The organism is Pseudomonas sp. GW821-FHT01A09, from assembly GCF_058986725.1.
In genome coordinates this window covers 113176-168903 of sequence record NZ_JBYSWB010000012.1, presented here as the reverse complement: position 1 = coordinate 168903, position 55728 = coordinate 113176, and the positions used below count along the sequence as shown (strand labels likewise).

The window sequence follows — 55728 nt, the reverse complement described above, 5'->3', positions numbered from 1 at the left end:
TTGGTAGAAGACTTAGCAAATACTGGCAATGACTTTCATACCAAAGTGCGTACTTCCGTGCGCACCGCATTGTAGCAGGCGTGTATGAAAGATATCTTTGATATCACAATTGCCCCTATGCCGAATTGCTGCTACTAGATGATCGATTGAAGAGTGGCAGAACGGCAGCCCCTACCGCCGCTGCGACCCACTATTATGCGCCCACAATGCCAACGGTGCGAAGAAGACGGTTACGCTCAGTCATCACGCCTTCTTCAAGGATGTTCCGTAGACTTGGATCAGCGTGTGACGTTCACGATTGAAAGAATCGAAGAGCACAAAATTGGCTTCGGGTCGATCCGGTCCCGGAGGGCCGAAGAAAAAGTGGTCGAGCGCTACCATCTTGGAACATCCCTGTAGGAAAATCCACTTACAGCAATCAGATTGCCACTACTGTTAAAGGGGTGGGGCCCTTGGTCCAAGCTCCCCAATAAGGAACCTATGGCCCGAAAGCCTTTGGATCCAAGCTTGCGAGGCACGTATGCAATTTCAGAAATGTCCTACACGGTTCCCCATTGCCCCGGCTATCGATGCCCTCTACCCTGCTTACGCGCCTAAGAAACGCAATCACACAGCGGACCATCCGCACCCGACAGATGCGGCTTCTGGAGCCTACGGTTAGAATTCGCCTCCAGAAAACTCTGTTATGTCGGGAGTGGGCTAATACAAGACCCGAAAGGGAAATATGTCCGGCCTTCTGTGTGAGGTTTCTTAGCTCCCGACACCCAGCCGTAAGAAGCTGCATCACACAGAGGTAATGGAACATGCCTAACCCCCACACCCCCACCCTTTTCACCCGCCACAACCGCCCACTCCACACCCTCTGGCTCGAATCCCAAGCCTGGTTCCACGCCCGCGATCTCGGTCGCCTGATGGGCCGTTTCCTCGACGAACACGCCGTCCGCAAACTCGACCCGGACCAAACCCGCACGCTCTCACTCCTGCAATACGGCAAGTGCCACGACACGCTGATGATCAGCGAATCCGGCGCCTACACCCTGCTGGTCCACCACAACGTGCCGGAGAATCGCAGCCTGCGGCATTGGCTGACCCATGAGGTGATTGCGGTGATCCGCGATGCGGAGCTGCCGGCCAGTGAGTCGGCGCCGAGTTTGAGCGTGATGCAGTGGCCGGGGTTGCGGCTGAGTCTGTTGCATTGGCAGAACGAGTCCTGGATGCGCATGCGGGATTTGCCGGAGATGCTGGAGAGCGGCGAGATCGATCAGATCAAGGCTGAGCGGCCGACAGCAGCGGGCTGGTGGAAAGCATCGGCTCGACTTTTTACGTGAACGCCGTGGCTCGCGCGCGGGACCAATGAGCGTGACCAAATAACGATTGTGATGGCCCGGATTCTCATCGAGAATTCGGGCGTTTGCATCGAGACGTCAAAGGCCAGGAAGCCCGTTCATGAAGATATTCATTACTGCCGTCGTGCTGTTGAGCACCGCCGTTATTGCCTTCGCCGTGTCTGGCGAGCGCAAGCCTCTACCGACGCAAGCGGCCGAGGCCATCCAGCCGCTGGCCACCGAGTTTTCCAAAACGGTCAACAAGGGCGTGAACGATTACCTCGCCGGTACTGCTGGCCCGCTCGGGGACGCGGCGCGGCGGAATCAACAGGCGGGCGCCATGGCGGTGGCGCAGCCCGTTCGGGGTACGCGCAAGACCATGGCGCAGTGTTTGAAGCCGGGTGATTTGATTGATCAGGATGTAAAGGAATGTATCGAAGGCACGCGGGTGCGGGATTGGTGAGTGCCAATGGTGCACGTTGCCGTCCGGAGGCTATTTGATAGGTCAGTGAGGTTGGTGGTGGTTTTGCGGGCCTATCGGGGGCAAGCCCCCTCGCTACAGGGTTGGTGGTGTTGCGTGCTCGGCTGGTGTTTGGGGTGATGCTCATTCATCCAGTTCGGTGTTGCGGGCTTGGGATTCTTGTTGTTTGAGGGCGGCCAGGCGTTCGGTCAGGGCGCTGTGGACTCGGTCATAGGCGTCGCTGCCGAGTAGCAGGCGTTTTGGCGCGGGATCGACGCTGGCGATGGTGATCATCTCGCGGGCCATCTTTTCGGGATCGCCTTTGAGGGCGAAGGCGCCGCTTTTGACCGCGCGGCGAACCTCTCCAGCTGGGGTTTGCTCGTAAACATCCATTACCGGCGGACTGACCAGCGCAGCGCCGAAATTGGTCCGCGTCGGGCCTGGCTCTACCAGGGTGAACTGAATCCCGAACGGCGCCACCTCCTGCGCCACCGATTCGACGAAGCCTTCAATCCCCCACTTGCTGGCGTGATACAGGCTGAAATTCGGATAAGCCAGTTGCCCGCCCTCCGACGACACCTGCAACACCCGTCCGCCGCCCTGCTCGCGCAGATGCGGCAGGCACGCGCGAATCAGCTGAATCGAGCCAATCAAGTTGGTCTGCAACTGCTGCTCGATCTGCTCATCACTGACTTCCTCAGCCGCGCCAAACAGCGCATAGCCCGCACTGCTCACCACCACATCAATCCTGCCGAGCACGTCGAACGCCTGCTGCACCACGCGGCGGATGGCAGGGGCATCATTGACATCCAGCTCCCCGAGCCATAGCTGCTCGCCGTACTTCTCGCGCAGCTCACCCAACGCCTGAGGCCGCCGCAACGTCGCCGCCACCCGGTCCCCGCGCGCCAGCAATTGCTCGACCAACGCGCGCCCTATGCCGGACGAACTGCCGGTTATCAACCATGTGGTGCTCATGCTCCAGCCCTCTCGATCAGCTATCAGAAGCTTCACCCTAGCCCGCGTGCACTGCTGTTACTATCCGGCGAATCCCGGATGCACTGGTGAAAGATACCCATGAATCTACCCTCCCCTTCGCTCTCCGAGCTCAACGCGCTGGCGCTGATCGTGTCCCATCGCAGCTTTCGCAAGGCGGCGGCGGAGCTAGGGCTGTCGGCCTCGACCTTGAGCCACATGATGCGCACGCTCGAAGCCAACCTTGGCGTGCGCCTGCTCAACCGCACCACCCGCAGCGTCGCGCCCACAGCGGTCGGCGAACGCTTGGTGGCGCGGCTCACGCCGTTGATGCGCGGATTCGAGCTGGCGCTGGAGGAGGTCAACGAGTTCCGCGACTCGCCCAGTGGCGTGCTGCGCATCAGCGCCAGCGAGCCGGCGGCGCGGATCTTGATGGAGGCCGTGGTGCCGGAGTTTCTGGCGCGCTACCCGAACATGGCGATCGATCTGGTGACCGATGGCCGGCTGATCGATATCGTTGCTGAAGGCTTCGATGCCGGCATCCGCCTGGGCGAGTCGGTGCCCCATGACATGATCGCCGTGCGTCTGGGGCCGGACACCTGCTTCATGACGGTGGCGTCGCCCGGCTACCTGGCCACGCGCACGGCGCCGGTCACGCCGGACGATCTGCGCGGCCATCAGTGCATCTGCATCCGCATGCCGAGCGGCAAGCCGTATCGCTGGGAGTTCGAGCAGTACGGGCAGCCGCTGACGCTGGAGGTGTCCGGCAACCTGACGCTGGACAATCTGGAGATCATGGCCGATGCCGCGGCGCGCGGGCTGGGAATTGCCTATGTGCCGGAGCATACGGTGGCGCGGTATCTGCAGGACGGGCGGCTGGTGCGGGTGCTGGAGGACTGGTGCCCGCCGGTGCCGGGGCTGTTCTTGTATTACCCGGGGCATCGGCATGTGCCGAGTGGGTTGCGGGCGTTTATCGAGGTGGTGCGGGAGTTTGCTTGAGGGAGAACACTGCTCGTCAGGCGTAGCTGCTGCCCACATCAAATGCAGAAACACCATACGGCGCCATTCTCGATGGCTTAGTATCCGTCGCTCTCCTGCGCAAGGGCAGCAACCATGACGTCCGATACCAAGCCTGATTGCAAAGCCGAGGCGCTGGCCAAGCTGGCACGCCTGCAAAAATCACCAAACTACAAAAGCTTCTTTGAACCAGGCGCGGTTGAAGCCTTCGCTGACGTTAAATTCTCGGCATTTGCAGGCACGCCCGTGCGCAGGTGAGCGTGCAGTTGGATGATGCCGAGGCATTGGCTCCAGTGACGGATATGGATCGCATGTTATTCAGGGCTGCGCAAGACGCCGGGACTCTGCTAAAACCAGGAGACGTCCCACCACAACGAGCCCGACCATGAACAAAGACCTTTCCCCCACCGAAGGCAGCTGTCACTGCGGCACCGTGCGTTTCACCGTCAAGCTCAGCAACGGCCTGCACACGCTGCGCCGCTGCAACTGCTCGTTCTGCAGAATGCGCGGGGCCGTGGTGGTGAGTGCGCACCTGGAAGATATCCATATCACCGCCGGGGCCGAGGCGTTGACCTTATATGAATTCAACACCAAGACCGCCAAGCACTATTTCTGCTCCAAGTGTGGCATCTACACCCATCACCAGCGCCGTTCGAATCCGCAGCAATACGGGGTGAATGTGGCTTGCCTGGGGATCAGCCCGTTCGATTTCGACGAGGTACCAGTGTTCGATGGCATGGCGCATCCCGCGGATGGCAAGAGCTCGGGAGTGCTGGGGATGCTGAGATTTGTGCCAAGAGAATGATAGGTCGATCATCCACCTGCACCTCAAAATAGTGGCACTAAGCCATGCAATAGACAGGTGACGCCGCCTTCGTCTGTCGGATTCAGGAGACAAATTCATCTAGATAACTAAAGGTGAAGCGATTCATGTCGATAGGGTGTCATTGCCTTCTTCCCTCTCGACTGGTCATGGACATGAATCTGAGAAGTCTCAATATCGCCCCTCGCTCGCTCCTCTGCTTCGGATTTTTCGCCGTGTTGATCACGGCGCTCGGGCTTTTTTCCTTGCAACAGGCCGCGGGTTTGAAAGATGCGCGCGATACCCTGCAGGACAACGTGTTGCCGACCATTCAGGCCATTGCGCAGATCAAGAGCGACTTGTTGACCATCCGTTTGGGCAACACCAACTTGCGCGCCGCTCAGGATGATGCCAGCGCCGCTGCAGGGCAGAAGCGCGTCGACCAGGGCCGCAGCGACCTGCAAGCCGACATTCATAAACTCAAACCGCTCTTGGTCAACGAACGTGGCTTGCAGGCCTACGCCAGTATGGAAAGCCATCTCACCGCTTACCTGGAGGTGCATTCGCGCTTTCTAGAGGCGGTGAAGCAAAAACGTGACGATGTCGCCAACAGCATGGCGGCGCCCACGGGCGAGCAGACCATGGCTGCCGATGCGTTGGCCAAGGACATCGTTGAGATATCTCGTCTGGCCGACCTAAAATCCGCCGAATCCGACGCCCGCGCGGACGACAGCTACGCGCAAACGCGCAATGTCACCATCGCCGCGATCATCGTTGCCCTGGCCGCGACCTTAGGCCTGGCCGCGCTGTTCACCCGCAGCCTGGTGGCGCCGATCGCCAAGGCCCTGGCCGTGGCCGAGCAGATTGCGGACAACGACCTCAGCAAGCCGATCGATGTAGAAGGCCGTGATGAGCCGGGCCGCCTGCTGGTGGCGCTGTCGGTGATGCAGCAGAACTTGCGCCGCACCCTGGGCGAACTGGGGGACTCGTCGAATCAACTGGCGTCCACCTCGGAAGAGATGACCGCCGTGACCGAGGATTCCTTGCGCGGTGTGCAGCGCCAGAACGACGAGATCAATCAGGCCGCGACCGCCATCAATCAGATGAGCGCCGCGGTGGAAGAAGTGGCGCGCAACGCGGCAGCGGCTTCGACGGCAGCGCGGGACTCCAGCCAGTCAGCGGAAAACGGCCGTCAGCGTGTAGGTGAAACCGTCAGCGTGATCAACGAGCTGCACGCCGCAGTGGGCGCGACGGCGGTCGAGATCGATGGCCTAGCGGAGCAGGTGCAGGGCATCAGCGGCGTGCTGGACGTGATCCGCGGGATTGCCGAACAGACCAACCTGCTGGCGCTCAACGCAGCGATCGAGGCAGCCCGTGCCGGTGAGGCCGGCCGTGGTTTTGCAGTGGTGGCGGATGAGGTGCGGGCGTTGGCGCATCGCACTCAGCAATCGACGGCCGAGATCGAGAAGATGGTCGATTCGATCCAGGGCGGTGCCAGCAAGGCGGTAACGGCCATGGGCCATAGCAGCGAGCGCGCACGGGCCAGTCTGGATGTGGCTGAGGCGGCTGGGCGGGCTTTGACCGAGATCACTCAGGCGATCGTGCAGATCAACGAGCGTAACGTGAGCATCGCGACCGCGACGGAAGAGCAGGCGCAGGTAGCGCGTGAGGTCGATCGCAATTTGACCAGTATTCGTGATCTGTCGTTGCAGACGTCGGCCGGGGCCAATCAGACTTCAGCGGCGAGCGGGGAGTTGTCGCAGTTGGCGGTGGCGTTGAATCATGTGGTGTTGCGGTTCAAGGTGTAGAGCAGGATTTTTGCGTCGCGGCTGATGGCCCCTTCGCGGGCAAGCCCTGCTCCCACAGGTTGGTGATCGGCTTGCACAGGTTAGTGATCGGCTTGCATGGTGGGAGCAGAGCTTGCTTGCGAAGAGGCCAGCCGTAACGCTAAAGACGTTGCGGCAGTCGCAGATCGAATCGGTGCGTATCAGAACTCTTCGTACTGCGCCGGATCCTGATCCGCCGTGCGCCCGTGCGGCTTGGCCAAGGTCGCAATCGCGGCCATGTCCGCAGGCGTCAATTCAAAATCGAACAGCGCCAGATTCTCCTGCTGGCGTTTCACCGAGCTGGCCTTGGGCAGCGGCACCGCGCCGAGCTGGTGATGCCAACGCAGAATCACCTGCACCACGCTGCGCCCGACCCGATCGGCAATCTGCTGCAGCAGCGGATCCTTGGCCATGTCATTGCCGCGCCCGATCGGGCTCCAGGCTTGCGTGGCGATGCCGTGCGCCTTGTCCCAGGCCAACTGCTCGTGCTGCGGAAAGTACGGGTGCAGTTCGATCTGGTTGATGCACGGGGTCACGCCGCTGGCAGCGATGATCTTTTCCAGATGCTCCGGCAAGAAGTTGCACACGCCGATGGACTTCACCCAGCCGCGTTTCTGCGCCTCGACCAAGGCACTCCAGGCTTCCACATACAGGCCTTGCTTGGGGTTGGGCCAGTGCATCAGGTAGAGGTCGATGTAGCCCAGTTGCGTGCGCCACAACGACTCTTCGATGCAGGTCAGCGCCTGGTCGTAGGCATGATGGCGGCCGGGCAGTTTGGAAGCGATACGCAAGTCTTCTCGTGGGATACGACTGCGGCGCACCGCCTCGCCGACCGCGCCTTCGTTCTCGTAATTGACAGCGCTGTCGAGCAGCCGGTAGCCGGCGTCGATGGCATTGACGATGGCACTCACGCCGTCCTGGCCGTTGAGTTTGTAGGTACCGAAACCGACAGCAGGGATCGAGGTTCCGTCGTTGAGGGTGATGGCAGGAATGGTCATGGCGAGGCTTCCTTTTCTAGGGTTCAAGGTTGTGCGTTGAAGTTGGGCGTACCATCCGTGGAAGTACGGATCAGCAGATATGGCGGCTTGCGGGTGTCGACGTTCTTGCCTAGGCGGTCCCATTGGCCGAGGGTGACGTAGACCGAGTTGCCGGCGACGAACAACCCGTCCGGCCACACCAGGCGCGGGTCACGAAGCACCACATCGAGGTGGCCATCGGGCCAGCGCCGCAGGATCTGGTGGTGCTCGGCGTCGGTCAGGTACAGGCGGCCCTGGCGGTCCATGTCCATGCCGTCGGTCATGACTTTTTCGCCTTCGTCACGAATCTCTTTGGCCAGCGCTTTGTCGTCGAGGTTGAAGTTCGCCAGCGCGGCGGTCGGCAAGCTCCACAGATGGCGGCTGGTCAGCGGCGAGTAGTACAGGCGCGAGCTGTCCGGGGCGAGCGCAACGCTGTCGACACCGCCATGGGGGAAGAGCGATTTGCCACCTTCATAGCGCATCGGTACGCCGTCGAGCTGGGTGACGAAGTCTTTTTGCGGGACCACCGAAGGATCGCTGCTCAGCACGCGACGCTGTTTGCCGGTGGCGATGTCGACCACCACGATGGCCGGTGAGTCGCCGAACGAAGAATCGGCCACAAACGCGGTGCCCTGGGCGCCGTGGGTGAGGTCGATGCGCAGGTCGTTCATGTGGCTGTCTTGGCGCAGTGCATCTTTGAGAACGATGGAATGCGCGATGGTGTTGGTGTTCAGGTCGATGCCGACGACTTTCGCGGCGCCCGGGGCGATACCGTCATGGCCAGCGTGTTTGCCGTCGTCGATCAGCCAGAGCATGCCGTGGGTGTCGAGGGTCATGCCGTGGACCGAGATCAAGCGTTGCGCGTCGGTGAGCGATGAGGGCTCGGCGATCTGGGCTGAAGGATAGGGCTGCAGTTTGCCGTTGACCAGCTCGCCGAGGGTCATGCCTGGGTGGTCGATCGCGTGCCGTGGGAAGCCGACGAATGTGCGACCTTGCGGGGTGACCACGATGCCGGATGGGCCGGGGCCGGCGAAGGCGGCGACTTCAGTCAGAGAGCCCACGGGGACCTGGCTGCGGTCCGCAGTTTCGGCATGGGCGGCAAGTGGCGCAATGGCCATCATCAGGCTGAGGCAGAGGGGTTTCAAAGACAGGTTGTTCACGTACGGACCTACATCGTTGAGGTGGATAAAGGACTGAAACCGGTTTCAGATCAAGTGCAAAAAAAAGCCCGAAGGGCCTGCACACGAAGCTCAACTATAGATTTCTGGTGCCTCACGCTTGGTGACGATATTTTTAGCTCCGATTTAACTATTGAAGGTTGTTGGTGCAGGGAGTTCCGTTGGATGAGTGTTTGCAGGGCAACAACGGCTTTTCAGAAAAGTCCTACAGCGTCGGCCATTGCCTCGTTGCCACTTTCCAACTAGCTTCGGTCCATCCTTGAACAGGGCTGAGCCCTGCCCTTATCGGAGCCCGTAGACGGCGAATGGAAATCACCATGCAGATCAATCTGAAAACCCTTCGACTGATTTTTTCCGGCGCACTGGTCGGCGTTGCGGTGGCTGGCGCTTTGGGCTTCGATACCTCGGCCATGGCGCCTTCGGCCGTAGCTTCGGTGCTGGGGGCGGCCGCGACGCTGGCGGTGTTCAAGTCGATGGCTATTGCCTGAGGATGGATATCCTGGGCACCAATATCGACGCCTGGACCATCGGCGTCGGCCTGGCTTGCATACCCGCCAGATGGGTGCTGCAAGGTTTTCAGCTGACCCGGGCAGACGTGCCGAAAACACTACTGAACGGCTGCACGATCTTCCCTTTCATGGTCCTCGGGGCCACCGTCTTCAGCCCGCAGGTGATGGCTTGGGCGACGACATCCAAGTTCACCATCGCATTGGCCGGCTGTGTCGGCGCCGCGTATGTGCTGAATGAAACCTTTCCCAGGTTTGGCCGGGTAAAGGTCGCAAACACGTCACCTTCCCCCCGCCTGATATCAACTCCCGATCAAAGCTCCTCGTAAATCGCAGGATCCTGCCGCCCGGTCTCGCCAGATCGGCGATGGACTGCATGCCCGGTCCCGACAGCTCGAAATCGACCAGCGTAAAAATTCCTGTTGGCGGGGACTTTCAGAGCTGGCACACGCGAATCGAACCGCCGGCCACCGCAAATTGGCGCTGCATCATCGCGCCTTGGGTCAAAGGGTCGATGTCGGCAGCGTTATCGATGTCGTCGGTGGAGACCACCAGCATGAACCGGTGCTGGTAACCCTCAAGGGATTTGAGCCGTTCGATATCGTCACACAAGCTGGAATCATTGACCGCCGCCGGGCGATCCAGTTGTGTGGTGGTCAACTGGCGCGGGCGCTGGGGCTTGCGCAGGTATTTGATCTCCACCGCCATTTGCTGATCGTGGGTGAACAGCCGACCGGGAAGGTCCTGGGCGGTACGGTCGCCGCTCCAGATTTCCATGTCGTGCTGATACCAGGCGTACAGGCTCAACTGCGCCTGGATCCACTGCTCGCCCGAGCCATTGAGCCGCAGTGCCTGGGGCAGCCGGTCACCCAGCGAACGCAAGCCGTGCTCGAACAGATCGAACCACTGAGACGCGGTCATCGGCGCTAGGGACTTGGCCATGGTGGATCCTTGAAGAAGTTGAAACGGGGAGTTCGCGGCAGGGGTTCACCTGCTTGTAATGGCTATCGGCAAAGGCGGCATTTCCTGTAGGACAATTTCAACTTTTCACCGGCGGCGAAGTCGTTCCGGACCAATGGAACAAGGGCCGAGCCTGGTCGGCATGAAAGTGCGCGACATTGATTCGCAGCCAAGGGCCGGGCTCGCCCTGGGCACTGAACAAGGTCGCCGGGGCCAGTAGAATGCCTCGATGAAAACCGGCTTCGATAAAGGCCTCCAGACACGGCAGTTGCGGATGCCGAATCCACAGGAACATGCCCTCTGTCGGCGCATGGAACAATTCCCAGCCCCAGCTCTGCAGATGCTTTTGCGCCATGGCCTGAGCGCTTTGCAGTTGGCGCCGCACTCGGCGCAGATGCCGCTCGTAGCTGCCATCGGCAAGCGTGGCGCTGACGAAGCGCTCACAAAACCCCGGCACGGCAACGCTGGTCAACAACTTGAGATCCGCCAGCGGCTGGATCACGGCCGGTGGCGCAACGATGTATCCCACCCGCAGATTGGCGGAAAGCGTCTTGGAAAAACTGCCGATGTAGATGACCTTGTGCAAGCCATCGAGGGCCACCAGACGGCTATGGCCGGCGGAACAGAAGTCACCATAGACGTCGTCTTCTACCAGCAGCAGGTCGTGCTCGTTGGCCAGTTGCAGCAGGCGAAACGCACCGTGATCGCTGAGCGAGGTACCCGTGGGGTTATGCAGCCTGGAGTTGAGAAAGAATGCCTTGACCCTGCCCTCCCCCAGCCGTGCGGCCACCGCAGGGAGATCGGGGCCGTCGTGACCGCGAGGAATGCCAAGAATGATTGCCCCGCGCAGCTTCAGCAGTTGCACCAGATTGTTGTTGCAGGGGTCATCCACAAGAACCCGATCTCCGGGCTGGATGTAATGACGAATGATCAAATCCAGCGCCTGAGTGGCACCCAGGGTGGTCAGCAGATGATCAGGCGCCAGCGCCACCCCGAGCCTGGGCTGCAGATGCGCCACCAGCTTTTGCCGCAACGGCAGGTAGCCGGCAGGATCGCCATAGTCGACCAGTGAGCTATGGGCGAAATTGGCCGTTCGCCGCACCACCCGAGCCAGTGCCTGGGTATCGCGCCAGTCTGCAGGGAGCCAGCCGCAACCCAGCTTGAGGCATTGGTCATTGCCATGGAACAACTGCCAGAACGCTTTGATACCGTGGGGGTCCAGCGGGCCCTTGGTCACCGGCTTCGCGCAGGCGGGCAATGGCGCGCCCGCTGCCGCGACAAAATAGCCGAGCCCCGGCTCGACGCTGATGATGCCTTGCGCCTCAAGTCGTTCGTAAGCGATCACCACAGTATGAAAACTGATGCGCAGCTGTGCCGCCATTTGCCGGATGGAGGGAATTTTCTCCCCGCCCACAAGGCGCCCTTCGGCGATCTCCTGGGTGAGTCGCGCCGCCAGTTGCTCGGCCGCGAGCGAGGGGCGGCGGGCAATATTCATGGACGGGTACAAGGGGGAATTGCGCGTGGAGGATGTTCTGTTGAGCCTTCCATTGAACTGCACGGGCGAAGCTCCTTTCGCATTGACCGACCGCGCCACGTTAGGGGGGCATAGACCCCAAGGGCAACCGCGCTATTGCGACCAAGTGTTTCAACAATAGCCGCTCGCCGGCCCATCCGTACTGTTAGAAAGACCTGTCTAACAGCCGGCAGATCTGACACCGCTCTGTCAGGGAAAGCCTCTCCCCGAGGCGGTATTCTTCCCGGCACTTTTACGGCCCTGCCACTGATCGGCACTCATACCGGCCCCACAGAACAAGGACGCCCTGCCCATGATCCCGCTGGAGATGCTCGCCCCCCGTCCGCCCGCCGATGTCCACGATTGGCAATGGCAACAGCGCAATATGCTGCAATCCGCAGACGACCTGCTCAAGGTGTTCCCAGGCCTGCGCGATACGCCACAGCTGAGCAATATCATCGAGCACCTGGGCACCCGCAAACTAGGGATCACGCCCTACCTCGCCAGCCTGATCGAAACCGATGCCACGGCCTGCCCGTTGCCCGACGATCCGCTCTGGCGCCAAGTGGCGCCGTTGTGGCCACTACGCTCGCGCAACCAGCGTTTCCCCGGCAGTGCCTTCGCCTACGACGGCACGGCAGAAAACTGGGAGCTGCCCGGCGAGATGGTCACCCCCATCTGCCAGCACAAATACGACAACCGAGTGCTGGTGCGCACTGCCAACATCTGCCATGCCTATTGCCAGTTCTGCTACGAAGCCTTGCGCACGCTGGAACGCGACAGCCACAAGCAGGCGTTCAAGAAGAGCGAGTGGCAGCTCACTCTGGATTATCTGGTGGACCATCCCGAGGTCGATGAAGTGATCCTGAGCGGCGGGGAGCCCTTGATGCTGTCTGATCGACGACTCGACGAGCTGCTGGCTTCACTGCGTGCACACCGCCCCGACATCATCATCCGTTTGCATACCCGCGCCCTCACCTTCAACCCCTACCGCATCACCGACGCGCTGCTGGCGCTGCTGGAAACATGGCAAGTCAGCGCGGTCGGTCTGCACATCAGCCATTCCCGGGAGATCACCGAGGCATTCGTCGATGCCGCTACGCGTCTGCACAAGGTCGTGCCTGTGCTGTTCGCCAACATGCCGCTGCTGGCCGGTATCAACGACAACTACCCGCAGCTGAAAACCCTGTGCATGCGCCTCTACAGACTGGGCATCGTGCCCCACTACCTTTATCAGTTCATGCCGTTTTCGCCGGGCGCGGAACAATTCTGCACACCGCTGAGCCGCGGTATCGCGCTGGTAGCACAGATGAAGCGACGGCTTTCGAACCTGGCGGTACCGGAGTTCGTGCTGCCCCATCGCCAAGGCAAATACAGCGTGCCCCTGGACCTCGACAAGCCGGCGCCGCGCTTGCGCCTGGATGGGTCGGGCAACGAGTTCATGCACTTCACCAATTGGCAGGGCGCCCATTGCGTGTTCCCGCAATGACCCACACCAGACCTGAGCGGAAAGCCCCCATGAAAATCATCATTCTGGATTCAGTCCTCAACGCTTACGTCAATGAGCCCGACCTCGAGTATCAGTATTTGAAGGAATACGCCGACGTCGAGCTGTATCACGTCGACACTGTCAACCAGTTACCCGCCAGGGCGCTGGAATGCGATGCGATCATTTCCTGGCATCTGGTGCCGCTGGGGCGTTCAGCCTTGAGTCGGTTCACCCGCTGCAAGGCCATCGTGCGAGCGGCGGTGGGGTTCGACAACATCGACCTCGACTACGCCCGCAGCCGCCAGATCCTGGTTGCCAACGTGCCGGACTATGGCACCGACGAAGTCGCCGATCACACCCTGGCGCTGTCCTTGGCCTTGTTGCGCAAGCTCAAGACCGGTGACCGCGTGGTGCGTGGCGGTAGCTGGGACTGGCGCGATGTCGGCGCCATCCCGCGGCTCGCCGATCTGCGCGTCGGTATCGTCGGACTCGGTCGCATTGGTGCTGCAGTGGCGCAGCGCTTCCGGGCGTTTGGTTGCGATGTCGCCTTCCACGATCCGCACATTGGCAGCGGCTGGGAAAAGACCCTGCGGCTCAAGCGCTGCGAAACCCTGCATGACCTGCTGGATTATGCCGACCTGGTCACCTTGCACGCGCCGCTGAATGCGGATACCCGGCACCTCATCAACCAGCACAGCCTCCAGCACCTGCATGGCAAGTTCCTGATCAACACCGCTCGAGGCGGATTGATCGATCCCGAGGCCCTGGAAAGCGCCATGCAACGGCGGCAACTGCGTGGCCTTGGATTGGACGTGCATGCGGACGAAACCTGCCTGCCCGCTGCGGTGCTGCGAGGCGAAGAGGTGCTGTGGTCACCTCATGTCGCCTTCTACTCGGATCGCGCCTTGGGCGAATTGCGCACCAAGGCAGCCCGTTGCGTGCTGCAACTGCTGCTCAGCGGCTGGCACCGCAACCTGGTCAACCCGCACTAAATCCACGCGTTCGATTACTGCACAGAGAGCTTCGACATGCCCATTGCCGCCCGGCAATTCATCGATAACAACCTGGAAAACCCGTTCCCGGGTATCCCGGCACTGGAACGCACCTTGGGCCGGGCCATCATCAGCCGCCTCAGCGGTAACGAGGCGCTGCCGATTCATCCCGGCCAGTGGCTGCGAACCTATCGTGAAGAGTTCCTCGACCGCTGCCGCGAATACCCTGACCCGGCCGCCTATAGCCTGCGCCTGGCGCTGAGTCGACACAAAGGCGTCGCTATCGACGAGGTGCTGGTGGATGCCGGCGCGGACAGCCTGATCCATCTGACGCTGCGCACTTTCACACAGCCCGGGGACCGGGTGCTCACCTCGACCGGGACCTATCCCACCTTCGAATACTTCGCCCGTGCCCAGGGCTTGCACCTCAGACAGATGCCCTACGCCGGTAACGGCATGCAGTTGCGCACCGACCTGCCCGGTCTGCTTGCGGCTGCGTGGGATATCCGCCCGAAGGTGCTGTACCTCGCCAATCCGGACAATCCCACCGGCCACTACCACGACGAGCAGACCATCCAGGCCTTCGCTCAGGCGCTGCCCGAAGAGACCTTGCTGCTGCTGGACGAGGCTTATCTGGAATTCGCCATCGACGAGGCGCACCCGGTGCGCCTCTGGCCCAATACCGTACGACTGCGCAGTTTCTCCAAAGCCTACGGCCTGGCCGGGCTACGCATCGGCTATGCCATGGCGCCGGTATCGTTGCTTGAGTATCTCGTGCAAGCACGTATCCATTATTCGGTCTGCGGACTGTCCCAGTGGCTAGCCGAGCAAGCACTCGAAGACACCCCGTACAGCCTCCAGTTACGCGCAGAAACCCTCCAGCTGCGCGTGCGCTTCCTGCAGCACGCCGAGCAAGCCGGGCTGACCTGCCTGCCCAGTGCCACCAACTTCGTCACCCTGTGCATGACCGAGCCCGAGGCCGCCAACCAGTTGCAGTGGGCCTTGCTCGAACTGGGTGTCAGCGTCAGCAAGCCCAACGCTATCAACGGCCAGAGTCTGATCCGCATCACCCTGCAACCCGACATCTTCGTCCCACAGATCGCGCAGCTGATCTTCGCCCGCCCGAGGAGATCCTTGCCATGAAAAAACTTTTGATTACCGGCATTGGCTGCGTTGCTCTCAAGTACCTGGTGCAGGCGTTGGAACCCTTCGGTTACCAACCGGTGCTTCTGGCGCGCCGGGGCCGCTTCCCGGAACAGATACAGGGCTACCTGGATAACCTGGAAATCCACGAAGTCGATACCACGACCATCACTCAGGTCATCGATTACATCCGTGTCCATCCCATCGCCTTCAACGAAATAGTCGCGGTCACCACCTTGTTCGACGAGCAATTCACGCTGGTGGAAGCCCTGGCCAAGGAATTCGAATGGCTATCCCCGGGGCCTGTGCTGGCCTGGCTGAGCCACAAGCACAGCGTGCTGTCGCTGATCCCCGAATACAGCCCGCCCAGCCTCAACTTCAAGAGCCGTGAATTACGTTCGTTGAATTTGCGTCAGGTCGACAACTGGGGACCCAGGCTGGTGCTCAAGCCAGCGTGCTCATCTGGGGGCCTGGGGCTGCGGCATCTACCCACCAGCGGCACCTTGAAGGCGGACCTGGCGGCTCATCTGCAACATAGCGGTTATGGCTGCGACACCGAGTGGGTGCTGCAACAGGAAATGAGCGGGCGCCTTCTGAGTTTCGAAGGTTTTGTCGAAGCCGGCTGGGTACGTCGCCTGGGCATCTCCAGTCGCTCCCGTATCGGCTTCACCGAGGTAGCGAGCAAATACCCGGCTGACGATCACCTCAGCCAGGCCATCATCGCCCGCGGCTGGGATTGCGTCGAAGCGCTGGTCAGCCGCGCCCATTATCAGTACGGCTACTTTCATTGCGAATTCATCCAGACCGCCACCAGCGTCTATCTGGTGGACGCCAATATCGGTCGCATCGGCGGCGCCACGGTGCTCGAACAAGTGGCCCTGGCCCACAGTATCGATCCCCGACAGTTACTGGCCCATGTGTTGCTGCTGCCGTTGCTGCGCGCCAGTTGCCCTTTGTCGCTGTGCGCCAGTGCCCGCCTGGCCCCGCAGGCGACCTTGGGCATCTGGTATGGCCTGCCCGAAGCCAGCACCCTGGAGCGCCTGCACCTGCCCCAGACGCGCGGCCAGCATACGCAATTCGCAGTCGAAGGCAGTCAGGTCCCCAAGGTGGGAACGTCGGACTATGCCTGGGTAGGCCTGCTGTGCGGCCGGGAAGAAGACGTGCTGTCCGACATTCACGGCATCACCGTACGCACCGACAAGGGCACCTTGGCGCCTGCGTTCACATTGGACTGATGCACCACAGGAAGCCCCATGTCCCTCTACATCATCCGATTTTTCACCTGGGGCGCATGGAGCATCCTCTTCACCTTTTTCGCCGTGTGGTTGGCGACTTCGGCTCCCTTCAGCGCCGCCGACATCGCGTTGATCGCCGGCACTCTGGCCATGACCAACCGAGCCGGTGCCCTGTTGTTCGCTCGCTGGATCGGCCGCTGGGATTTTCGCGCGGCGATGATCGGCACGCAGGTGCTGCTGATGGCGGCGATCATCTGGTTGCAATGGCTGCACCTGCACCAGCTCTATTCGCTGGCGGCGTGGCTGGCGGGCGTTGCAGTATTGGGCATCGCCAATTCGGTATCGACCCTGACGCAACTGACCTTCATCGCCAGCGGCAACACCAAGGAGGACACGGTCACTGCCTTCTCCAAGGAAAACGTCGCGCTCAACCTTAGTGCCGGCATCTCGCCCTACCTGTCGGCCCTGGTCCTCGCCCACGCGCCGAATGGATACCTGGCGTTCGCCTTGCTGTTTTGCCTGCCCACCGTCGCCTTGTGCATGCGCGTCACCCCTCGGCAACGGCCGCAGACCTGCAGCGAGCAGTCGGCTCCTCAGGCGCAAGCCGTCAACAGCCAGAGCCGAGTGCGCTTTCTGACAATGAATTTCCTGTCGTTCTTTGCCTTCGCGCAGTTCTACAACGTGTTCCCGTTCTATGCCGAAAACAGTCTGGGGGCGCAGCAGATCGGTTTGTTCTTCGCCGCCAGCAGCGTGTTGATCGTCATCCTTCAGATCCCCGTCACCCGCCTGTGTGCCCGGCACAACCGTCGCGATCTGATCATCGCGGCCAACCTGGCGCTGGCCATCGGGGTGTATGCACTGCTGTTCGCCACGCAAAAGATGACCGCGATGGTGACGGCCATCTTGTTGCTGACTTTCGCCGAGATGATCTTCGGACCGCTGTATCAATCGATGTCGATCAAGCTGTTCCCAGGGCGCCCGGCATTCGCCATGGCGGTGTTGACCTTCACCTGGGCGCTGGCCGAAACCGCTGCCACTGCCCTGGGGGTGTACCTGGTGGCGCAAGGGCATGCCGGCGCCCTGTTCACAATGGCGGCCGTGGCTGCCGCGCTGGTGGTAGGGATCGTGTGGGGGCGAAGCTACTCGACCGCTTGAATCCGCCAGGCCCAATCGCTGATCTGGTCCACCGTGCGCAGCGGGAAGAACAAACCGTAGGCACCGAAGTAGGCGTAATGTCCAACACCCGTGGCGCGCTCGTTCTCGCCTTTGCAGGTGACCTGTTTGGCAGTGCCTTGCAGTGCAGGATTCAGCGTACTGGCCGGCTGCTCGCTATCGACCGAGCAATAGAGCGTAATCAGGTCGCCCAGCTTCGGCTCACCGTTTACCAGGGGCTTGTAGGCCCGGGTGTAGCTGACCGTTTTGCCGACCGGCAGGTTTTGCCAGTCACCCTCGAAGCGCAGCCAGGTCAAGGCAATCACATTGGCCTTCGGGCCTTCGGCAGTGGGGTCGGAAATGGCTGCGGATAACGGAATCAGGCCCCTGAAGCTGACTTCGATATTGCCCGCTGCCGTCAGGCCGCGCTTCTGGATCACCATCTGACCCGTGGCCGGGTCAGTGCTGAAAAACCACTGCGCCTGTTCGTTGTCGGCAATCTTGCGCTTGAGCACGGTGGCGTCATACACCAGCCCCAGGCGGTTGAGCGGTTTTGGCGGCGGCGGCAACATCAAGCCTTGCACCGCTTCAGTCACAGGCGCCGCGACGGGAGGGATGGGCATTTTGGCCGGTGCTTTGATCCGCCCGTCAAAACGCGGCAGCGATGCCAGGCTGCCCGGCGCCGCGCAGACACTCTGCAACAACAGGCGCTCGTCGACAGTGGCATCGGCCAGCGGATGCGCAGGGGTTTCGAGCAACACCTGGCCGGCGCCGACGCCGTTGTCGGCATCGACATAAAACGCGCTCAAGCGCCGAAACCGCTGCTGCTGGCAATCCGCTGCAAATCGCTCGCGGCGCTGCACGTAGTAGCCACTGCGCTGGCTGTCGAGTTGTTCGCGCGGGTAATCGTAGGCGCCCCAGAACAGCACTTCGCGACCTTCACGGTGCAGGCTCGCGCCATCGAGCAGCAGCCACTGCTGACCCGGCTCGCCCTTGAGCGTTCGCCAATTGGCAGGCGGGTTGTCTGCACAGGCTTGGTGCAGTTGCGCACTGCCCCGCAACTGGTCGAGTTGCTCGGCGGGCAGCTGCGACTCGTCACCGATCTTGCGCGGCATGGCCGCCAAAAACGCCATGCCGCCGCCGGTGGGGTACATCATCTGGCCTCGGGCCTGGGTGCAGGAAGCATTGAAACGAGCGATCAGCGTCTCTGGTTGATCGCCGCTGGCGGGGCGGCTGACCAGGTACGAGACCTGATCACCTTCACGCACCACCGAGCTGGCCACCGCTGGCAACGCCACCGCCTCCTGGAACACCGCCAGGCCCGGCGACGTTGGTTGCTCTGGGGCTGGCGGCGTATGGCTGCAGCCGGCCATGAGCGCGAGCGTCGAGACGACCAGGACGAGACGGTGACACGAGGCGAGACGGCCTTCCATGCAAAAGCTTCCGGTATGGGCAGGGGGTGAGATTCTATCAGTGGTGCGACGGGCGTCGGCAACCTTACGCAAGCAGCGATTTTCGATGAGCTCTAGACCCATGCGATATGGGATGATTCCACCCGGTCATCCATGCACCACGTTTACCTGTCAAAGGACTCTGCCCATGCTGTCGCATCGCCCGCTCCTCGCTGCCATGAGCCTGTCTCTGCTCGCGGCGCTTTCGCCCCTCACCAGCCACGCCGCCAGCAAGCACAAGCAAGAGCCCGCCAAGGAAGCCGCAGCGAGCGGCACGTCCGCCGTGGCGCTGAAGGTTTCGACCCTCGGCGGCAAGTTCACCTTCACCCTGCCCGCCGGTTACGCCGCCAACCCGCTGCCGGCCGGCGATGCGGCCCACGGCACCGAAGGCGCGAGCGGCACCATGTACCTCAACGAGGCACTCAAGCGGGTGATCATCGTCACCGAATCGCCGATCCCCAATGGCACCAAAGTCAGCGACAACGACGACACCTTTCTCGACGGCGCTGCCGCCGGCCTGTCCAGCCAGCAACGCGCCGGGCTGCCGGACTATCAGAAAGTCAGCGAGAAGAGCATGAAGATCAATACCCTCGGCGTGCGCCAGATCGACAGCAGCGCAACCATGGGCGGCGGCAAGACCATCACCACCACCCTGGTCGCCGGCTCGGGCGCGCGCATGACCGCCGTGGAAGTGGTTTCCCGCGCTGCCGACCAGAGCAGCCACGACGCCTTCGTGCAGCAGATCGTGAGTGGCAAGCCGCCGGCCGCTAAATAAGCCATCGGCGAAAGCATCAAGAAACCAGCGCCCACAAAAAAGGGCGGCCCTTTCGGGTCGCCCTTTTCGTTACCGCCCAGCAGAGCGGATTTTGTTTGGTAGGCGCGATTGGACTCGAACCAACGACCCCCACCATGTCAAGGTGGTGCTCTAACCAACTGAGCTACGTGCCTGCTGTGGCGCGGGATTTTACGGGTTTATACGAAGCTGTCAACGGCTAGTTTCAACCTAAGCCGCCTCAGGCCCCGCAGCACTGCTTGAACTTCTTGCCGCTGCCGCACGGGCAAGGGTCGTTGCGCCCGACCTTTTCACCCGCGCGCACCGGGGTGTGGGTCGGCCGCTGCTCGGCCCAGTACTCGTGCAACTGCACGGCGGCGGCGGTAATCATGTCGGCGGCGGTGAACACGTCGATCTCAGGCACCTCGCCCTCTTCATAGGCGTCATCGCCCAGCGACTGCAGCACGATCAGCGACAGCATCACGTCCTGGTCTTCCGGCATTTTCGGCCAGTTGTCGGCCAGGCGGCGGTAGCCGTAGCACCATTCCTGCAGGCTCGGCATGCCATCGGCGTCTTCGTTGTCGTCGTCCAGCACTTCATTGAAGATCGGCGCGAACTCTTCGGTGTGCTCGGTAATCACCAGCTCCAGGTTGCCCATGTGCTGGACCAGCAAGTTGACGAAGCGATCGAAGGCCTTGTCGTCCTTCCACTTGGGCAGGGCCTTGGGATTGCCCCACAGCGCGTTGTACCAGACGCTGAACGGCAGGATTTCCGGGCTGGAGATCAGCGCCGTGAAAAAGCCGTCGAGTTCGGAAATATCACGCACCGAATCTTCGTTCTGGAAGCTATCCAGCGCGCTCTGGAGTTCATCCAGTTGGTCGTCGGTCAAGGGTTCGGTGCTGAGAGGGGTGTTCATTGAAACGCTCGCCTTGCAGAAATGGAGATACCGCCGGGCATGCCGCAACCGGGGAAGGTCATCGCGCCCATGGGAAAGCCGACATTGTGGCCTATTGCTGCCCGCGTTGCTCACAGCAATGTTGCAGAACGTCGAAAAGCACACACCGGCGGACGAAAAACCGCATTCAAGGCATTGACGTCAATCGAGTGTCATAAAGCCATCATCTTGTTTTGTTACAACCCCATGAACAGTTGGATTACTCAGGTTCATGTCGTGAAAGCCTTAATCGCTCGATTGCTTCGCCCCCGCGTCAGTCGCCCCCTGCTACGCCGCATGGCCATCGGCCCGCGCCTGCTTGCCGGTTTCACCCTGACCGCCTTGCTGATGGGCGCGCTGGGTGGTTTCTGTCTGTTGGAAATGCAGAAAATCCGCCATCAGGGCGAATTGATCGAGCGTGGGCCGCTGTCCAGCATCGCTCAAGCGGATGCCATTGCCATCGATCTGGTCAAGTTGCGGCTGGAAGCGGCGTTGCTGCTGGCTTACGCCAACGATCCGGGCGAAACGGTGAACCGCAAGATCAACGTCGAGCAACTGGCGAATGAGGTCAATCAGGGCTTCAAGGATTACCTGGCCAACGTGCAGGCCGGCACCGAGCACGACTCGATCATGTTGCTGCAGGACGCCTATCGGCAGTTCCTCACGCCTCTCAAGGATGCCATCGGTCTGATCGAACAGAAGCGCGGCGCCGAAGCCAATGCCATGGCCAACGGCGCCTTGGGCAATCAGGGCGCGATGATGGACATGCAGGTGCAGTTGCTGCGCGAGCTGAACAAGCAGGCCACCGCCGATGCCCTGTCGGCGTCGGCGCATACCGATGCGCAGTCGCGGCTGGTCATCCCCATTGCGATTGCAGTGGCGCTGCTGATCACGCTGTTGCTGGCCTGGCGCCTGAGCGTCAGCATCATTCGGCCCTTGCGTCAGGCCTTGCAGGTAGCGCACACCGTGGCGTCCGGCGATCTCAGCCAGGCCGTGCACGCCGAGGGCCGAGACGAAGCCGCTCAACTATTGCAGATGCTGGGCCACATGCGCGACCAGCTGCACGGCGTGATCAGCCAGATCGGCGGCGCGGTGACACGCCTTAACGCCGCCACCCACGAGATGGGCGCGATCATGCAAGGCAGCGCCGACGGCATGCAGCAGCAGTACAACGAGATCGAGCAGGCGGCCACGGCGGTCACGCAGATGAGCCAGGCGGTGGAAGAAGTGGCTGGCAACGCGGTGTCGACCTCGAGCGAATCCCGGGCCTCCAGCGCCGCGGTGCGTCAGGGTCAGACGCAACTGGACCAGACCATGGCCGATATCGGCGAACTCACCGATCAGGTCGAGCAGGCAGCGGCCCGCGCTCAGGATCTGGCCACGCAGACTTCCGGTATCAACAAGGTGCTGGATGTGATTCGCAACGTCGCCGAGCAAACCAACCTGCTGGCCCTCAATGCCGCCATCGAAGCCGCCCGCGCCGGGGAAGTGGGCCGCGGCTTTGCCGTGGTCGCCGACGAAGTGCGGGCCTTGGCCCACCGCACCGGCGCCTCGACGCGCGAGATCGAGCAGATGATGGGCGGTATTCATCAGGGCACCGGCCTGGCCGTCCAGGCCCTGGCGGCCAGTGCCAGCCAGGCGGGGCGCACGCGGGAACGCGCACAGGCAGCCAAGGATGTGCTGGGCAGTATTTCCCAGGCGGTGGCGTCCATCGATGAGCGCAATCAGGTGATCGCCAGCGCCGCCGAGCAGCAGGCGCAGGTGGCGCGGGAAGTGGATCGCAATCTGGTGCGGATTCGCGATCTGTCGCTGCAGAGCGCCACGGGTGCGGCCCAGACCAGCGCCGCGAGTCAGGAGCTCGGGGTGCTGGCGGTAGAACTCAATGGCATGCTCGGGCGGTTTTCGTTGTAACTCGATACGCTCCAGCGCTTGCCGCTTCCGGCTTTTTTCGCCATCTTGGAAGCCATTCCACCGTACCAGGCCCGTACCATGCCGACTCCCGCCGCCCCCGCCCCACGCCGTCGCTGGCTGCCCCTGCTGTTGCTGGCGTTGTTCATCGGCGTGGGCTTGCCCTACGGGTGCTCGCAACTTGCGCACAAAGAGCGTGAGCTGATCTTTCGCATCGAGCCCGGCAACGCTGGCTGGTTCACCGGCATCCCCAGCGGCATGCAGGAGCTCGATATCCCGATCGACAAGACCCTGAGCAGCAACCAATACCTGCACGCCTGGTGGTGGCCCGCTCGCACCGGCAATGCGCCAACCCTGCTGTACCTGCACGGCACGCGCTGGAATCTGACCGCCCAGTTGGGCCGCATTACCGCGCTGCACAACATGGGCTTCGCGGTGCTGGCCATCGACTATCGAGGATTCGGCCAGAGCCCCGGCGACCTGCCTTCCGAGCGCAGCGTCTACCAGGATGCCCAGGCCGCCTGGCAACGCCTGGTACAACTGCAGCCCGATGCCGGCAAACGCATGATCTACGGCCACTCGCTAGGCGGCGCGATTGCCATAGACCTGGCCGAACATATCGACAAGGAAGACTTGCCCAAGGCCTCGGGATTGATCATCGAGTCGACCTTCACCGATATGGGCGCTGCGGCTCAGGCGGTGATCAAGACCTCGCTGCCGGTGCGCTGGATTCTCTCGGAGAAATTCGATTCCATCGACAAGATCGCCGACATCGGCATGCCGGTGCTGATCGTCCACGGCACCGAGGATCAATACATCCCGCCACGCCTGAGCGAAGAATTGTTCAACGCCGCCATGGCGCCGAAGAAGCTGCTGCTGATTCCCGGTGGCACCCACAACAACAGCATGATCGTCGGCAGCCGGCAGTACGCTGAAGCGATTCGCCAGTTGTTCAAGATGAATGCCGATATTGGCGCCGGCTGACGCAACTAACCCACCACCGCCACAGTCTTTGCTAGAACCCCGAATGACTTCAACGTTCAAGGATTCAGCATGGACTCCAGGCCGCAGCGCGATACCTCCCCCGAGCCCCACAAGGACGGCGAAACGCCAGGCTTGTCCCAGGACGAGAAGAAGGAAGCCAACGAACAACAGCCCGCCCGCGCCGCGGTCTTGCACGAGATCATCCGCAGCCAGGGTGATCATGAACTGGAGCGCAGTTTTGCCGCACTGTTCTGGTCGGCGCTGGCGGCGGGGCTGACCATGGGCCTTTCGCTGATGGCCATGGGGTTGCTCAACTCGCGGCTGCCGGATGCCGAAGGTTTCAAGGTGATCGCCAGCTTCGGCTATTGTGCGGGCTTCCTGGCGGTCATCCTCGCGCGCCAGCAGCTGTTTACCGAAAACACCCTCACCGCGGTGCTGCCGGTGATGACCAAACCGACGCTGGAGAACTTCGGCCGCTTGTTTCGGCTATGGGGTGTAGTGTTGGTGGGCAACCTGATGGGCACCTTGCTAGTGTCCTACGTGATGCTGCACTTGCCGATCTTCGATACCAAGACCGATCAAGCCTTCCTCGAGATCGGCCGCAAGGTCATGGAAAACGCGCCATGGCCGATGTTCGCCAAGGGCATCATCTCGGGCTGGATGATCGCCACGCTGGTGTGGATCATTCCCTCGGTCAAGGATGCCAAGATCTGGCTGATCGTGATGGTCACGTATCTGATGGCGTTGGGGGATTTTACCCACATCGTGGTGGGCTCGGCGGAGGTGTCTTATCTGGTCTGGGCCGGTGAACTGAGCTGGGTCGAGTTCTGGGCGCACTTCGCGGCGCCGACCCTGGCGGGCAATATCATCGGCGGCAGCTTCATCTTCGCCCTGATCAGCCACGCCCAGGTGCGCAGCGATACTCCACCGCAAGGCGCTTAAGCAAGCAGTCTATCGACCAGCGCTCAACGACCGCACAGGTCCAGGCGCTGCTGCAGTACGTTGAACGACACCGGTTCTTCGCATTCCAGCCTCGCCGCGAGGGTCATGCACCAGTAGTCCGCTTCGCAATGCAGGTCGATGCTCTGGCGCACACCGATCGGCGCAAAACCCAAGCGCTTGTGCAGATCGGCACTGTCGCTGTCATGTACCGAGACCGCAACATAGATCGCCATGAAGCCCTGTTCGCTCAGGTGCCGTATCAAGCAGCGATACAACGCCATACGCACCTCAGGGACAAGGCCAGGCACCTGGACACAGACGTCCACCGACCAGCGTAACGCCAGCAGCGAACGATGGGCCGTGGCATAGGCATAACCCAACGCGCGGCCGGCCTGCTCTGCCACCAGGAAGGGGTAGTGCTTGAGCGTTTGTCGTATCAGCTCGGCGAGCTCCCGCTGCGAAACATCAGTCGGGTCGGCTTGCAGGGCGAGCAGCGCGGCGGCGTCCTCGGGGATGGCCGTGCGCACATGCAGTTCAGTCATACAGTCGAGCTTCCAGTGGTACTTCTCAGGTGCGAAATATCCCTCGCATCACAGCTCCTGAAGACATCCGTCCGAATTGTGTCGTGTTTTTACCAATTCGTTCAAGTGTGTTTGACGTCATTTTCATGACGCGTATCAACGCATTAGCCGATCAGGCCTGCTAAACGCCCGTGCCTGGAATGAAAGCCGATACAGCCGGCGCCATCGACGCTTTTGAATATTTTTGTACCCTTCGATGAACGGATCCACACTGGACAGCCCGCGCGCAAACAGCCAATCATGGCCTCTTCCCCAGATGGAGCCCCTTCTCATGCAGAGCAAATTGATCCTCGGCCACGCCGAAGTCACCCGTATCCTCGCCGCCGCCCGTGCCGAGGCGCAGCAGCACCAGTGGGCCGTGACCATAGCTGTGGTCGATGATGGTGGCCATTTATTGGGCCTGGAACGTCTGGACGGCGCCGCTGCCAGCACCGCCTACATCGCCACCGAAAAAGCCCGGAGTTCGGCCCTCGGCCGCAGCGAATCCAGCAAGTACGAGAAGATGGTCAACGAAGGGCGCACTTCGTTCCTGTCGAACCCGGTGCTCACCAGTCTCGAGGGCGCGGTACCGGTGATCGTCGAGGGTCAGGTGATCGGTGCGGTAGGCGTGTCGGGCGTGGCGTCGAAGGATGATGTGCAGGTAGCGCGGGCGGGTGCTGCAATCCTCGCCTGAATCAACCTGTAGCGAGGGGGCTTGCCCCCGAAAAGTGTGCAAGCCCCAGAGAGGTGTCGCTGGCGTTGTTTTCGGGGGCAAGCCCCCTCGCTACAGGTAATGGCGGGCTTAGCCGAACAACCAGTACCCCAGCGCGGTGAACACCACCACTGCCAGCACCGGCCGCAGCACTCGATAGGCTTTGGGATTACGGCGCTTGAAGGCCTTGACCTTGGCGCTGAAACCATTGCTGAAGCGCTTGCTGAAGGCATAAGCCTGATTGATGCCGCCCACGCGCTCGTCGTCGGTGTTCTGCGGCGCGGTGGCGCGGCCGAGGAAATCACTCACGGCCTTGTTGACCCGCCCCATGATGCGGTTGGACAGCGGCCGCTCGATGTCGCAGAACAGGATCACCCGCGTCACCTCGGTCTCGTTCTTGACCCAATGCACGTAGGTCTCATCGAACATCACGTCTTCGCCATCGCGCCAGGCGTATTCCTTGCCATCGACGAAAATTCGGCAGGCGTCGGAGTTAGGCGTTGACAGCCCCAGGTGATAGCGCAAGGAGCCGGCGAACGGATCGCGGTGCGGGTTGAGGTGACTGCCGCCTGGCAGCAGCGCGAACATCGCGCCCTTGACGTTGGGGATGCTGTTGACCAGTGCCACGGTCTTGGGGCAAAGCACTTCTGCGGACGGCAGGGCCTTGTCGTACCACTTCAGATAGAAGCGCTTCCAGCCTTTCTTGAAGAACGAACCGAAGCCGGCGTCGTTGTCTTTAGCGGCGGCGCGAATGTAGCCCTCATCGAACAGGTGCATGGCCTCTTCGCGGATGGTTTCCCAGTTGTTCTTGAGCACATCGAGCTCGGGAAACTTGCTGCGGTCCAGGTATGGCGTCGACGGCACGCTGGAAAACATGTACATCAGGGCGTTATAAGGGGCGAACAGCGCCGAATGATTGACGAACTGGCGCAACACCGGTAGCCGCGCCTTGCCGCGCAGATGCACGTACAGGATGCTGCCGACGAAAATCAGCAGCACCAGAACCTTGGCGGCGAGAGAAAGGGTCATGCGTGGACTCCACGAAAATGCAGTCCACCATGATAAACCCGATTGCGGTGGGGGAACACCTGTGGCGACAGGGTGAGTGACTCAGGTCAATGCCATGACCTGCTCTGTAGTGAGGGGGCTTGCCTGCGAGGGGCCGTTACTGACACCCCGCGTATGACAGGGCTGGCCTCTCGGGGGCAAGCCCCCTCACTACAAAAGATTATTTCGCTCGTGTCCTTTACTGCTGCAACTCGGCCTCAGTAAACAGATCACTGAACAACATGCTCGACAGATAGCGCTCGCCCGAATCCGGCAGGATCACCACGATGGTCTTGCCCTGCATCTCCGGCTTCTCCGCCAGGCGCACGGCCGCCGCCATGGCTGCGCCGCAGGAAATACCGCAGAGGATGCCCTCCTCCTGCATCAAGCGCAGGGCCATGGCCTTGGCTTCGTCATCACCCACCAGCTCGACACGGTCGACTATCGAGAGGTCGAGGTTTTTCGGCACGAAACCGGCGCCGATGCCCTGGATCTTGTGCGGGCTGGGCTTGATCTCCTCGCCCGCCAGCGCCTGGGTGATCACCGGCGAACCGATCGGCTCCACGGCCACCGAGAGGATCGACTTCTTTTGCGTGTGCTTGATATAGCGCGAGATCCCGGTGATGGTCCCGCCGGTACCGACGCCCGCCACCAGCACGTCCACGGCGCCGTCGGTGTCGTTCCAGATTTCCGGGCCGGTGGTCTTCTCGTGGATCGCCGGGTTGGCCGGGTTCTCGAACTGCTGCGGCATGAAGTATTTTTCAGGGTCGCTGGCCAGCAGTTCCGCCGCCTTGTCGATCGCGCCCTTCATGCCCTTGGCCGGCTCGGTGAGCACCAGTTCGGCGCCAAGGGCCTTGAGCACCTTGCGCCTCTCGATGCTCATCGATGCCGGCATGGTCAGCACCAGCTTGTAGCCCCGCGCGGCGGCCACAAAAGCCAGGCCGATGCCGGTGTTGCCGGAGGTGGGCTCGACGATGGTCATGCCGGGTTTGAGGCGACCTTTGCTTTCTGCGTCCCAGATCATGTTGGCGCCGATCCGGCACTTGACCGAATAACCGGGGTTGCGCCCCTCGATCTTGGCCAGGATGGTCACGCCCCGGGGGGCGATGCGGTTGATCTGCACCAACGGCGTATTGCCGATGGAGTGGGCGTTGTCGGCAAAAATCCGGCTCATGGCAAAGGGTCCTTGTGCACCAGCGATAAAGCTCAAGGGTATGCCTGCCACGCCGACGAGTCCAGTCGAGGCGAACCGATGCCGCGCCCGACAGTCAATCGTTGATACCCCTGGAGAACCTGGTCATGAGACGTCGCTACAGCTGGCCTTTGTGGACCCTTGCCGGTCTGGTGCTGCTTTTGTTGCTGGTGCATATCGCCCTGCCCTATGTGGTGCGTGATTACCTCAACGACAAGCTGGCGACCATGGGCGACTACCACGGCCATGTCGACGACGTCGACCTCGCACTATGGCGCGGCGCCTATCGCATCAACGGCCTGCAGATCACCAAGGTCGACGGCAAGGTGCCGGTACCATTGCTCGATGCGCCGGCGATCGATCTGTCGGTGAGCTGGCATTCACTGTGGTACGACCATGCCGTGGTCGCCGAGATGGCGTTCCTGCGCCCGACGCTCAACTTCGTCGACGGCGGAACGGACAAACAGGCCTCGCAGACCGGTAGCGGCACCGACTGGCGTGCGCAGCTGGGCAAGTTGCTGCCGATCACTCTGAACGAAGTGCGCATCGACGACGGCAAGATCAGCTTTCGCAATTTCTCCTCCAAGCCGCCGGTCAACCTGCAGGCCACTGGCGTGAATGCCAGCGTCTATAACCTGACTAACGTGGTGGATGTCAAAGGCAGACGGGATGCGCGCTTCGAGGCCAAGGCTCAGCTGTTCGGCCAGGCGCCGCTGGAAACCACAGCCACCTTCGACCCGCTGAGCAACTTCGAAGACTTTGAATTTCGTCTGCGCGCCACGGGTGTGGAGTTGCGCCGCCTCAATGATTTTTCCAGCGCCTATGGCAAGTTCGACTTCAATGCCGGCACCGGCGATATCGTGATCGAGGCCGATGCCAGGAAGGCCCAGTTGAGCGGCTATATCAAACCGTTGCTGCATAATGTCGACGTGTTCAATTGGCAGCAGGATGTCGAGAACAAGGACAAAGGCGTTTTCCGCTCCATCTGGGAGGCCATTGTCGGCGGCTCGCAAACAGTGCTGAAAAACCAGAGCAAAAACCAGTTTGCTACCCGTGTGGACCTCAGCGGCAACGTGCACCGCCAGGACATCAGCGCCCTGGAAGCGTTCTGGGAGATTCTGCGCAATGGCTTCGTGCAAGCGTTCAATGCCCGTTACGAGCAAGCGCCGCCCAGTGCCGGGAATTGACTTGCCATCCACATCAACCCTGTGGCGAGGGGGCTTGCTCCCGATAGGCCGGCACTGATACGCCACGGTGTGCCAGTACCGGCCTATCGGGAGCAAGCCCCCTCACCACAGGCATATATTGGCCATCGGCGTACGGCACGGAGATCGAGTGGTCTCGCACCGCTCTGCGCCCCCGCGTTATAGTCGGGAACATCAAATCACCAAGACGGAGCCGCACCGATGAAATTCGAAGGCACAGCCGCGTACGTCGCCACCGACGACCTGAAACTGGCGGTCAACGCAGCCATCACCCTGCAGCGCCCCCTGCTGGTCAAGGGCGAGCCCGGCACCGGCAAGACCATGCTCGCCGAGCAACTGGCCGAATCCTTCGGCGCGCGGCTGATCACCTGGCATATCAAGTCCACCACCAAGGCCCATCAGGGACTGTATGAATACGACGCCGTCAGCCGTTTGCGCGACTCGCAACTGGGCGTCGACAAAGTCCACGATGTGCGCAATTACCTGAAGAAAGGCAAGTTGTGGGAAGCCTTCGAATCCGAAGAGCGGGTCATCCTGCTGATCGATGAAATCGACAAGGCCGACATCGAGTTCCCCAACGACCTGCTGCAAGAACTCGACAAGATGGAGTTCTACGTTTACGAAATCGACGAGACCATCAAGGCCAAACAGCGGCCGATCATCATCATTACGTCCAACAACGAAAAGGAACTGCCGGACGCCTTTCTGCGCCGGTGTTTCTTCCACTACATCGCCTTCCCCGACCGCACCACGCTGCAGAAGATCGTCGACGTGCATTACCCCGACATCAAGAAGGAACTAGTCAGCGAAGCGCTGGACGTATTCTTCGATGTGCGCAAGGTACCGGGCCTGAAGAAAAAGCCTTCGACCTCCGAACTGGTGGACTGGCTCAAGTTGCTGATGGCCGACAATATCGGCGAAGCGGTACTGCGCGAACGCGATCCGACCAAGGCCATTCCGCCTCTGGCCGGGGCGCTGGTGAAAAACGAACAGGACGTGCAGCTGCTCGAGCGCCTGGCGTTCATGAGCCGCCGCGGCAACCGCTGACTTTCGATTTTCTGCCAAAGGGCGACAGCCATGCTGCTCAACCTCTTCAATGAAATGCGCGCCGCCAAGGTGCCAGTGTCGGTGCGCGAGTTGCTCGACCTGATCAACGCCCTCGAACAGCGGGTGATCTTTGCCGACATGGACGAGTTCTATTACTTGTCACGGGCGATTCTGGTCAAGGACGAGCGCCATTTCGACAAGTTCGACCGGGCGTTCTCGGCCTACTTCAACGGTTTGCAGAATCTCGATCAACACCTAGAAGCGCTGATTCCCGAGGACTGGCTGCGCAAGGAGTTCGAACGCTCGCTGACCCCGGAAGAACGCGCCGAGATTCAATCGCTCGGCGGCCTCGACAAGTTGATCGAAGCCTTCAAGCAGCGCCTGGAAGAACAGAAGGAACGCCATGCCGGAGGCAACAAATGGATCGGCACCGGCGGTACCAGCCCGTTCGGCTCCGGGGGCTACAATCCGGAAGGCATCCGCGTCGGCGATGCCGGCAAGCGCCAGGGCAAGGCGGTGAAAGTCTGGGATCAGCGGGAGTACAAGAACCTCGACGACCAGGTCGAACTGGGCACACGCAATATCAAGGTGGCGCTGCGGCGCTTGCGCAAGTTCGCACGCCAGGGCGCGGCCGACGAGTTGGACATCGATGGCACCATCGACCATACCGCCCGCGATGCCGGCCTGCTGAATATCCAGATGCGCCCGGAGCGACGCAACTCGGTGAAGTTGCTGCTGCTGTTCGATATCGGCGGCTCGATGGACGCCCATGTAAAAGTCTGTGAGGAGTTGTTCTCGGCGTGCAAGACCGAGTTCAAGCATCTGGAGTATTTCTACTTCCACAACTTCATCTATGAATCCGTGTGGAAGAACAACTTGCGGCGCACGTCGGAACGCACTTCCACTCAGGACCTGCTGCACAAATACGGTGCCGACTACAAGGTGATCTTCGTCAGCGACGCCGCCATGGCGCCCTATGAGGTGACTCAAGCGGGCGGCAGCGTCGAGCACTGGAACGAAGAGCCCGGGTATGTGTGGATGCAGCGCTTCAGGGAGAAATTCAAGAAGCTGATCTGGATCAATCCGTATCCCAAGGACACCTGGGGCTATACCGCGTCGACGCAGATCATCAAAGAGCTGGTGGAGGACCAGATGTACCCGCTGACGCTGCGTGGGCTCGAAGAAGGGATGCGCTACCTGGCCAAATAACGTCCATCCCTGTAGCGAGGGGGCTTGCCCCCGATAGGCCGGGGCTGATACTCCGCGGTGTGTCAGTACCGGCCCATCGGGAGCAAGCCCCCTCACCACACGGGTAACCCGATAGCGCCGGGGCTGATACTCCGCGGTGCGTCCAGTACCGGCCTATCGGGGGCGAGCCCCCTCGCTACAGGTGGCGGGGCAGGCAGTCGTGACTTAGCGCCAGCTCTCGTGCTTGCTGATCTTGCCCCGATGCCGCCCACCCGCGAACGCCCAGTCCAGCAGCACGATAAACCCTTCGATCAGCCACGCCAGCAGGAACGCGCAAGCGATCCCCCAGGCGATGGCCTCGGGCGCCAGCAGCACTTGATAGCTGTAGCCATTGAGGGTCTCGTCGCGAATCGCCGGATCGGCCGCAGTGATCACGTGCCAGGCCTTCTGATACCAAGGCCCTTGCAGCGCTTGCCATTCGGCGTCCAGCGCGGCCTGGCGGGTCACCAGATTGCCGATGCTGGTAGCGTCGCTGCGAAAGACCGGGTCCTCACTGCTGCGGTAGTGCTCCACCAGCGCCTGCAGATTGCCGTTGAAGAACTGGTTGGCGGTATCGTTGAAACCTTTGAGGCCCTGCTGCGCCTCGATCAGGTGCGACTCGACCCGATGGCTGTAATCGTTGATGAAGCCGGGCACCTGCACGCCCACCAGCAGCCCGAACGTAAACAGAATCAAGCGCGCGTAACTTCGCAGCATGGGAGCTTCCCTATTCGATAACCGCTGTCCGACCGTGGTCCGTGCATTCACCGCCGCGCCACAGTCGCCATTCGCCCGGGGCGTAGCGATGCCAGATCTCGTCTTCGGTCAGTGGCTCGGTGGCGATCACCGTGACCACGTCGTTGGGCGTGGTCTCGGCCTGAAAATCGACGATCATGTCCACATCTTTGAGGCGCGCCGGGCCGAAAGGTGCCCGACGGGTGATGTGCACCAACTTGCTGGAACAGAAACTGAACAGCCCGTCGCCATCGCTCAGCAAGCAATTGAACACGCCCTGGCCGCGGTACTCGGTGCAGGCCTTGACCAGCACCGGCAGCAGCGCTTCGAGGCTAACCGGCTCGGGGAATTCGCTGCGGATGCGGTTGAGCAGGTCACAGAACGCCGCCTCGCTGTCGGTATCGCCCACTGGCCGGTAGAAACCGGCGGCCGGGTTGAAGTTCGCCAGTTGGCCGTTGTGGGCGAAGCACCAGTTGCGCCCCCACATCTCCCGCACGAAAGGATGGGTGTTGGCCAGGCACACCTTGCCGACGTTGGCCTGGCGGATATGGCCGATCACCACTTCGCTCTTGATCGGGTAGCGCTGCACCAACTTCGCGACTTGCGATTCGCTGCTGGCGGTCGGGTCCTGGAACAGGCGCAGGCCGCGGCCCTCATAGAAGCCGATGCCCCAGCCATCGCGATGCGGGCCGGTGCGGCCGCCGCGCTGCATGAGCCCGGTGAAGCTGAAGACGATATCGGTCGGAACGTTGGCACTCATGCCCAGCAATTCGCACATGTGCGGGTTCTCGCAATCAGCGTTAGAGGCGCGGTTCTACGCGATAACCGGTGTTGACCGAAGCCGGGCGACGCTCGCCGCGCGCTTCGAACTGCTCCTGGGCCTCTTCCTCGGCCTTGATCTCGGCGGCGCGGCGGTCGGCCGCGGCAGCCTGCTCGGCCTTGCGGCGACGCGAGGCGCGCATGATCGGCCAGCGAATGAGCACGAAGATCAGGTACAGGGCGAAGGCGAACATGCCATACATGGCCAGGTCGGAGGCCGCCTGCAGCACGTTGTTGCCGGCCTTGACCAGCAGATCGAGGGCGGTGATGGCGATCGCTGGCGCGTACTGCTCCTTGAGCGGATCGACGATGGTCGGCGTGGCCAGCAGTACCAGCGCCAGCACCCGCAGCGGCTCGCGCAGGTAGCGCCACATCCAGCGGGTCAGGCGAAACCAGACCAGCAAACAGCCGACAGCGGCGATGGCGTAGATGCCCCAGGCGAGGAAATAATCGTGCTCGGTCATGGTGTCCGTGGTAAGGCTGGCAAAGAGGCGCTTATGATAACGGCTTTATGGAAGCAAAGCTTCCCCTGTGGCGAGGACGCTTGCCCTTGATCGGTGGATCAGCCCTGGCCGTATTGCTGGTACGATTTTTTCGGGGGCAAGCCCCCTCGCTACGGGTCAGCTCTCCACATATTTCAGGAATTTCTCATGGCCTCGACACATTCCCTGCCCCCCATTGCTCGTCGCGATACCGGTGACGACCCCTATGCCTGGCTGCAGGAGCGCGATACCGATGCCGTGCTCGACTACCTAAAGGCCGAAAACGCCTACCAAGAGGCGCAACTGGCCGATCAGGCGCAGCTGCGTGAACAGCTGTTCGAGGAAATCAAAGGCCGCATCCGCGAAACCGATCTCTCCCTTGCCTCGCCGTGGGGCCCTTGGCTGTATTACACCCGCACCACCGCCGGCGATGAATACGCCCGCCACTACCGTTGCCCGCGACCGGCCGACGACTCGCCGACCGTCGATGAACAGCATGAACAATTGCTGCTCGACCCCAACGTGCTGGCCAACGGCGGCTTTCTCTCGCTGGGTGCCTTCAGCATCAGCCCGGACCAACAGCGCCTGGCCTACAGCCTCGACACCAACGGTGAAGAGACCTATCGCCTGTACGTCAAGGAGCTGAGCAGCGGCGCCATTACCGAACTGCCGTTCGAGCAGTGCGACGGCAGCATGACCTGGGCCAACGACAGTCAGACGCTATTCTTCGGCGAACTGGACGACACCCACCGTCCCCACAAGCTGTATCGCCACCGTCTGGGCAGCGATGTCGCCGAACCGGTGTTCGAGGAGGCCGACGGACGCTTCTTTCTGCACTGCTACCGGGCGAGTTCCGAGCGCCAGTTGATCCTGCTGCTCAACAGCAAGACCACCAGCGAAGCCTGGGTGCTGGACGCCGAAACCCCCGAAGGCGAGTTCACCTGCCTGGCGCCGCGAATCGAAGACCACGAATACTATCCCGATCACGGCCAGCTCGAAGGCCAATGGACCTGGTTCATCCGCAGCAACCAGGCCGGCATCAACTTCGCCCTCTACCAAGCCGCGGACAACGGCCAGGTGCCGACCCGCGAGCAGTGGCAGACGCTGATCGAACACCGCCAGGACAGCATGCTCGAAGGCGTCACCCTCAATGCTCGCGCCTACAGCCTGAGCCTGCGCGAGGGCGGCCTGCCGATCATCGAAGTGCATCCGCAAGGCGCCGCCGCTTACCGTGTGCAACTGCCGGATGCCGCCTACAGCCTGTATATCTCCGACAGCCTGGAGTTCGACAATCCGCGCATTCGTCTGCGCTATGAAGCCCTCAATCGCCCCGCTCAGGTACGCCAGTTGAGCCTGGCCGATGGCGCCCAGGTGGTGCTCAAGGAAACCCCGGTGCTGGGCCCGTTCAATGCCGACGATTACCTCAGCCAGCGCCTGTGGGCGACCGCCGCCGATGGCACGCAGGTGCCGATCAGCCTGGTGCAGCGCCGCGATACCCTCGGCCAGGCCACGCCGCTGTACCTATACGGCTACGGCGCCTACGGCGAGAGCCTCGACCCGTGGTTCTCTCACGCCCGCTTGAGCTTGCTGGAGCGCGGCGTCGCCTTTGCCATCGCCCACGTCCGCGGTGGCGGCGAGCTGGGCGAGGCCTGGTACCGCGCCGGCAAGCAGGAGCACAAGGCCAATACCTTCAGCGACTTCATCGCCTGCGCCGAGCACTTGATCGAGCAGGGGCTGACCAGCGCCTCGCAGTTGGTCATCAGCGGCGGCAGTGCCGGCGGCCTGTTGATCGGCGCGGTGCTCAATCAGCGCCCTGAACTGTTCCGCGCGGCCATTGCCGAAGTCCCGTTCGTCGACGTGCTCAACACCATGCTCGACCCGGACCTGCCGTTGACGGTCACCGAATACGACGAGTGGGGAAATCCGCAAGAACCCGACGTCTATGCGCGCATCAAGAGCTACGCTCCTTATGAGAACGTCAGCGCCCAGGCCTACCCGGCCACGTTGGTGATCGCGGGTTACAACGACAGCCGCGTGCAGTACTGGGAAGCGGCCAAATGGGTGGCCAAGTTGCGTGCCACCCGCACCGACGATCATCTGCTACTGCTCAAGACCGAGCTCGGCGCCGGGCATGGCGGCATGAGCGGACGCTATCAGGGCCTGCGGGACGTCGCCCTGGAGTATGGATTCGTGTTCAAAGTGCTCGAACTGGTATAAATGCCCTCTACCCCGCAGGCGATTCGGCGTTCGCCGCGGGGTTTTCACCCATAGCAAAGACCTGATGCCATGCCTGATCCGACCTACTTGAACAACGAAATTCGCGACATGCTGATGGATTGCGGCATGTTCGTGCAGATTCACCCCGACGACCTGAAAGTCGCCTCGGGCTATTTCAGCATCGTCGACGTCGCCAAGGGCGCGGCGATCTTTCGCGAAGGCGACGCCGGCACCTTCATGTGCATCATTCACTACGGCCAGGTGTCGATCCAGAAGACCGACAGCGAAGGCAAGCAAGTGGAAGTGGCGACCCTGCGCAAGGGCCGCGCGTTCGGCGAAATGGCCGTACTCGACGGCGAACGGCGTTCGGCCAGCTGCCTCGCCGCGCAGGACTGCAAGCTGTTGAACCTGGGCAAGGACTCGCTGGAAAAGATGCTCAACGAAGCGCCCAAGGTGGGCGCCAAGATCATCCGCGTGCTGGCCGTGTCGATGTCCAAGCGCCTGCGCATGGCGGATGGGCAGCGGGTGTCCTGATCCGAAAGTCGCGCTGACTGGGCCGCTTCTCTCGCGAGCAAACCATGCTCGCCCGGTGCAGGCCGATATTCGTGGGAGCAGCGCTTGCTCGCGAAGAGGCCGGCACTGACGCTATCACCCCCCAGGCGGCTTGGTCTTGCTCGCCTCAGCCTCGGCATCCGGGGCGCTGGCCGCCTCGCGCGCCGGCGGCGTCGGCACCTGGATCGGCGGCAGCGCCGGCTGGCTGTCGGTGAGCGGGCTGGCGGTCAGCACGGCCGGCGTCGAGACTTGCGGATAGGGGGTCGCTGCGGCCGCAGCCGGGCTTTCCGGCACGGGCAGCACCGGGCCGTCAGGCGCCTCGACAGCGTGGGCCTGAGCCAGGGTGAAACAGGCGAAGGTCGCAATGACCCAACTAAAACCAGACCTCATGTAACACTCCAGCACCATGCCGACCACAAGGCTACTCCCTGTCGGGAAAAATTGCCCTCGTTGTGGCGACACTTTCATTCAAAAGCACCTACCGGCGCACCTGAGACAGCGCGGTGGCGGGCTCAGGTAAAGATCAGCCCGGATCAGCGATTGAAGCGTTCGGCCAGATTGTGCAGGTACTCGGCCATGCGCTCCAGATCCTGACTGATTTGCGCGCCCTGCCGGGCCTGACTCGCACTGTGATCGCACAGCTGAGCAATGCGGGTGATCTGCTGGTTGATGTCCTCGGCGACATGGCTCTGCTCTTCCGAGGCCGTGGCCATCTGCTGACTCATGCCGGTAATGCGGCTGACCGCCTGGGTGATACCCACCAAGGCATTTTGTACCGCCTGCACACTGTTGACGCTGTCGCGGGAAATCTGCTCGCCCTTGTTGGCGGTGCTCACTGCACGGTCGGCACCGGCTTGCAGCGAAGCGATAATCTGATGAATCTGCTCGGTGGAGGTGCGCGTGCGCATGGCCAGCGACCGCACTTCGTCGGCCACCACCGCGAACCCGCGTCCTTGCTCACCGGCCCGCGCCGCTTCGATCGCGGCATTGAGGGCCAGCAGGTTGGTCTGCTCGGCGATAGAGGTGATGACGTCGGCCACGCCACCGATGGATTGAGTTTCCTCGGCCAAGGCATTCACCGCCTGGCCGATTTCGCTCACTGCCGTGCTCATGTGGCCCATGGCGGCGAGGCTCTGCTCGGCCAGATCACTGCCTTGCTGGGCCAGTTGATCGGCATCGGCTGCCGCGCTGGCGGTGATCTGCACGTTATGCGTGACTTGCTGGATGGTCGCGGCCATTTCGGCGATGGCCGTGGCCGACTGATCGGTCTCGCTGCGTTGGCGGTCGAGCAACTGCGCCTGACTGCCCGACAACTCCGACGACTCGCTGGCGCGGGCCTTGACCCGCACGCCGGCGTCGACCAGCCGTGTCAGGGCCGTCTGCAAGCGCGCTTCTTCGCTGTACATGGCCAGCTCCAGCCGGCCTTCAGCACCTGGGCGGTCGCTGTAGGTCAGCGCCACCAACGGGCTGGTGAAGGATTTCGGGTGCTCGGCCAGGGTGTGCTCGATGCCCTGGCGCTGCAGCGCGCCGCTCAACAGCCAGGCGGCCACGATCGCCACCAGCGTCAGGCCAAGGCCGAGCCCGGGTGACAGCCATAGATAGCCGATCACCGCCGCCGCGCCTGCCAATACGAACGGCCAGCCACGTTGCAGCACTGTGCCCAGGCGGGCGACCGGCGACACCGCCGCCTTGCCCGCGCGCAGCCGCGCATACAACGCCGAGGCACGGCGGATCTGCTCGCGGCTGGGCACCGAGCGCACCGACTCGTAGCCACTGATGCGGCCGTTTTCATAGATGGCGGTGACGTAGGCGCTCACCCAGTAGTAGTCGCCGTTCTTGGCGCGGTTCTTGACCACGCCCATCCACGGCTTGCCCTGCTTGATGGTCTCCCACATGTGCGCGAACACGCTCGCGGGCATGTCCGGATGGCGAACCAGGTTGTGCGGTTGGCCGACCAGTTCGTCATAGGTAAAACCGCTGATACTGACGAAGGCGTCGTTGCAGTAGGTGACGATGCTGTTGAGATCGGTGGTGGAGATCAGCCGCTGATCGGCAGGAAAGGTTCGTTCGTGTTCGGTGACGGGCAAATTATTGCGCATCGTGCATTCCTTGCGGTAAGGGCGGTGGTTCATCCACTGAAGAAAATCTAGCAGAGGGCGGTGAAGTTGCCTGTAGCGAGGGGGCTTGCCCCCGAAAAGGGTCCGGCCAGCCGCTATTGCGCTGACGCACGGATATTTCGGGGCAAGCCCCCTCGCTACTAGGCGTCAGACTTGGATGAGCTGGGTCTTGAGCAGGTCACGGAATGTCTGGATCAGCGGCTCGCGGCTGCGGCCCCGGCGCAGGATCAAGGTAAAGGGCGCCTGATAGCCGAAGGTCGCGGGCGACAAGACCCGCAGGTCGCCCTTGTCGACCCAGGGCTGAGCATAGTGCTCCGGCAGGTAGCCGACATAGGCGCCGGACAGCACCAGAATCAACTGCGCCTCCATGCTGTCCACCGTCGCCGCACTGTGCTTGAAACCATGACGCGCCAGCTCCGCCTGGCTCCAGTAACCGCGCCCGACCATGCGCTGCTGGGTTATCACCTGCGGTGGGATCCGCCGCTCGCTGAACAGCGGATGCCTGCTGCTGCAGTACAGCCAATGCTGCTCACGATACAGCGGCTGATAGACCAGGCCGCTCATGCGCGTCGAAAACGCACCGATGGCGAGGTCCAGGCGGTTGTCCTGCACCGCCAGTTGCAATTCGTAGGGGCTGAGCACCGACAGGTGCAGGTGCACGGCCGGGTGTTCCTGGCTATAGGCACCGATGGCCTCGGCCAGCGGCAGCGCCCGGTCGTTGACCGTGGAGTCGATCACCCCCAGGTTGAGGGTGCCGCGCAACTCGCCCTTGAGCGCCGCAGCGTATTGCTCGAAACCTTCCATCTCCGCCAGCAGGCGCAGGGTTTCCTGATGGAACAGCTCGCCCTTGCTGGTCAGGCTGAAGCCGCCACGGCCGCGGTGGCAAAGAACGATCCCCAGTGCCGTCTCCAGCTGACTCATATAGGTACTGATCGCCGAGGTCGACAGGTTCAGTTCCTGCTGCGCCGTGGCGAAACCCTGGTGGCGCACGACGCTGACGAAAATTCGCAGCAGCTTCAAATCCGGCAGCGCATTGCCCATCCCTAACCATCCTGTAGCGAGGGGGCATGCCCCCGGTTGCGGTGTGTCAGCCTGCAGATTGATTGCCGACCCTTTCATCGGGGGCACGCCCCGTGCCGCGGAGTTTACTTCAGAAAATCCTGAACTAAGTATTTCTCGACAGCGATTCTTCCCTCTCCCGGCAATGCGCAGACTCCGGCCATGCATTGCCCGCTCTTGAACGGGCCTGAAGATTCAGACTGGAGGTGTCAGCCGTGGAAAAAATCTATCACCAACCCCTGGGCGGCAATGAAATGCCGCGCTTCGGCGGTATCGCTACCATGCTGCGCCTGCCGCATTTGCAGAGCGCCGCCGGCCTGGACGCCGCCTTTATCGGCATCCCGCTGGACATCGGCACCTCGCTGCGTGCCGGCACCCGCTTCGGGCCGCGGGAGATTCGCGCCGAATCGGTGATGATCCGTCCGTACAACATGGCCACCGGCGCCGCGCCCTTCGATTCGCTGTCGGTGGCCGATATCGGCGATGTCGCGATCAATACCTTCAATCTGCTCGATTCGGTGCGGATCATCGAGCAAGCCTACGACGAAATCCTCGAACACGATGTGATCCCCCTGACCATGGGCGGCGACCACACCATCACCCTGCCGATCCTGCGGGCCATCCACAAGAAGCACGGCAAGGTCGGGCTGGTGCATATCGATGCCCACGCCGACGTCAACGATCATATGTTCGGCGAGAAGATCGCCCATGGCACCACCTTCCGCCGCGCCGTCGAAGAAGGCCTGCTCGATTGCGATCGTGTGGTGCAGATCGGCCTGCGGGCCCAGGGCTATACCGCCGAGGACTTCAACTGGAGCCGCAAGCAGGGCTTCCGCGTAGTCCAGGCCGAGGAGTGCTGGCATCAGTCGCTCAAGCCGCTGATGGAAGAAGTGCGGGCCAAGGTCGGTGACGGACCGGTGTATCTGAGCTTCGATATCGATGGTATCGACCCGGCCTGGGCACCTGGCACCGGCACCCCGGAAATCGGTGGCCTGACCACCATTCAGGGCATCGAGATCATCCGCGGCTGCCAGGGCCTGGATCTGGTCGGCTGCGACCTGGTGGAAGTCTCGCCGCCTTACGACACCACCGGCAATACCTCGTTGCTGGGTGCCAACCTGTTGTACGAAATGCTGTGTGTGCTGCCGGGTGTCGTACACCGCTGAATGCTCTCCACTGGACCTGTAGCGAGGGGGCTTGCCCCCGATTCAGTGTGCCAGTAGTAAAGCTTTGACTACTGGCACCGAGTCGGGGGCAAGCCCCCTCACTACAGGTTTCCAGACATACACCATAAGAAAATCGTCCCACCCAAAACACTGCCACCAATCCACCGCATGCTCGGAGCTGATCATGCACGACAATAAAAATGCGCAGCGCATCAACGAGATTGAAACCAACGGCGTCGAGCAGATTCCGGACCATCAACGCACCGCCACACCACTGGACCTGTTCCGTTTGATCTTCGGTGGCGCCAATACCTTTTCCACCGCCGTACTGGGCAGCTTCCCGGTGCTGTTCGGGCTGTCGTTCCAGGCCGGACTGGCGGCGATCCTGCTGGGTACCCTGGTGGGCGCGGTAATTCTGGCGCCCATGGGTCTGTTCGGCCCGATCAATGGCACCAACAACGCGGTGTCTTCGGGCGCGCATTTCGGCGTGCACGGGCGCATCGTCGGCTCGTTTCTGTCGCTGCTGACCGCCGTCGCGTTCTTCTCGCTGTCGGTCTGGAGCTCGGGGGACGCCTTGGTCGGCGGCGCCAAGCGGCTGGTCGAGCTGCCAGAGAACGATCTGTCACTGGCCCTCGCCTATGGCCTGTTCGCCTTGCTGGTGCTGACCGTATGCATCTATGGCTTTCGCTTCATGCTGTGGGTCAACAAGGTCGCGGTATGGACTGCCAGTGCGCTGTTTCTGCTAGGCATCCTGGCGTTCGGCCCGAGCTTCGACCTCAACTTCGCCGGTAGCCTCAGCCATGGTCAGGCCGGTTTCTGGGCAGCGTTCATCGGTGCATCGCTGGTGGCCATGAGCAACCCGATCTCGTTCGGCGCCTTCCTCGGCGACTGGTCGCGCTATATCCCGCGAACCACCGCCAAGAGCCGCATCATGGGCGCAGTGATCCTGGCGCAACTGGCAACGCTGCTGCCGTCGGTGTTCGGCCTGGCCACCGCTACCATCGTCGCGGCCCAGGCACCGGACTACATCACCAACAACAACTATGTCGGGGGGTTGCTGGCGGTATCGCCGACCTGGTTCTTCCTGCCGGTGTGCCTGTTGGCCGTGATTGGCGGCATGTCCACCGGCACCACGGCGCTGTATGGCACCGGGCTGGACATGTCCAGCGTGTTCCCGCGAGTGCTGTCGCGGGTCAAGGCGACGCTGCTGATCGGGGTGATGTCGATCGCCTTTATCTTCATCGGCCGCTTTGCCGCCAACCTGGTGCAGAGCGTATCGACCTTCGTGGTGCTGATCATCACCTGCACCACGCCGTGGATGGTGATCATGCTCATCGGCCTGCTGGTGCGTCGCGGCTGGTATTGCCCGCAGGACCTGCAAGTATTCACCCGGGGCGAGACCGGAGGTCGCTACTGGTTCAGCCACGGCTGGAACTGGCGCGGGCTAGGCGCCTGGATCCCCAGCGCGCTGGTGGGCCTGTGCTTCGTCAACCTGCCGGGACAGTTCGTCGGGCCGCTGGGCAATCTGGCGGACGGCATCGATATCAGCTTGCCGGTGACGCTTGGCCTGGCGGCGGTGGTCTATGGACTGATGTTGAAGCTGTTTCCGGAATCCGTGGAAGTTTACGGGCCAGGGCGTACCACTGCGCAAGCGCCGCAGGGTGCGGTTGGCCTAAGTTAAGACACCGCAATCAATGTGGCGGGGGGGCTTGCTCCCGATTAAGGGTGCCAGTGACGAAAATGTTGTCGCTGAAACCGGATCGGGAGCAAGCCCCCTCGCCACAGGGTTTGACGGAAAACCGCAAGAAAATGCAGCCGGTTGCGGTTCGGCTCAGCTGAACACCGCGACATCGTGACCGAATAGCCATTGCGGCGACACCCCCTTGGTTGTACGATAACGGACAAATCAGGCTAGCCTCCGCCACATAAAAACAAACAAGCCCAGGTGTCACCATGTCCTACGCCCTACCCGCACGTCCCCCGCGCACACCCTTTTTCCCGCACTCGATCCGATATCCCTGACGCCCCCATACGCTGACCCGCACTCCAAAAACAACCGCGTGGGAGATGTAATGTGAAAACCCCGTCTGCAGTATCCGGCACTCCGATGAGCGAAGCGCTCAAGTCGGCAGTCTCGAAAGTGAAGATGCACGTTTTGCCCCTGTTCGTGATCATGTTCATCGTCAACTACATCGATCGCGTCAACGTCGGCTTCGTGCGCTCGCACATGGAAACCGATCTTGGCATCGGCGCGGCCGCCTATGGCTTGGGCGCCGGGTTGTTCTTCGTCGGTTATGCGATCTTCGAAGTCCCTTCCAACATGCTGCTGCAGCGCTTCGGCGCCCGCGCCTGGCTGGCGCGCATCATGCTGACCTGGGGCGTGGTGGCCATGGCCATGGCGTTCGTCAAGGGCGAGACCAGCTTCTATGTGCTGCGCTTTTTGCTCGGCGCGGCGGAAGCGGGCTTCTTCCCGGGCATCATTTACTATTTCACCCAGTGGCTGCCGTCGTCTGAACGCGGCAAGGCCATGGCGATCTTCCTCAGCGGCTCGGCCATCGCCTCGGTGATCTCGGGCCCGGTCACCGGCGCACTGCTCAACGTCTCCGGTCTCGGCCTGCACGGCTGGCAGTGGATGTTCATCATCGAGGGCGGTTTCTCGGTGGTGCTGTGCTTCTTCGTCTATGCCCTGCTGGACTCGCACATCAGCGAGGCCAAGTACCTGAGTGAGCCTGAAAAAGCAGCGCTTATCGACTGCATCGAAGAGGAACAGCGCCTCAAGGACGCCGAATACAAAGTGCGCCCTTCGCTGATGCGCTTGCTGGCCGACCGGCAGATCGTGCTGTTCTGCTTTATCTACTTCTCCGTTGCCCTGACCATCTACGGCGCCACCTTCTGGCTGCCGAGCATGATCAAGAAGATGGGCAACATGGGCGACTTCGAGGTCGGCCTGTTCAACTCGATCCCGTGGATCATCTCCATCATCGCCATGTACGGCTTTGCCGCCCTGGCGGCGAAGTTCAAGTTTCAGCAAGCATGGGTCTCGGTCTGCCTGGTGATTGCGGCCATCGGTATGTTCGCCTCCACTTACGGCGGCCCGGTGTTCGCCTTCGTGGCCATCTGCTTCGCGGCGATCGGCTTCAAGGCCGCTTCGGCGCTGTTCTGGCCGATTCCTCAGGGTTACCTGGATGCTCGGGTGGCCGCGGCGGTGATCGCGTTGATCAACTCGCTGGGCAACCTCGGGGGTTTTGTGGCGCCGACGGTGTTCGGCTTTCTGGAAGAGAAAACCGGTTCGATCCAAGGTGGTCTGTACGGCCTGGCCGCGACCTCGTTGCTGGCCGCTGTGGTGATCTTCTTCGCGCGGACCAAACCCAAAGGTGACAAGGCCGGTTCACAGCCTGCCGGCCCGGCCATGGTTCACTAAGTCTTAGGAGCTGAGTCTTGAAAATCAAACGCGTAACCGTCACCCCGATCGCCTTCCGTGACCCGCCCTTGCTCAATGCCAGCGGTATCCACGAGCCCTTCGCCCTGCGTTCGATCATCGAAATCGAGAGCGACAACGGCTACATCGGCCTGGGCGAAAGCTACGGCGACGCCCCGGCGCTGGCAATTCAGGACGCGCTCAAAAGCGAACTGATCGGCCTCGACCCCTTCAACCTCAACCACCTGCGTGAAGTGGTCAAGAGCGTGGTGGCCAAGCATCGCCCTGCGAGCCTGGCCGGTGCCGAACTGGCTCCGGGCTCCCACGCCAGCAAGGCGGTGAGCAACGCTTATTCCGCATTCGAAGTGGCGTTTCTGGATCTGCAAGCACGTTCGCTGAACCTGCCGCTGGTGGACTTGCTCGGTGGCCGTTGCCGTGATGAGGTGCCGTTCAGCGCCTATCTGTTCTTCAAGTACGCCCAGCACATCGATTCGCCCTATGCGCCCGACTCCTGGGGTGAAGCCCTGAGCGAAGAACAGATCGTCGCCCAGGCCCGGCGCATGATCGACGAGAACGGCTTCCAGAGCATCAAGCTCAAGGCCGGCGCACTGGATCCGGAACACGAAGTGGCGTGCATCAAGGCACTGAAAAAAGCTTTCCCCAATTGCCCGTTGCGCATCGACCCCAACGGCAACTGGTCGCTGGAAACCGCCATCCGCATGGCCGAACTGCTGGGTGACGACCTGCAGTATTACGAAGACCCGACCCCGGGCCTGGACGGCATGTCCGAGCTGCACAAGCGCACCGGCCTGCCGTTGGCCACCAATATGGTGGTCACCGACTTCGACGAGTTCCGCCGCAGCGTGGAATTGAACAGCGTGCAGATCGTGCTCGCCGATCACCACTATTGGGGCGGGCTGCGCGATACCGTGTCACTGGCGAAGATGTGTGATGTGTGGGGCTTGGGCGTGTCGATGCACTCCAACTCGCACCTGGCGATCAGCCTGATGGCCATGGCCCATGTGGCGGCGGCGACGCCGAATCTGGATTACGCCTGCGACACCCACTACCCGTGGCAGGAACCGGACGAGGAGGTGATCAAAGGAGGCAAACTCAAGATCGTCAACGGCTGCGTGCAGATCAACAAGACCCCGGGGCTGGGCCTGGAGCTGGATTACGACCAGCTCGGCAAGCTGCACGAACAGTTCTTGAGGTGCGGCATTCGCAGCCGTGACGATGTGAAGCAGATGCGCAAGTACAAACCTGACTGGACGCAGGTCAAGCCGCGCTTCTGATCGAGACTGAATGGACAGATTATTTGGCCCGATCGGATGATCGGGCTTTCTTTTGCGCTATCAGCGGCGGCGTGGCGGCGGCTGGCGGCGTTTGTCGTCGGTGGGAACAGGCACGGGTTGCATGGGTGGAGGCACTAGGCCGAGTGCGACGGCGAGGTCATGGAGCCAGTTGTACAGTGGATTTTTCATACAGCCCCCCTTCAGGGTGATACCGAGCGGCAGAACTACTGCGCTTCAAACTGATGATAGTCCGATGTCCATAGCAACGCTTGCCTTAAATCAGCAAATATCGCCACATTTCATTTCAGAACGCCTCTGTGGCGAGGGGGCTTGCTCCCGATACGGGGAGTCAGCCAGCAATCAGGTGACTGACACGCCGTATCGGGGGCAAGCCCCCTCGCTACAGGGAGTGTTATTCCGCCGCTGGTGCTGGCTTGCGACGCTTGAGCGGCGCCAGGCCATCACCACTCACCAACGGATCGGCTTTCGGGCGGTTGACCGTCTTGCGCTTGGTCGGGCCTTTGGCGGCGGTCTTCTTGTCGGCTTTCTTGCCGTCGACCTTCTTCTTTTTCACGCCCACTGCCTTGCCCGAAGCCTTGACCTTCTTCGGCCCGCCATAGGTCCCTTTGACTTCCTTGATCACTCGGCGCTCGAAGCTCTGCTTGAGGTAGCGCTCGATGCTCGACATCAGGTTCCAGTCACCATGACAGATCAGCGAGATCGCCAAACCTTCGTTGCCGGCACGGCCAGTGCGGCCAATACGGTGCACGTAGTCGTCACCGCTGCGCGGCATGTCGAAGTTGATCACCAGGTCGAGGCCGTCGACGTCCAGGCCACGAGCCGCGACATCGGTGGCCACGAGGATCTTCACGCCGCCCTGCTTGAGCCGGTCGATCGCCAGCTTGCGGTCCTTCTGGTCCTTTTCGCCGTGCAGCACGAAGGTCTTGTATTCCTGCGCGACCAGACGGCCGTAGATACGGTCGGCCATGGCGCGGGTGTTGGTGAAGATGATCGCCTTCTGATACGTCTCGTTGGCCAGCAGCCAATTGAGGATCTGCTCCTTGTGGACGTTATGGTCGGCGGTGACGATCTGCTGGCGAGTGCCTGAAGCCAGTTCACTGACGTTGTTGATCAGCAAATGCTCTGGGTCCTTGAGGACCTTGCCGATCATGTCGCGCAGACCTGCGCCGCCGGTGGTGGCGGAGAACAGCAAGGTCTGCTCGCGGTTGACGGCTTCGTCGCACAGACGCTGGACGTCTTCGGAGAAGCCCATGTCGAGCATGCGGTCGGCTTCGTCGAGCACCATGACCTCGACCTTTTTCAGGTCCAGGTTACCAGCGTTGAGGTGCTCCAGCAGACGGCCCGGGGTACCGATGAGGATATCCGGGACCTTGCGCAGCATGGCGGCCTGCACCTTGAAGTCTTCACCCCCGGTGATCAGGCCGGCCTTGATGAAGGTGAACTGCGAGAAGCGCTCGACTTCCTTGAGGGTCTGCTGCGCCAGCTCGCGGGTCGGCAACAGGATCAGCACACGGATATCGACACGTACCTGAGCCGGCCCCATCAGGCGGTTGAGCAACGGCAGCACGAAGGCTGCCGTCTTGCCGCTGCCGGTCTGGGCGGTTACCCGCAGGTCCTTGCCCTGCAGCGCGAGCGGAATAGCCGCGACCTGCACTGGCGTAGGCTCGACAAATTTCAGTTCGGCCACGGCTTTGAGCAGGCGTTCGTGCAGGGCAAATTGGGAAAACACGGGTGTTACCTCGGCGCAGTTCGGAAATTCAACGGCATAGCGTAACGGTTTCCGCGCCAAAGGCCGAATTTCTTTACTCGCCGAGGTTGAATCAGCGGCTATCGGTCGACAGCTCGGCGGCCTCCACGCCTGTCGAATCGGCCTTGCTCAGCCACCATTGACTGCCCTGCCCCGGCTTGAGCAGGTCGACCCGCTCGCCCATCCGTGGCGTGCACAGTGCCACTGCGTCGGCCGCCGCCAGCGCCGTGATGCGGTCGAACGGCTCGTGCCAGGCATGATTGGACAGATCGAAGGTGCCATTGTGAATCGGCAGCAAACACTGCCCGCGCACATCCTTGTGGGCCTGCAGGCTTTCCTCCGGCTGCATGTGCACGTGGGGCCAGGCGACGTTATAGGCGCCGGTTTCCATCAGCGTCAGGTCAAAGGGGCCGAAACGCTCGCCAATCTCCTTGAAGCCGGCGAAATATCCGGAGTCGCCACTGAAGAACAGCCGCCAGTCAGGTTCGATCATTGCCCACGATGCCCACAGTGTGCGGTTGCTGTCGAACAGGCCGCGGCCAGAGAAGTGTTGCGAAGGGGTGGCGACGAAGCGCGTGCCGTCGATTTCGGTTTCTTGCCACCAGTCCAACTGACGCACCTTGCTGGCCGGTACGCCCCATTGCATCAGGCGGTCGCCTACCCCCAGCGGTGCAAGAAAATGCTCGGCCTTGCTCGCCAACCGGGTCACCGCCCGCTGATCGAGGTGATCGTAGTGGTCGTGGGAAAGAATCACAGCCTTGAGCGGCGGCAGATCGTCAATGCCGATGGGCGGCGCATGGAAACGTCGCGGCCCGGCCCACTGCACCGGCGAGGCGCGCTCGGCGAACACCGGATCGGTGAGGAAAAACGCGCCGCGCGCCTTGATCAGTACCGTTGAGTGCCCCAACCGCCAGACGCTGTTGTCCGGCGTCGCCAGCAACTGCTGACGATTGAGGGATTGCACGACGAATGGCGCGCAAGGCCGCGTGTAGGCAGGCTTGGACAGCAACAGGTACTTGAAGCCGATTTTCAGCTTTTTCAGAAAACTGTCACGGCGCATGACGATCAGATTGCGGAACTGGCCGTTGGTACGGCGCGAGGCGAAAGCCGACGCATCGGTCGGCTCGATGGCTTGGTCACGGGCTGGCTGGGTCATGAAAGCAGGTACTCCCGGCGGTAGTGGGCAACGTGGGCTTAGCATACGCCCGCAGTCAATCATGCGAAGTCGTATAAACGTGACAATTCATGAACCGCGCCCACACACCACTCGTCTGCTTTTTCGCGGCATCCTGTCGTCGAGTTCGACACATTTACGTATGACAACCAGACTCTAGAAACAAGGGCTGCCCAGGCGTCAGGGCGTTCTTTGCAGGAAGCAAAAGTGCCAGGGTCACTCAATCCAACGCACAATCGCAGGGATCAGCACAATAATGAATAAGACCAATGCGGATTCGTCTTTACCTGCCCTACCCCACACCCCCCATACGCGCACGCTGATTGCCCTGATCGGCCTGCTGTTTGCCGCAGCCTTCCTGATCGGCATCGGCGCCTTGATCAATATCGCCCGCAACCTCAACAGCGAAGAGCTGCAAAAAAGTTATTTCTACACCCAGAAAGCCCTGGAAACCCGTACCTCCACCTCGGCAGCGCTGATCAACTCCTTTGCCGTGTGGGACAGCGCCTATCGCCATCTCAATGGCGTCGCCGATATTCAGTGGGCCTATAAAGAGCGCAATCTGGGCGATCCGTTGTTTATCAGCAACGGTTACGAAGGCGTGTTCGTGGTCGACCGCAAGACCACCAAATACGGCCTGTTCAATGGCCGCCTGACAGATGTGCCGGTGTCGCGGTATCTGGACACTTCGCTGGGCAGCTTGATCGACGCCGCCCAGGACGCCGCAGCGCAAACGCGCGCGGTGGACCGCTTCGCGCTGTTCAATGGCTGGCCGGCACTGGTCTCGGCGGCGGCCATTCAGCCCGGCGACGACGGTACGCGGATCGATCCCGCGAGCCTGTCAGTGCTGATTTTCGTCGACCAGCTGACCCCGGCCAAACTGCTCAAGCTGGGCCAGGCCTACGGCCTTACCGGCCTGGCGATCGAGGCCCCGGGCGTGCAGACCTCCGCGCGCCCGCAGCTAAACCTGGGCCACACCGGCTTTCGTCTGACCTGGGACCCGCCACGCCCAGGCAACGACCTGCTGTGGTCGGTGGTCCCGCCCTTGCTGGCGGCGGGGCTGGTGCTGTGCCTGCTGCTGGGTTATTTCTTCCGGTTCGCCTTGCGCACCTCGCGGCAGATGGACTCCAACTATCGCGTCCTGAAAGTCAGCAACCAGGCGCTGGAAGCCAGTGAAGAACGTTTTCGCGCGGTGGCCGAAGCGGCCTCGGACTGGATCTGGGAAACCGACGAGCACGGCCACATCCTCTACCTGTCGACGCGCTTCGTGGCGGTGACCGGTTTTACCAGTGACGATTGGCTGGGCAAGCCGTTGGAGCAACTGCTGCATTGCGACACCCTGCCGATCGGCGCCTGGCTGAGCAATCTGCGCGACGGCCAGGTCCACACCGCCCATCTGCGCTGCGCCTACCGGGACCACTCGGCGCAGCCGCGTTTCTGCCGGGTGTCGGCAAGGCCGATCCTGATGGATGGCAAGGTATCGGGATTTCGCGGCACGGCGAGCGATATCACCGACGAGGTCGCCGCCCACGCGCAGATCCAGCACCTGTCGATGCACGACGCCCTCACCGGTCTACCCAACCGCAATCTGCTGGCGCGCCACCTCGAAGACGCCCTGAGCCGCTTGTCCCACACGTCGGGCAATTCCAGCGATGCCCAGGGTTTGACCTTGCTGCTGCTGGACCTGGACGATTTCAAGCCGATCAACGATACCCTCGGCCACCCCGTCGGCGACGCCGTGCTGCTGGAAGTCGCCCGGCGCCTGCGCGACGCCACCCGCGAGCAGGACCTGGTGGCGCGCCTGGGCGGGGACGAATTTCTCATGGTGCTCGGCGGCCTCACCAACGACAAGGAAGTCGATCGCTTTTGCGCCCGCCTGATCGAAAACCTGCGCCAGCCCATCCTTCATGGCGATCAACAGCTGTACATCGGCGCCAGCATGGGCATCGCCCAAAGCCATCTGCAAGGGGCGGACCCCACCGAGTTGATCCGCTGCGCCGACATCGCCCTGTACGCCGCCAAGGCCGAGGGCAAGAACACCTGGCGCTACTTCTCGGCACAGATGAACGAGGAGATCCAGCATCGCCGCCACCTCGAAAACGAGCTGCGCCTGGCGGTCAAGAATCACGAATTCGTCTTGCACTACCAACCACGCTACGAGCTCGACGGCATGACCATCGTGTCCGTCGAGGCGCTGGTGCGCTGGGATCACCCTATCGAAGGGTTGATCAGCCCCGACGCCTTCATTCCGCTGGCCGAGCAGACTGAGCTGATCGTGCCCCTCGGCCGCTGGGTGCTGCGCGAGGCCTGCGAGACGGCTCGCCTATGGCCGGGCGAGCTGATGGTCTCGGTCAATCTGTCGCCGGCGCAGTTCTCCCGCAGCGACGTGGTCGCGGATGTCCGCGAAACCCTGATCCAGACCGGTTTGCCCGCCCATCGACTGGAACTGGAGATCACCGAAAACGTCATGCTCAACGATATCGACAATGCCCTGCACATCATGAACGCCCTCAAGGAGCTGGGCGTGCGCCTGAACATGGATGATTTCGGCACTGGTTACTCGTCGCTGGGCTATCTGCGCACCTACCCCTTCGACAGCATCAAAATCGACAAGCGCTTCATCGCCGCCATGGCCATGGGCAGCAACGATCGCGCCGTGGTGCAGGCGATCATCAACCTGGGCAAGGCCATGGGCCTGAAAGTCACCGCCGAGGGTGTCGAGACCGAACAGCAGCTGGCACTCCTGAGCAGCGATGCCTGCCATGAGGTGCAAGGTTTCTATATGAGCAGGCCGATCGACAAATCGGCTCTGGGCAGGTTGTTGAGCGAACAGGATAGCGTCCGCCTGCCCAGTCGCAGCGCGTAAATCTGATCTCGGGCCTGGCGCAATCGCAAGCAAATGCGCCGCCGAAAACATTTTTTACAGTATGGGGCGCAGTCGCTTAGACTCCCAGCTATTGGATGCTGACACCTTGGCGCATCCCTCTCTCTTTCTGGGAAATCCACTGTTCCATGGCGAAGAACGTTGCCGCCGATATCGCCACTATCGGCCGAATCAATGCCGTGCCCGCGTTGTTGCAGGTGATTTGCGAGACCACCGGCATGCGCTTCGCCGCTGTCGCGCGGGTGACAGACACTGCCTGGATCGCCTGCGCGGTGCTCGACAATCTCGGATTCGGTCTGGAAGTCGGCGGCGAACTCGAGCTCAACACCACGTTGTGTGACGAAATACGCGATCACCACCACACCATCATCATGGATCAGGCCAGCACTGATCCGCTCTACTGCAATCATCACACCCCGCGCATCTACAAGTTCGAAAGCTATATCTCGGTGCCGGTGTTCCGCACCAATGGCGAGTTTTTCGGCACCATCTGCGCCCTCGATCCTAATCCGACGCCACTGAAGGGCTCGGCGATTCAACCGATGATCGAGTCCTTCGCGCGGCTGTTGTCGATCCAGATGGAGAGTGAAGAAGCCTTCGCCCAGACCGAACAGGCCCTGTTGCAGGAGCGGCAGGTGGCCGAGTTGCGCGAGCAGTTCATCGCCGTGCTCGGCCACGACTTGCGCAATCCGCTGTTCGCCATCAACGCCGGGGCCGAAATGCTCCTGCGCCGGGCCGGTGACGAGCGCAGCATTGGCATCATCGAGCACATCATCACCAGCAGCAAGCGCGCTTCGCGACTGGTCGAGGACGTGCTGGACTTCGCCCGCGGCCGCCTGGGCAGCGGCATCACCGTGAGCATGGTGCCGCTGCCGGACCTGGCCGAAGCCCTGCAGCATGTGGTCGCCGAGGTTCATCGGGTCAATCCGCAGCGGGTGTTCAACCTGCGCATCGGCGACCTGGGCGACCTCAAGGGCGACCGCGAGCGCATCACCCAACTGTTGTCCAACCTGGTGGCCAATGCCATTCACCATGGCTCGGAGCAGGGTCCGGTGATCATCGATGCCCACGTCCAGGACGGTGTCTTCAGCCTGAGCGTGCACAATCAGGGCACGCCCATTTCGGCGTCCGTGCTGGCGCAGCTGTTCCAGCCCTTCACCCGCCACAACGCCGATGCGCCGCCCAGCGGTCTTGGCCTGGGCCTGTACATCGCCGATCAGATCGCCCGCGCCCACGGCGGCCATATGGAGGTGTCTTCGACGGCCGAGAGCGGCACGCTGTTCACTTTCAGGCTGCCGCTGCACAGCGAGTAAGTCCTTCAGACGTCAGGGTTTGCCGCTCACCAGCTCGACCAGTCGATCCAGGCTTTCGTTCCAGCCCTGATGAAAGCCCATGGCTTCATGACTGCGGCAATCTTCGGCGCTCCAGTGCCGGGCGCTGGCGGTGTAGCGGGTCTTGCCGTGCACGTCCTCGAGTTCGATGACCGCGGTCATGAAGGCTTTGGCCGAAGGGATCCAGCCCGGCAGAAAGGCATCGGTGAAGACGATCCGGCGCGGCACTTCGATTTCCAGGAACACGCCCTGGGTTGGATACTCGCTGCCATCCGCAGCGCGCATCAGGGTGCTGAACAGGCCACCGGGCCATAGCTGCAGGGTGCATTCGGGGGTGGTCATGCCCCGGGGGCCCCACCAGCGCTTGAGCTCCTCAGCGTTGGTCCAGGCGCCGAACACGCGGGCGCAGGAGGCATCGATCAGGCGGGTAATGGACAACTCGAAAGCGGGTGACGCAACGGCAGGGGATTGAAGGCTCATATTGTTATTTCCTTCGTTCGGGTTGGAAACGTTGGCGACTGCGGGACATGATCGCGCTTCACAGGCAAAACCGCCAATACCAAAGTACATGGCAGACTCAGAGTCGGTGGGCGACCTGTCCTGACCAGTCGCGCACCGTGCCGTTGCCTTTTCACATTTTTTCGATAAGTGCCGCTCTACATTCGACCGGCGCGCCAGGTAGCACGTCGCCACCCTTCCCTCGCCATTACCTAACGACAAGAGCCATCGATGATCAGCGTGATAAGCCGTCGCCTTCCCCCCGTCAGCAGCCAACGAATGGTCATGCTCTGCGCCGCGGCGTTAGTAGCGATCTACAACCTGGCCACCTGGAAAGCGGTCGACGCATTGGTGAACTTTTCGGGCATCAAGGGGCTGGCCTTCAACCTCTCCTTCGCCGTGTTCCTGTGGGCCGCCTTCACGGTGCTGCTGACGCTGGTATCGTTCCGGCCCGTGTTCAAACCGGTGCTGGTGGTGATCTTCCTGTGCTCGGCGTCTGCGGCCTATTTCATGGACAACTACGGTATCGCCATCGATACCGAGATGATGCAGAACGTGCTGGAAACCAACCCCGGCGAGGCCGCAGCGCTGCTCAGCCCGAAACTGTTCGGTTACCTGCTGCTGCTCGGCCTCGTCCCCGCCCTGCTGGCGTGCTGCTGGCCGGTGGTGTATCGCCGTTGGCTACCGGGGCTTATCAACAAAGTGCTGGTGGTGGTCGGCTGTCTGGTACTGGTGGCCGTCGCGGTGGGCAGTTTCTACTCCACCTACGCGCCTATCTTCCGCCAGCAGGACAAACTCACGCACTTCATCAACCCGACCAACTATATCTACGCCAGCAACCGCTTGATCAAACAGCGCTATGCCATCAAGGAAAACCTGGTGGTGCAGAAGATCGGCGAAGACGCGGTGCTGAGCAATGCCGCCCTGCAGCGCCCGAAAAAACAGCTGATGATCTTCGTGGTGGGTGAAACCGCGCGTGCCGACCACTTCTCGCTCAATGGCTATGCTCGGGAGACCAACCCGGAACTGTCCAAGCTCGACATCCTCAATTACACCCAGGTGCATTCTTGTGGGACCTCGACCGCAGTCTCGGTGCCTTGCATGTTCTCGATGTTCCCACGCAAGGACTATAGCGACAAGAAAGGCAAGACCTACGAGAGCCTGCTGGATGTGATGCAACGCGCCGGGGTGCAAGTGCTGTGGCTCGACAACAACAGCGACTGCAAGGGCACCTGCCTGCGCGTGCCGCACCAGGACATCCCCAAGAATCAGCCGAGTGCGTTCTGCGACGGTAACCGCTGCCTGGACGAATCCCTGCTGGTGGGCCTGCAGCCCTATGTCGACAGCCTCAAGGACAACGCCATCATCGTCCTGCACGCCGACGGCAGCCACGGCCCGGAGTATTACGACCGCTACCCCACCGATCAGGAGCGCTTCAAGCCGGTGTGTCACACCAATCAGCTAGGCAGTTGCAGCAAGGACGAACTAGTCAATGTGTATGACAACACCATTCTCTACACCGACCACTTCCTTGCGCAGGTGGTGCAATTTCTGAAGAACAACCAGGACAAGTACGACACCTCGATGATCTACATCTCCGACCATGGCGAGTCCCTGGGCGAGAACGGCATGTATCTGCACGCGGCGCCTTACGCCATCGCCCCGCAAGCGCAGACTCATGTGCCGATGGTGATGTGGTTCGGCAAGGACACTTTGCCGGCGGCGGGCGTCGATCGCGATTGCCTGGCGAACAAGCGAGACCAGGCGGACTTGAGCCAGGACTACATGTTCCACTCGGTACTGGGGCTGTTTTCGGTGCAGACGTCGGTGTATCAGCCGGCACTGGATATTTTCCACAGCTGCAAGCACTGATTGATCAGGCCAGAAATTCGCGGTGTAGCGACTGGCCTCTTCGCGGGCAAGCCTTGCTCCCACCCTGCAAGCTGCACCCGAGGCGCACACCTGTAGGAGCCGGGCTTGCCCGCGAAGAGGCCAGCCGCCTCACCGAGGCCTCAGGCCGATACCCCAAGAATGAATTCGCGATACCCCGACGTAATCACGAACACCGCGAACCACACGAAAATCCCCGCCGACAGCAGATAAGAGAACTTCAACAGGCGCGCACCCAGCAGCTTGCCGCCTTGGCTGGCGATCGCGCACAAGACCAGGCACCACAGCACTCCGGCACTGAAGAATCCCCCCAGAAACAACCCGGTACCCATCGGCCCCGATGCGCCCGCACGGGAGATCAACACCCCGCCGACCGCCGCGAACCACAGAATCGCACTGGGCGACGACATCGCCAGGAATACCCCACGGCCAAATTCCCTGATCGACGACTGCTGTGTGGCCTCGCCCGCCCCGGCCAGCTCGTTGCTGCTGGTGACGGCCGACACCAGCATGCGCACGGCAAACCAGATCAACATCGCCGAGCCACCCAGCCATAGCACCCAGCGCACAGTCTCGTATTGCAACAGTACGGTCATGCCCGCCAAGGCCAGCACGGCATAGGCCAGATCGCCGAAACAGGTGCCCAGGCCCAGCCAGAATCCAGGCAAAAAGCCGCGCTGCATGGCCAGCGTGATCATGGCGATGTTCGCCACACCGATATCCAGGCACAACGACAGGCTCAGCAAGAAGCCACTG

At 61.9% G+C, this 55728-nt stretch carries 51 protein-coding genes, 1 tRNA gene and 2 pseudogenes (1 of these 54 only partly in view); 31 read left to right on the top strand and 23 right to left on the bottom strand.

Going from position 1 to position 55728, the window contains the following annotated elements:
* Positions 1-803 precede the first annotated feature (803 nt).
* Both AC3WJP_RS15940 and AC3WJP_RS15935 read left to right on the top strand, forming a co-directional pair.
* Positions 804-1328, top strand: coding sequence for a BRO-N domain-containing protein (locus tag AC3WJP_RS15940; protein ID WP_493722091.1), 525 nt, complete (start codon positions 804-806; stop codon positions 1326-1328).
* Between the two features lie 118 nt (positions 1329-1446).
* Positions 1447-1788, top strand: coding sequence for a hypothetical protein (locus tag AC3WJP_RS15935; RefSeq protein ID WP_493722092.1), 342 nt, complete (start codon positions 1447-1449; stop codon positions 1786-1788).
* Positions 1789-1929: 141 nt separating this feature from the next.
* Here the strand turns inward: AC3WJP_RS15935 and AC3WJP_RS15930 are convergent, their stop codons facing one another.
* Positions 1930-2760: an SDR family oxidoreductase gene (locus tag AC3WJP_RS15930; protein WP_493722093.1), complete on the bottom strand. Its 831-nt coding sequence runs from the start codon at positions 2758-2760 to the stop codon at positions 1930-1932.
* A 99-nt stretch (positions 2761-2859) separates the two neighbouring features.
* Here AC3WJP_RS15930 and AC3WJP_RS15925 point away from each other — a divergent pair, with 99 nt between their 5' ends.
* From AC3WJP_RS15925 to AC3WJP_RS15910, 4 genes are all read left to right on the top strand, one after another.
* Positions 2860-3756: a LysR family transcriptional regulator gene (locus AC3WJP_RS15925; RefSeq protein ID WP_493722094.1), complete on the top strand. Its 897-nt coding sequence runs from the start codon at positions 2860-2862 to the stop codon at positions 3754-3756.
* 114 nt (positions 3757-3870) lie between these two features.
* Entirely contained in the window at positions 3871-4032 is a 162-nt protein-coding gene (locus AC3WJP_RS15920) for a hypothetical protein (RefSeq protein WP_493722095.1), read from the top strand.
* Between the two features lie 127 nt (positions 4033-4159).
* Positions 4160-4579: a GFA family protein gene (locus AC3WJP_RS15915; protein WP_493722096.1), complete on the top strand. Its 420-nt coding sequence runs from the start codon at positions 4160-4162 to the stop codon at positions 4577-4579.
* Between the two features lie 173 nt (positions 4580-4752).
* Entirely contained in the window at positions 4753-6384 is a 1632-nt protein-coding gene (locus AC3WJP_RS15910) for a methyl-accepting chemotaxis protein (RefSeq protein ID WP_493722097.1), read from the top strand.
* A gap of 179 nt (positions 6385-6563) precedes the next feature.
* Here the strand turns inward: AC3WJP_RS15910 and AC3WJP_RS15905 are convergent, their stop codons facing one another.
* Positions 6564-7400, bottom strand: coding sequence for an aldo/keto reductase (locus AC3WJP_RS15905; protein WP_493722098.1), 837 nt, complete (start codon positions 7398-7400; stop codon positions 6564-6566).
* 23 nt (positions 7401-7423) lie between these two features.
* A complete protein-coding gene (locus AC3WJP_RS15900; protein ID WP_493722099.1) occupies positions 7424-8578 on the bottom strand; it encodes an L-dopachrome tautomerase-related protein in 1155 nt (384 codons plus the stop codon).
* A 335-nt stretch (positions 8579-8913) separates the two neighbouring features.
* On the opposite strand from AC3WJP_RS15900, the gene AC3WJP_RS15895 reads away from it, so the two are divergent.
* Together AC3WJP_RS15895 and AC3WJP_RS15890 are read left to right on the top strand one after the other, a co-directional pair.
* The gene (locus AC3WJP_RS15895) at positions 8914-9084 is read left to right on the top strand and encodes a hypothetical protein (RefSeq protein WP_493722100.1); all 171 of its coding nucleotides are present in this window, start codon (positions 8914-8916) and stop codon (positions 9082-9084) included.
* A gap of 2 nt (positions 9085-9086) precedes the next feature.
* The gene (locus tag AC3WJP_RS15890; protein WP_493722101.1) at positions 9087-9431 is read left to right on the top strand and encodes a hypothetical protein; all 345 of its coding nucleotides are present in this window, start codon (positions 9087-9089) and stop codon (positions 9429-9431) included.
* Between the two features lie 106 nt (positions 9432-9537).
* Here the strand turns inward: AC3WJP_RS15890 and AC3WJP_RS15885 are convergent, their stop codons facing one another.
* Together AC3WJP_RS15885 and AC3WJP_RS15880 are read right to left on the bottom strand one after the other, a co-directional pair.
* Positions 9538-10044, bottom strand: a complete 507-nt coding sequence (locus AC3WJP_RS15885) for a hypothetical protein (RefSeq protein ID WP_493722102.1) — start codon at positions 10042-10044, stop codon at positions 9538-9540.
* A gap of 97 nt (positions 10045-10141) precedes the next feature.
* Entirely contained in the window at positions 10142-11557 is a 1416-nt protein-coding gene (locus AC3WJP_RS15880) for an aminotransferase-like domain-containing protein (RefSeq protein ID WP_493722103.1), read from the bottom strand.
* A gap of 331 nt (positions 11558-11888) precedes the next feature.
* Here AC3WJP_RS15880 and AC3WJP_RS15875 point away from each other — a divergent pair, with 331 nt between their 5' ends.
* The 5 genes from AC3WJP_RS15875 to AC3WJP_RS15855 are packed head-to-tail and all read left to right on the top strand — an operon-like array spanning position 11889 to position 17589.
* Complete coding sequence (locus AC3WJP_RS15875) at positions 11889-13064, top strand: KamA family radical SAM protein (RefSeq protein ID WP_493722104.1); 1176 nt, start codon at positions 11889-11891, stop codon at positions 13062-13064.
* Between the two features lie 29 nt (positions 13065-13093).
* A complete protein-coding gene (locus AC3WJP_RS15870; RefSeq protein WP_493722105.1) occupies positions 13094-14056 on the top strand; it encodes a C-terminal binding protein in 963 nt (320 codons plus the stop codon).
* Positions 14057-14092: 36 nt separating this feature from the next.
* Positions 14093-15199 (top strand): aminotransferase class I/II-fold pyridoxal phosphate-dependent enzyme, encoded by a 1107-nt coding sequence (locus AC3WJP_RS15865; RefSeq protein ID WP_493722106.1) that lies wholly within the window; start codon positions 14093-14095, stop codon positions 15197-15199.
* A complete protein-coding gene (locus AC3WJP_RS15860) occupies positions 15196-16434 on the top strand; it encodes an ATP-grasp domain-containing protein (protein ID WP_493722107.1) in 1239 nt (412 codons plus the stop codon). Before AC3WJP_RS15865 ends, AC3WJP_RS15860 begins: the two co-directional genes overlap by 4 nt.
* An 18-nt stretch (positions 16435-16452) precedes the next feature.
* Positions 16453-17589 carry an MFS transporter gene (locus AC3WJP_RS15855; protein ID WP_493722108.1) on the top strand — a complete coding sequence of 379 codons (1137 nt, stop codon included), beginning with the start codon at positions 16453-16455 and terminating at the stop codon, positions 17587-17589.
* On the opposite strand, the gene AC3WJP_RS15850 is transcribed toward AC3WJP_RS15855, so the two are convergent.
* Positions 17574-19019: a surface-adhesin E family protein gene (locus tag AC3WJP_RS15850; protein WP_493722109.1), complete on the bottom strand. Its 1446-nt coding sequence runs from the start codon at positions 19017-19019 to the stop codon at positions 17574-17576. The two genes, AC3WJP_RS15855 and AC3WJP_RS15850, sit on opposite strands and share 16 nt — an antisense overlap.
* Before the next feature lie 166 nt (positions 19020-19185).
* Here AC3WJP_RS15850 and AC3WJP_RS15845 point away from each other — a divergent pair, with 166 nt between their 5' ends.
* The gene (locus AC3WJP_RS15845; protein ID WP_493722110.1) at positions 19186-19812 is read left to right on the top strand and encodes a DcrB/PsbP domain-containing protein; all 627 of its coding nucleotides are present in this window, start codon (positions 19186-19188) and stop codon (positions 19810-19812) included.
* 96 nt (positions 19813-19908) lie between these two features.
* Here the strand turns inward: AC3WJP_RS15845 and AC3WJP_RS15840 are convergent.
* Both AC3WJP_RS15840 and AC3WJP_RS15835 read right to left on the bottom strand, forming a co-directional pair.
* A tRNA-Val gene (locus AC3WJP_RS15840) sits at positions 19909-19985 on the bottom strand.
* Positions 19986-20050: 65 nt separating this feature from the next.
* The gene (locus AC3WJP_RS15835; RefSeq protein WP_493722111.1) at positions 20051-20725 is read right to left on the bottom strand and encodes a UPF0149 family protein; all 675 of its coding nucleotides are present in this window, start codon (positions 20723-20725) and stop codon (positions 20051-20053) included.
* Between the two features lie 21 nt (positions 20726-20746).
* Between AC3WJP_RS15835 and AC3WJP_RS15830 the strand changes: the two are divergent.
* The 4 genes and pseudogenes from AC3WJP_RS15830 to AC3WJP_RS15815 all read left to right on the top strand — a co-directional run.
* Positions 20747-21796 (top strand): annotated as a pseudogene (locus AC3WJP_RS15830) (MCP four helix bundle domain-containing protein); the annotation flags it as partial.
* The gene (locus tag AC3WJP_RS15825) at positions 21779-22654 is read left to right on the top strand and encodes a methyl-accepting chemotaxis protein (RefSeq protein WP_493735678.1); all 876 of its coding nucleotides are present in this window, start codon (positions 21779-21781) and stop codon (positions 22652-22654) included. The pseudogene AC3WJP_RS15830 and the gene AC3WJP_RS15825, both read left to right, overlap by 18 nt.
* Positions 22655-22732: 78 nt before the next feature.
* Positions 22733-23635, top strand: coding sequence for an alpha/beta hydrolase (locus AC3WJP_RS15820; protein ID WP_493722112.1), 903 nt, complete (start codon positions 22733-22735; stop codon positions 23633-23635).
* A 69-nt stretch (positions 23636-23704) separates the two neighbouring features.
* A complete protein-coding gene (locus tag AC3WJP_RS15815; RefSeq protein ID WP_493722113.1) occupies positions 23705-24577 on the top strand; it encodes a formate/nitrite transporter family protein in 873 nt (290 codons plus the stop codon).
* Positions 24578-24600: 23 nt separating this feature from the next.
* On the opposite strand, the gene AC3WJP_RS15810 is transcribed toward AC3WJP_RS15815, so the two are convergent.
* Entirely contained in the window at positions 24601-25119 is a 519-nt protein-coding gene (locus AC3WJP_RS15810; protein ID WP_493722114.1) for a GNAT family N-acetyltransferase, read from the bottom strand.
* Positions 25120-25429: 310 nt separating this feature from the next.
* On the opposite strand from AC3WJP_RS15810, the gene AC3WJP_RS15805 reads away from it, so the two are divergent.
* The gene (locus tag AC3WJP_RS15805; protein ID WP_493722115.1) at positions 25430-25831 is read left to right on the top strand and encodes a heme-binding protein; all 402 of its coding nucleotides are present in this window, start codon (positions 25430-25432) and stop codon (positions 25829-25831) included.
* Between the two features lie 108 nt (positions 25832-25939).
* On the opposite strand, the gene AC3WJP_RS15800 is transcribed toward AC3WJP_RS15805, so the two are convergent.
* Positions 25940-26878, bottom strand: a complete 939-nt coding sequence (locus AC3WJP_RS15800) for an aspartyl/asparaginyl beta-hydroxylase domain-containing protein (protein WP_493722116.1) — start codon at positions 26876-26878, stop codon at positions 25940-25942.
* Between the two features lie 217 nt (positions 26879-27095).
* Complete coding sequence (cysK, locus tag AC3WJP_RS15795) at positions 27096-28070, bottom strand: cysteine synthase A (RefSeq protein ID WP_493722117.1); 975 nt, start codon at positions 28068-28070, stop codon at positions 27096-27098.
* Positions 28071-28195: 125 nt separating this feature from the next.
* Between cysK and AC3WJP_RS15790 the strand changes: the two genes are divergently transcribed.
* From AC3WJP_RS15790 to AC3WJP_RS15780, 3 genes are all read left to right on the top strand, one after another.
* Positions 28196-29275: a DUF748 domain-containing protein gene (locus tag AC3WJP_RS15790; RefSeq protein WP_493722118.1), complete on the top strand. Its 1080-nt coding sequence runs from the start codon at positions 28196-28198 to the stop codon at positions 29273-29275.
* 219 nt (positions 29276-29494) lie between these two features.
* Complete coding sequence (locus AC3WJP_RS15785) at positions 29495-30340, top strand: AAA family ATPase (protein WP_027977089.1); 846 nt, start codon at positions 29495-29497, stop codon at positions 30338-30340.
* 30 nt (positions 30341-30370) lie between these two features.
* Positions 30371-31549, top strand: coding sequence for a vWA domain-containing protein (locus AC3WJP_RS15780; protein WP_493722119.1), 1179 nt, complete (start codon positions 30371-30373; stop codon positions 31547-31549).
* Positions 31550-31753: 204 nt separating this feature from the next.
* Here AC3WJP_RS15780 and AC3WJP_RS15775 read toward each other — a convergent pair whose 3' ends face one another.
* Genes AC3WJP_RS15775 through AC3WJP_RS15765 form a run of 3 tightly spaced genes read right to left on the bottom strand, consistent with a single transcriptional unit; the run spans position 31754 to position 33585 of the window.
* Entirely contained in the window at positions 31754-32284 is a 531-nt protein-coding gene (locus tag AC3WJP_RS15775; RefSeq protein ID WP_493722120.1) for a DUF2937 family protein, read from the bottom strand.
* A 10-nt stretch (positions 32285-32294) separates the two neighbouring features.
* Positions 32295-33080, bottom strand: coding sequence for a class II glutamine amidotransferase (locus AC3WJP_RS15770; protein WP_493722121.1), 786 nt, complete (start codon positions 33078-33080; stop codon positions 32295-32297).
* A 22-nt stretch (positions 33081-33102) separates the two neighbouring features.
* Complete coding sequence (locus AC3WJP_RS15765; protein WP_493722122.1) at positions 33103-33585, bottom strand: MFS transporter; 483 nt, start codon at positions 33583-33585, stop codon at positions 33103-33105.
* A 186-nt stretch (positions 33586-33771) separates the two neighbouring features.
* On the opposite strand from AC3WJP_RS15765, the gene AC3WJP_RS15760 reads away from it, so the two are divergent.
* Both AC3WJP_RS15760 and AC3WJP_RS15755 read left to right on the top strand, forming a co-directional pair.
* A complete protein-coding gene (locus tag AC3WJP_RS15760; protein ID WP_493722123.1) occupies positions 33772-35820 on the top strand; it encodes a S9 family peptidase in 2049 nt (682 codons plus the stop codon).
* 69 nt (positions 35821-35889) lie between these two features.
* Positions 35890-36354: a Crp/Fnr family transcriptional regulator gene (locus AC3WJP_RS15755; protein WP_493722124.1), complete on the top strand. Its 465-nt coding sequence runs from the start codon at positions 35890-35892 to the stop codon at positions 36352-36354.
* Between the two features lie 114 nt (positions 36355-36468).
* Here AC3WJP_RS15755 and AC3WJP_RS15750 read toward each other — a convergent pair whose 3' ends face one another.
* The 4 genes and pseudogenes from AC3WJP_RS15750 to AC3WJP_RS15735 form a co-directional block, all read right to left on the bottom strand.
* The gene (locus tag AC3WJP_RS15750; protein ID WP_493722125.1) at positions 36469-36762 is read right to left on the bottom strand and encodes a hypothetical protein; all 294 of its coding nucleotides are present in this window, start codon (positions 36760-36762) and stop codon (positions 36469-36471) included.
* Positions 36763-36905: 143 nt separating this feature from the next.
* A complete protein-coding gene (locus tag AC3WJP_RS15745; RefSeq protein WP_493722205.1) occupies positions 36906-37940 on the bottom strand; it encodes a methyl-accepting chemotaxis protein in 1035 nt (344 codons plus the stop codon).
* Positions 37941-38159: 219 nt separating this feature from the next.
* Positions 38160-38471, bottom strand: a pseudogene (locus AC3WJP_RS15740) (PAS domain-containing protein); the annotation flags it as partial.
* Between the two features lie 165 nt (positions 38472-38636).
* Positions 38637-39530 (bottom strand): LysR family transcriptional regulator, encoded by an 894-nt coding sequence (locus tag AC3WJP_RS15735; protein WP_493722126.1) that lies wholly within the window; start codon positions 39528-39530, stop codon positions 38637-38639.
* A gap of 233 nt (positions 39531-39763) precedes the next feature.
* On the opposite strand from AC3WJP_RS15735, the gene speB reads away from it, so the two are divergent.
* From speB to AC3WJP_RS15715, 4 genes are all read left to right on the top strand, one after another.
* Positions 39764-40714, top strand: coding sequence for an agmatinase (speB, locus tag AC3WJP_RS15730; RefSeq protein WP_493722127.1), 951 nt, complete (start codon positions 39764-39766; stop codon positions 40712-40714).
* Between the two features lie 184 nt (positions 40715-40898).
* Positions 40899-42395, top strand: coding sequence for a purine-cytosine permease family protein (locus AC3WJP_RS15725; protein WP_493722128.1), 1497 nt, complete (start codon positions 40899-40901; stop codon positions 42393-42395).
* A 426-nt stretch (positions 42396-42821) separates the two neighbouring features.
* Positions 42822-44135 carry an MFS transporter gene (locus AC3WJP_RS15720; protein WP_493722206.1) on the top strand — a complete coding sequence of 438 codons (1314 nt, stop codon included), beginning with the start codon at positions 42822-42824 and terminating at the stop codon, positions 44133-44135.
* A 17-nt stretch (positions 44136-44152) separates the two neighbouring features.
* Positions 44153-45427, top strand: a complete 1275-nt coding sequence (locus tag AC3WJP_RS15715) for a glucarate dehydratase family protein (RefSeq protein ID WP_493722129.1) — start codon at positions 44153-44155, stop codon at positions 45425-45427.
* Positions 45428-45487: 60 nt separating this feature from the next.
* Here AC3WJP_RS15715 and AC3WJP_RS15710 read toward each other — a convergent pair whose 3' ends face one another.
* From AC3WJP_RS15710 to AC3WJP_RS15700, 3 genes are all read right to left on the bottom strand, one after another.
* Entirely contained in the window at positions 45488-45616 is a 129-nt protein-coding gene (locus AC3WJP_RS15710; protein ID WP_493722130.1) for a PA1414 family protein, read from the bottom strand.
* A gap of 223 nt (positions 45617-45839) precedes the next feature.
* Complete coding sequence (locus tag AC3WJP_RS15705; RefSeq protein WP_493722131.1) at positions 45840-47177, bottom strand: DEAD/DEAH box helicase; 1338 nt, start codon at positions 47175-47177, stop codon at positions 45840-45842.
* A gap of 91 nt (positions 47178-47268) precedes the next feature.
* A complete protein-coding gene (locus AC3WJP_RS15700; RefSeq protein WP_493722132.1) occupies positions 47269-48351 on the bottom strand; it encodes an MBL fold metallo-hydrolase in 1083 nt (360 codons plus the stop codon).
* Positions 48352-48625: 274 nt separating this feature from the next.
* Here AC3WJP_RS15700 and AC3WJP_RS15695 point away from each other — a divergent pair, with 274 nt between their 5' ends.
* Complete coding sequence (locus AC3WJP_RS15695; protein WP_493722133.1) at positions 48626-51235, top strand: bifunctional diguanylate cyclase/phosphodiesterase; 2610 nt, start codon at positions 48626-48628, stop codon at positions 51233-51235.
* A 146-nt stretch (positions 51236-51381) separates the two neighbouring features.
* A complete protein-coding gene (locus AC3WJP_RS15690; protein WP_493722134.1) occupies positions 51382-52566 on the top strand; it encodes a GAF domain-containing sensor histidine kinase in 1185 nt (394 codons plus the stop codon).
* A gap of 12 nt (positions 52567-52578) precedes the next feature.
* On the opposite strand, the gene AC3WJP_RS15685 is transcribed toward AC3WJP_RS15690, so the two are convergent.
* Positions 52579-53064 (bottom strand): SRPBCC family protein, encoded by a 486-nt coding sequence (locus AC3WJP_RS15685; protein ID WP_493722135.1) that lies wholly within the window; start codon positions 53062-53064, stop codon positions 52579-52581.
* 249 nt (positions 53065-53313) lie between these two features.
* Here AC3WJP_RS15685 and AC3WJP_RS15680 point away from each other — a divergent pair, with 249 nt between their 5' ends.
* Positions 53314-54954, top strand: a complete 1641-nt coding sequence (locus tag AC3WJP_RS15680) for a phosphoethanolamine transferase (protein ID WP_493722136.1) — start codon at positions 53314-53316, stop codon at positions 54952-54954.
* A 140-nt stretch (positions 54955-55094) separates the two neighbouring features.
* Here the strand turns inward: AC3WJP_RS15680 and AC3WJP_RS15675 are convergent, their stop codons facing one another.
* Positions 55095-55728, bottom strand: partial view of a LysE family translocator gene (locus AC3WJP_RS15675; RefSeq protein ID WP_493722137.1) — the 3' portion only. The gene runs 11 nt beyond the window's last position; 634 of the gene's 645 nt are visible here — the last part of the coding sequence; the start codon falls outside the window, past its right edge; it ends in the stop codon at positions 55095-55097.

What these genes read in the sequence shown, in the direction of transcription:
- AC3WJP_RS15940 (WP_493722091.1), top strand. Translation starts at nt 804, where the DNA reads ATGCCTAACCCCCACACCCCCACCCTTTTCACCCGCCACAACCGCCCA.
- AC3WJP_RS15935 (WP_493722092.1), top strand. Translation starts at nt 1,447, where the DNA reads ATGAAGATATTCATTACTGCCGTCGTGCTGTTGAGCACCGCCGTTATT.
- AC3WJP_RS15930 (WP_493722093.1), bottom strand. Translation starts at nt 2,760, where the DNA reads ATGAGCACCACATGGTTGATAACCGGCAGTTCGTCCGGCATAGGGCGC.
- AC3WJP_RS15925 (WP_493722094.1), top strand. Translation starts at nt 2,860, where the DNA reads ATGAATCTACCCTCCCCTTCGCTCTCCGAGCTCAACGCGCTGGCGCTG.
- AC3WJP_RS15920 (WP_493722095.1), top strand. Translation starts at nt 3,871, where the DNA reads ATGACGTCCGATACCAAGCCTGATTGCAAAGCCGAGGCGCTGGCCAAG.
- AC3WJP_RS15915 (WP_493722096.1), top strand. Translation starts at nt 4,160, where the DNA reads ATGAACAAAGACCTTTCCCCCACCGAAGGCAGCTGTCACTGCGGCACC.
- AC3WJP_RS15910 (WP_493722097.1), top strand. Translation starts at nt 4,753, where the DNA reads ATGAATCTGAGAAGTCTCAATATCGCCCCTCGCTCGCTCCTCTGCTTC.
- AC3WJP_RS15905 (WP_493722098.1), bottom strand. Translation starts at nt 7,400, where the DNA reads ATGACCATTCCTGCCATCACCCTCAACGACGGAACCTCGATCCCTGCT.
- AC3WJP_RS15895 (WP_493722100.1), top strand. Translation starts at nt 8,914, where the DNA reads ATGCAGATCAATCTGAAAACCCTTCGACTGATTTTTTCCGGCGCACTG.
- AC3WJP_RS15890 (WP_493722101.1), top strand. Translation starts at nt 9,087, where the DNA reads ATGGATATCCTGGGCACCAATATCGACGCCTGGACCATCGGCGTCGGC.
- AC3WJP_RS15885 (WP_493722102.1), bottom strand. Translation starts at nt 10,044, where the DNA reads ATGGCCAAGTCCCTAGCGCCGATGACCGCGTCTCAGTGGTTCGATCTG.
- AC3WJP_RS15880 (WP_493722103.1), bottom strand. Translation starts at nt 11,557, where the DNA reads ATGAATATTGCCCGCCGCCCCTCGCTCGCGGCCGAGCAACTGGCGGCG.
- AC3WJP_RS15875 (WP_493722104.1), top strand. Translation starts at nt 11,889, where the DNA reads ATGATCCCGCTGGAGATGCTCGCCCCCCGTCCGCCCGCCGATGTCCAC.
- AC3WJP_RS15870 (WP_493722105.1), top strand. Translation starts at nt 13,094, where the DNA reads ATGAAAATCATCATTCTGGATTCAGTCCTCAACGCTTACGTCAATGAG.
- AC3WJP_RS15865 (WP_493722106.1), top strand. Translation starts at nt 14,093, where the DNA reads ATGCCCATTGCCGCCCGGCAATTCATCGATAACAACCTGGAAAACCCG.
- AC3WJP_RS15860 (WP_493722107.1), top strand. Translation starts at nt 15,196, where the DNA reads ATGAAAAAACTTTTGATTACCGGCATTGGCTGCGTTGCTCTCAAGTAC.
- AC3WJP_RS15855 (WP_493722108.1), top strand. Translation starts at nt 16,453, where the DNA reads ATGTCCCTCTACATCATCCGATTTTTCACCTGGGGCGCATGGAGCATC.
- AC3WJP_RS15850 (WP_493722109.1), bottom strand. Translation starts at nt 19,019, where the DNA reads ATGGAAGGCCGTCTCGCCTCGTGTCACCGTCTCGTCCTGGTCGTCTCG.
- AC3WJP_RS15845 (WP_493722110.1), top strand. Translation starts at nt 19,186, where the DNA reads ATGCTGTCGCATCGCCCGCTCCTCGCTGCCATGAGCCTGTCTCTGCTC.
- AC3WJP_RS15835 (WP_493722111.1), bottom strand. Translation starts at nt 20,725, where the DNA reads ATGAACACCCCTCTCAGCACCGAACCCTTGACCGACGACCAACTGGAT.
- AC3WJP_RS15825 (WP_493735678.1), top strand. Translation starts at nt 21,779, where the DNA reads ATGCTGGGCCACATGCGCGACCAGCTGCACGGCGTGATCAGCCAGATC.
- AC3WJP_RS15820 (WP_493722112.1), top strand. Translation starts at nt 22,733, where the DNA reads ATGCCGACTCCCGCCGCCCCCGCCCCACGCCGTCGCTGGCTGCCCCTG.
- AC3WJP_RS15815 (WP_493722113.1), top strand. Translation starts at nt 23,705, where the DNA reads ATGGACTCCAGGCCGCAGCGCGATACCTCCCCCGAGCCCCACAAGGAC.
- AC3WJP_RS15810 (WP_493722114.1), bottom strand. Translation starts at nt 25,119, where the DNA reads ATGACTGAACTGCATGTGCGCACGGCCATCCCCGAGGACGCCGCCGCG.
- AC3WJP_RS15805 (WP_493722115.1), top strand. Translation starts at nt 25,430, where the DNA reads ATGCAGAGCAAATTGATCCTCGGCCACGCCGAAGTCACCCGTATCCTC.
- AC3WJP_RS15800 (WP_493722116.1), bottom strand. Translation starts at nt 26,878, where the DNA reads ATGACCCTTTCTCTCGCCGCCAAGGTTCTGGTGCTGCTGATTTTCGTC.
- cysK (WP_493722117.1), bottom strand. Translation starts at nt 28,070, where the DNA reads ATGAGCCGGATTTTTGCCGACAACGCCCACTCCATCGGCAATACGCCG.
- AC3WJP_RS15790 (WP_493722118.1), top strand. Translation starts at nt 28,196, where the DNA reads ATGAGACGTCGCTACAGCTGGCCTTTGTGGACCCTTGCCGGTCTGGTG.
- AC3WJP_RS15785 (WP_027977089.1), top strand. Translation starts at nt 29,495, where the DNA reads ATGAAATTCGAAGGCACAGCCGCGTACGTCGCCACCGACGACCTGAAA.
- AC3WJP_RS15780 (WP_493722119.1), top strand. Translation starts at nt 30,371, where the DNA reads ATGCTGCTCAACCTCTTCAATGAAATGCGCGCCGCCAAGGTGCCAGTG.
- AC3WJP_RS15775 (WP_493722120.1), bottom strand. Translation starts at nt 32,284, where the DNA reads ATGCTGCGAAGTTACGCGCGCTTGATTCTGTTTACGTTCGGGCTGCTG.
- AC3WJP_RS15770 (WP_493722121.1), bottom strand. Translation starts at nt 33,080, where the DNA reads ATGTGCGAATTGCTGGGCATGAGTGCCAACGTTCCGACCGATATCGTC.
- AC3WJP_RS15765 (WP_493722122.1), bottom strand. Translation starts at nt 33,585, where the DNA reads ATGACCGAGCACGATTATTTCCTCGCCTGGGGCATCTACGCCATCGCC.
- AC3WJP_RS15760 (WP_493722123.1), top strand. Translation starts at nt 33,772, where the DNA reads ATGGCCTCGACACATTCCCTGCCCCCCATTGCTCGTCGCGATACCGGT.
- AC3WJP_RS15755 (WP_493722124.1), top strand. Translation starts at nt 35,890, where the DNA reads ATGCCTGATCCGACCTACTTGAACAACGAAATTCGCGACATGCTGATG.
- AC3WJP_RS15750 (WP_493722125.1), bottom strand. Translation starts at nt 36,762, where the DNA reads ATGAGGTCTGGTTTTAGTTGGGTCATTGCGACCTTCGCCTGTTTCACC.
- AC3WJP_RS15735 (WP_493722126.1), bottom strand. Translation starts at nt 39,530, where the DNA reads ATGGGCAATGCGCTGCCGGATTTGAAGCTGCTGCGAATTTTCGTCAGC.
- AC3WJP_RS15725 (WP_493722128.1), top strand. Translation starts at nt 40,899, where the DNA reads ATGCACGACAATAAAAATGCGCAGCGCATCAACGAGATTGAAACCAAC.
- AC3WJP_RS15720 (WP_493722206.1), top strand. Translation starts at nt 42,822, where the DNA reads ATGAGCGAAGCGCTCAAGTCGGCAGTCTCGAAAGTGAAGATGCACGTT.
- AC3WJP_RS15710 (WP_493722130.1), bottom strand. Translation starts at nt 45,616, where the DNA reads ATGAAAAATCCACTGTACAACTGGCTCCATGACCTCGCCGTCGCACTC.
- AC3WJP_RS15700 (WP_493722132.1), bottom strand. Translation starts at nt 48,351, where the DNA reads ATGACCCAGCCAGCCCGTGACCAAGCCATCGAGCCGACCGATGCGTCG.
- AC3WJP_RS15695 (WP_493722133.1), top strand. Translation starts at nt 48,626, where the DNA reads ATGAATAAGACCAATGCGGATTCGTCTTTACCTGCCCTACCCCACACC.
- AC3WJP_RS15690 (WP_493722134.1), top strand. Translation starts at nt 51,382, where the DNA reads ATGGCGAAGAACGTTGCCGCCGATATCGCCACTATCGGCCGAATCAAT.
- AC3WJP_RS15685 (WP_493722135.1), bottom strand. Translation starts at nt 53,064, where the DNA reads ATGAGCCTTCAATCCCCTGCCGTTGCGTCACCCGCTTTCGAGTTGTCC.
- AC3WJP_RS15680 (WP_493722136.1), top strand. Translation starts at nt 53,314, where the DNA reads ATGATCAGCGTGATAAGCCGTCGCCTTCCCCCCGTCAGCAGCCAACGA.